The 57,117-nt window shown below is 43.7% G+C and carries 61 protein-coding genes, 1 tRNA gene, 1 rRNA gene and 1 pseudogene (1 of these 64 only partly in view); 54 read left to right on the top strand and 10 right to left on the bottom strand.

Features of this window, described 5'->3' with window-relative positions:
* The 3 genes from rplD to rplB form a co-directional block, all read left to right on the top strand.
* Positions 1-514 carry the 3' portion of a 50S ribosomal protein L4 gene (gene rplD, locus NUW02_00740; GenBank protein ID MCR4274566.1) on the top strand. It extends 245 nt beyond the left edge of the window, so the window shows 514 of its 759 coding nt (coding positions 246-759); its start codon lies off the left edge, out of view; the stop codon is at positions 512-514.
* A gap of 132 nt (positions 515-646) precedes the next feature.
* A complete protein-coding gene (locus NUW02_00735; GenBank protein ID MCR4274565.1) occupies positions 647-1,108 on the top strand; it encodes a 50S ribosomal protein L23 in 462 nt (153 codons plus the stop codon).
* Between the two features lie 126 nt (positions 1,109-1,234).
* A complete protein-coding gene (gene rplB / locus NUW02_00730) occupies positions 1,235-2,077 on the top strand; it encodes a 50S ribosomal protein L2 (protein ID MCR4274564.1) in 843 nt (280 codons plus the stop codon).
* A 39-nt stretch (positions 2,078-2,116) separates the two neighbouring features.
* Here rplB and NUW02_00725 read toward each other — a convergent pair whose 3' ends face one another.
* Positions 2,117-2,899, bottom strand: coding sequence for a hypothetical protein (locus tag NUW02_00725; protein ID MCR4274563.1), 783 nt, complete (start codon positions 2,897-2,899; stop codon positions 2,117-2,119).
* Positions 2,900-3,028: 129 nt separating this feature from the next.
* Between NUW02_00725 and NUW02_00720 the strand changes: the two genes are divergently transcribed.
* From NUW02_00720 to NUW02_00570, 31 genes and pseudogenes are all read left to right on the top strand, one after another.
* The gene (locus tag NUW02_00720) at positions 3,029-3,421 is read left to right on the top strand and encodes a hypothetical protein (protein ID MCR4274562.1); all 393 of its coding nucleotides are present in this window, start codon (positions 3,029-3,031) and stop codon (positions 3,419-3,421) included.
* 656 nt (positions 3,422-4,077) lie between these two features.
* Entirely contained in the window at positions 4,078-4,425 is a 348-nt protein-coding gene (rpsS, locus tag NUW02_00715; protein MCR4274561.1) for a 30S ribosomal protein S19, read from the top strand.
* Between the two features lie 79 nt (positions 4,426-4,504).
* Positions 4,505-4,909, top strand: coding sequence for a 50S ribosomal protein L22 (gene rplV, locus NUW02_00710; GenBank protein ID MCR4274560.1), 405 nt, complete (start codon positions 4,505-4,507; stop codon positions 4,907-4,909).
* Positions 4,910-4,948: 39 nt separating this feature from the next.
* Complete coding sequence (gene rpsC / locus NUW02_00705; protein MCR4274559.1) at positions 4,949-5,608, top strand: 30S ribosomal protein S3; 660 nt, start codon at positions 4,949-4,951, stop codon at positions 5,606-5,608.
* A 130-nt stretch (positions 5,609-5,738) separates the two neighbouring features.
* On the top strand, positions 5,739-6,161 hold the full coding sequence (gene rplP, locus NUW02_00700) for a 50S ribosomal protein L16 (GenBank protein MCR4274558.1): 423 nt from the start codon (positions 5,739-5,741) through the stop codon (positions 6,159-6,161).
* Positions 6,162-6,199: 38 nt separating this feature from the next.
* Positions 6,200-6,394 (top strand): 50S ribosomal protein L29, encoded by a 195-nt coding sequence (locus NUW02_00695; protein ID MCR4274557.1) that lies wholly within the window; start codon positions 6,200-6,202, stop codon positions 6,392-6,394.
* Between the two features lie 94 nt (positions 6,395-6,488).
* A complete protein-coding gene (gene rpsQ / locus NUW02_00690) occupies positions 6,489-6,740 on the top strand; it encodes a 30S ribosomal protein S17 (protein ID MCR4274556.1) in 252 nt (83 codons plus the stop codon).
* Positions 6,741-6,851: 111 nt separating this feature from the next.
* Positions 6,852-7,223 carry a 50S ribosomal protein L14 gene (rplN, locus tag NUW02_00685; protein ID MCR4274555.1) on the top strand — a complete coding sequence of 124 codons (372 nt, stop codon included), beginning with the start codon at positions 6,852-6,854 and terminating at the stop codon, positions 7,221-7,223.
* A gap of 133 nt (positions 7,224-7,356) precedes the next feature.
* Positions 7,357-7,560 (top strand): annotated as a pseudogene (rplX, locus tag NUW02_00680) (50S ribosomal protein L24).
* A 133-nt stretch (positions 7,561-7,693) separates the two neighbouring features.
* On the top strand, positions 7,694-8,266 hold the full coding sequence (gene rplE / locus NUW02_00675) for a 50S ribosomal protein L5 (GenBank protein ID MCR4274554.1): 573 nt from the start codon (positions 7,694-7,696) through the stop codon (positions 8,264-8,266).
* Between the two features lie 151 nt (positions 8,267-8,417).
* The gene (locus NUW02_00670; GenBank protein MCR4274553.1) at positions 8,418-9,266 is read left to right on the top strand and encodes a hypothetical protein; all 849 of its coding nucleotides are present in this window, start codon (positions 8,418-8,420) and stop codon (positions 9,264-9,266) included.
* Positions 9,267-9,494: 228 nt separating this feature from the next.
* Positions 9,495-9,764, top strand: a complete 270-nt coding sequence (rpsN, locus tag NUW02_00665) for a 30S ribosomal protein S14 (protein MCR4274552.1) — start codon at positions 9,495-9,497, stop codon at positions 9,762-9,764.
* A gap of 51 nt (positions 9,765-9,815) precedes the next feature.
* A complete protein-coding gene (rpsH, locus tag NUW02_00660; protein MCR4274551.1) occupies positions 9,816-10,208 on the top strand; it encodes a 30S ribosomal protein S8 in 393 nt (130 codons plus the stop codon).
* 136 nt (positions 10,209-10,344) lie between these two features.
* Positions 10,345-10,878 (top strand): 50S ribosomal protein L6, encoded by a 534-nt coding sequence (gene rplF / locus NUW02_00655; protein MCR4274550.1) that lies wholly within the window; start codon positions 10,345-10,347, stop codon positions 10,876-10,878.
* Positions 10,879-10,966: 88 nt separating this feature from the next.
* Complete coding sequence (gene rplR / locus NUW02_00650; protein ID MCR4274549.1) at positions 10,967-11,314, top strand: 50S ribosomal protein L18; 348 nt, start codon at positions 10,967-10,969, stop codon at positions 11,312-11,314.
* A 131-nt stretch (positions 11,315-11,445) separates the two neighbouring features.
* Entirely contained in the window at positions 11,446-12,144 is a 699-nt protein-coding gene (locus NUW02_00645; GenBank protein MCR4274548.1) for a 30S ribosomal protein S5, read from the top strand.
* Positions 12,145-12,189: 45 nt separating this feature from the next.
* Positions 12,190-12,639, top strand: coding sequence for a 50S ribosomal protein L15 (gene rplO, locus NUW02_00640; GenBank protein MCR4274547.1), 450 nt, complete (start codon positions 12,190-12,192; stop codon positions 12,637-12,639).
* A gap of 15 nt (positions 12,640-12,654) precedes the next feature.
* Complete coding sequence (gene secY / locus NUW02_00635) at positions 12,655-13,929, top strand: preprotein translocase subunit SecY (protein MCR4274546.1); 1,275 nt, start codon at positions 12,655-12,657, stop codon at positions 13,927-13,929.
* A 206-nt stretch (positions 13,930-14,135) separates the two neighbouring features.
* On the top strand, positions 14,136-14,432 hold the full coding sequence (locus NUW02_00630) for a hypothetical protein (GenBank protein MCR4274545.1): 297 nt from the start codon (positions 14,136-14,138) through the stop codon (positions 14,430-14,432).
* Positions 14,433-14,675: 243 nt separating this feature from the next.
* A complete protein-coding gene (locus NUW02_00625; GenBank protein ID MCR4274544.1) occupies positions 14,676-15,071 on the top strand; it encodes a hypothetical protein in 396 nt (131 codons plus the stop codon).
* 222 nt (positions 15,072-15,293) lie between these two features.
* Positions 15,294-15,866 carry a nucleoside monophosphate kinase gene (locus NUW02_00620; protein MCR4274543.1) on the top strand — a complete coding sequence of 191 codons (573 nt, stop codon included), beginning with the start codon at positions 15,294-15,296 and terminating at the stop codon, positions 15,864-15,866.
* Positions 15,867-15,916: 50 nt separating this feature from the next.
* On the top strand, positions 15,917-16,687 hold the full coding sequence (gene map, locus NUW02_00615; GenBank protein MCR4274542.1) for a type I methionyl aminopeptidase: 771 nt from the start codon (positions 15,917-15,919) through the stop codon (positions 16,685-16,687).
* Between the two features lie 4 nt (positions 16,688-16,691).
* Complete coding sequence (locus tag NUW02_00610; protein MCR4274541.1) at positions 16,692-20,111, top strand: hypothetical protein; 3,420 nt, start codon at positions 16,692-16,694, stop codon at positions 20,109-20,111.
* A gap of 31 nt (positions 20,112-20,142) precedes the next feature.
* Positions 20,143-22,902 (top strand): type IV secretory system conjugative DNA transfer family protein, encoded by a 2,760-nt coding sequence (locus NUW02_00605; GenBank protein ID MCR4274540.1) that lies wholly within the window; start codon positions 20,143-20,145, stop codon positions 22,900-22,902.
* Between the two features lie 152 nt (positions 22,903-23,054).
* Positions 23,055-23,639, top strand: coding sequence for a nucleoside-diphosphate kinase (locus NUW02_00600; protein MCR4274539.1), 585 nt, complete (start codon positions 23,055-23,057; stop codon positions 23,637-23,639).
* Positions 23,640-24,291: 652 nt separating this feature from the next.
* Positions 24,292-24,714, top strand: a complete 423-nt coding sequence (locus NUW02_00595; protein MCR4274538.1) for a hypothetical protein — start codon at positions 24,292-24,294, stop codon at positions 24,712-24,714.
* Positions 24,711-26,123: an MBL fold metallo-hydrolase gene (locus NUW02_00590; GenBank protein ID MCR4274537.1), complete on the top strand. Its 1,413-nt coding sequence runs from the start codon at positions 24,711-24,713 to the stop codon at positions 26,121-26,123. Before NUW02_00595 ends, NUW02_00590 begins: the two co-directional genes overlap by 4 nt.
* Before the next feature lie 40 nt (positions 26,124-26,163).
* The gene (locus NUW02_00585; protein ID MCR4274536.1) at positions 26,164-26,784 is read left to right on the top strand and encodes a hypothetical protein; all 621 of its coding nucleotides are present in this window, start codon (positions 26,164-26,166) and stop codon (positions 26,782-26,784) included.
* A 427-nt stretch (positions 26,785-27,211) separates the two neighbouring features.
* The gene (locus tag NUW02_00580) at positions 27,212-27,745 is read left to right on the top strand and encodes a hypothetical protein (protein MCR4274535.1); all 534 of its coding nucleotides are present in this window, start codon (positions 27,212-27,214) and stop codon (positions 27,743-27,745) included.
* 271 nt (positions 27,746-28,016) lie between these two features.
* On the top strand, positions 28,017-29,297 hold the full coding sequence (locus tag NUW02_00575) for an insulinase family protein (protein MCR4274534.1): 1,281 nt from the start codon (positions 28,017-28,019) through the stop codon (positions 29,295-29,297).
* Positions 29,298-29,437: 140 nt separating this feature from the next.
* The gene (locus tag NUW02_00570) at positions 29,438-29,968 is read left to right on the top strand and encodes a hypothetical protein (protein MCR4274533.1); all 531 of its coding nucleotides are present in this window, start codon (positions 29,438-29,440) and stop codon (positions 29,966-29,968) included.
* 22 nt (positions 29,969-29,990) lie between these two features.
* Here the strand turns inward: NUW02_00570 and NUW02_00565 are convergent, their stop codons facing one another.
* A complete protein-coding gene (locus tag NUW02_00565) occupies positions 29,991-31,352 on the bottom strand; it encodes a hypothetical protein (protein MCR4274532.1) in 1,362 nt (453 codons plus the stop codon).
* Between the two features lie 60 nt (positions 31,353-31,412).
* Between NUW02_00565 and NUW02_00560 the strand changes: the two genes are divergently transcribed.
* Positions 31,413-31,541, top strand: coding sequence for a hypothetical protein (locus NUW02_00560; protein MCR4274531.1), 129 nt, complete (start codon positions 31,413-31,415; stop codon positions 31,539-31,541).
* A 5-nt stretch (positions 31,542-31,546) separates the two neighbouring features.
* Here the strand turns inward: NUW02_00560 and NUW02_00555 are convergent, their stop codons facing one another.
* Entirely contained in the window at positions 31,547-32,116 is a 570-nt protein-coding gene (locus tag NUW02_00555; protein MCR4274530.1) for an SET domain-containing protein, read from the bottom strand.
* A 22-nt stretch (positions 32,117-32,138) separates the two neighbouring features.
* Between NUW02_00555 and NUW02_00550 the strand changes: the two genes are divergently transcribed.
* Positions 32,139-33,776, top strand: a complete 1,638-nt coding sequence (locus NUW02_00550) for a HAMP domain-containing histidine kinase (protein ID MCR4274529.1) — start codon at positions 32,139-32,141, stop codon at positions 33,774-33,776.
* Here the strand turns inward: NUW02_00550 and NUW02_00545 are convergent.
* Positions 33,773-34,417 carry a hypothetical protein gene (locus NUW02_00545; protein MCR4274528.1) on the bottom strand — a complete coding sequence of 215 codons (645 nt, stop codon included), beginning with the start codon at positions 34,415-34,417 and terminating at the stop codon, positions 33,773-33,775. The genes NUW02_00550 and NUW02_00545 overlap by 4 nt on opposite strands.
* Positions 34,418-34,498: 81 nt before the next feature.
* Here NUW02_00545 and NUW02_00540 point away from each other — a divergent pair, with 81 nt between their 5' ends.
* From NUW02_00540 to NUW02_00510, 7 genes are all read left to right on the top strand, one after another.
* On the top strand, positions 34,499-34,846 hold the full coding sequence (locus NUW02_00540) for an ATP-binding cassette domain-containing protein (protein MCR4274527.1): 348 nt from the start codon (positions 34,499-34,501) through the stop codon (positions 34,844-34,846).
* A complete protein-coding gene (locus NUW02_00535; protein MCR4274526.1) occupies positions 34,843-36,036 on the top strand; it encodes an ATP-binding cassette domain-containing protein in 1,194 nt (397 codons plus the stop codon). The genes NUW02_00540 and NUW02_00535 overlap by 4 nt, the downstream gene beginning before the upstream one ends.
* Positions 36,037-36,187: 151 nt before the next feature.
* The gene (locus NUW02_00530) at positions 36,188-37,474 is read left to right on the top strand and encodes a radical SAM protein (protein ID MCR4274525.1); all 1,287 of its coding nucleotides are present in this window, start codon (positions 36,188-36,190) and stop codon (positions 37,472-37,474) included.
* 194 nt (positions 37,475-37,668) lie between these two features.
* Positions 37,669-38,148 (top strand): hypothetical protein, encoded by a 480-nt coding sequence (locus NUW02_00525; GenBank protein MCR4274524.1) that lies wholly within the window; start codon positions 37,669-37,671, stop codon positions 38,146-38,148.
* On the top strand, positions 38,120-38,812 hold the full coding sequence (locus NUW02_00520) for a hypothetical protein (GenBank protein MCR4274523.1): 693 nt from the start codon (positions 38,120-38,122) through the stop codon (positions 38,810-38,812). Before NUW02_00525 ends, NUW02_00520 begins: the two co-directional genes overlap by 29 nt.
* Positions 38,809-39,270 carry a hypothetical protein gene (locus NUW02_00515; GenBank protein ID MCR4274522.1) on the top strand — a complete coding sequence of 154 codons (462 nt, stop codon included), beginning with the start codon at positions 38,809-38,811 and terminating at the stop codon, positions 39,268-39,270. The genes NUW02_00520 and NUW02_00515 overlap by 4 nt, the downstream gene beginning before the upstream one ends.
* Before the next feature lie 102 nt (positions 39,271-39,372).
* The gene (locus NUW02_00510; GenBank protein MCR4274521.1) at positions 39,373-41,166 is read left to right on the top strand and encodes an ABC transporter ATP-binding protein/permease; all 1,794 of its coding nucleotides are present in this window, start codon (positions 39,373-39,375) and stop codon (positions 41,164-41,166) included.
* A 66-nt stretch (positions 41,167-41,232) separates the two neighbouring features.
* On the opposite strand, the gene rplT is transcribed toward NUW02_00510, so the two are convergent.
* The 3 genes from rplT to infC form a co-directional block, all read right to left on the bottom strand.
* Positions 41,233-41,604: a 50S ribosomal protein L20 gene (gene rplT / locus NUW02_00505; protein ID MCR4274520.1), complete on the bottom strand. Its 372-nt coding sequence runs from the start codon at positions 41,602-41,604 to the stop codon at positions 41,233-41,235.
* Between the two features lie 48 nt (positions 41,605-41,652).
* Complete coding sequence (locus tag NUW02_00500) at positions 41,653-41,838, bottom strand: 50S ribosomal protein L35 (protein MCR4274519.1); 186 nt, start codon at positions 41,836-41,838, stop codon at positions 41,653-41,655.
* Positions 41,839-42,108: 270 nt separating this feature from the next.
* Positions 42,109-42,630 (bottom strand): translation initiation factor IF-3, encoded by a 522-nt coding sequence (infC, locus tag NUW02_00495; protein ID MCR4274518.1) that lies wholly within the window; start codon positions 42,628-42,630, stop codon positions 42,109-42,111.
* Positions 42,631-42,826: 196 nt separating this feature from the next.
* Between infC and NUW02_00490 the strand changes: the two genes are divergently transcribed.
* The 7 genes from NUW02_00490 to NUW02_00460 all read left to right on the top strand — a co-directional run bounded on the left by NUW02_00490 (position 42,827) and on the right by NUW02_00460 (position 48,358).
* Positions 42,827-43,219 (top strand): response regulator, encoded by a 393-nt coding sequence (locus NUW02_00490; GenBank protein MCR4274517.1) that lies wholly within the window; start codon positions 42,827-42,829, stop codon positions 43,217-43,219.
* Between the two features lie 42 nt (positions 43,220-43,261).
* Complete coding sequence (locus NUW02_00485; protein ID MCR4274516.1) at positions 43,262-43,660, top strand: response regulator; 399 nt, start codon at positions 43,262-43,264, stop codon at positions 43,658-43,660.
* A gap of 197 nt (positions 43,661-43,857) precedes the next feature.
* The gene (gene smpB, locus NUW02_00480; GenBank protein ID MCR4274515.1) at positions 43,858-44,307 is read left to right on the top strand and encodes an SsrA-binding protein SmpB; all 450 of its coding nucleotides are present in this window, start codon (positions 43,858-43,860) and stop codon (positions 44,305-44,307) included.
* A gap of 909 nt (positions 44,308-45,216) precedes the next feature.
* Positions 45,217-47,154: an ATP-dependent zinc metalloprotease FtsH gene (gene ftsH / locus NUW02_00475; GenBank protein MCR4274514.1), complete on the top strand. Its 1,938-nt coding sequence runs from the start codon at positions 45,217-45,219 to the stop codon at positions 47,152-47,154.
* A gap of 26 nt (positions 47,155-47,180) precedes the next feature.
* Positions 47,181-47,549, top strand: coding sequence for a hypothetical protein (locus NUW02_00470; GenBank protein ID MCR4274513.1), 369 nt, complete (start codon positions 47,181-47,183; stop codon positions 47,547-47,549).
* A 131-nt stretch (positions 47,550-47,680) separates the two neighbouring features.
* Positions 47,681-47,866: a hypothetical protein gene (locus NUW02_00465; protein MCR4274512.1), complete on the top strand. Its 186-nt coding sequence runs from the start codon at positions 47,681-47,683 to the stop codon at positions 47,864-47,866.
* A 108-nt stretch (positions 47,867-47,974) separates the two neighbouring features.
* Entirely contained in the window at positions 47,975-48,358 is a 384-nt protein-coding gene (locus tag NUW02_00460; GenBank protein MCR4274511.1) for a response regulator, read from the top strand.
* On the opposite strand, the gene NUW02_00455 is transcribed toward NUW02_00460, so the two are convergent.
* Complete coding sequence (locus NUW02_00455) at positions 48,355-49,548, bottom strand: hypothetical protein (protein ID MCR4274510.1); 1,194 nt, start codon at positions 49,546-49,548, stop codon at positions 48,355-48,357. The genes NUW02_00460 and NUW02_00455 overlap by 4 nt on opposite strands.
* Before the next feature lie 67 nt (positions 49,549-49,615).
* A tRNA-Ile gene (locus NUW02_00450) sits at positions 49,616-49,689 on the bottom strand.
* A gap of 122 nt (positions 49,690-49,811) precedes the next feature.
* Here NUW02_00450 and NUW02_00445 point away from each other — a divergent pair.
* Together NUW02_00445 and NUW02_00440 are read left to right on the top strand one after the other, a co-directional pair.
* The gene (locus NUW02_00445; protein ID MCR4274509.1) at positions 49,812-50,354 is read left to right on the top strand and encodes an RNA polymerase sigma factor; all 543 of its coding nucleotides are present in this window, start codon (positions 49,812-49,814) and stop codon (positions 50,352-50,354) included.
* The gene (locus NUW02_00440; protein ID MCR4274508.1) at positions 50,347-51,399 is read left to right on the top strand and encodes a hypothetical protein; all 1,053 of its coding nucleotides are present in this window, start codon (positions 50,347-50,349) and stop codon (positions 51,397-51,399) included. The genes NUW02_00445 and NUW02_00440 overlap by 8 nt, the downstream gene beginning before the upstream one ends.
* Before the next feature lie 403 nt (positions 51,400-51,802).
* Here the strand turns inward: NUW02_00440 and NUW02_00435 are convergent, their stop codons facing one another.
* Complete coding sequence (locus NUW02_00435) at positions 51,803-54,034, bottom strand: ATP-dependent DNA helicase RecG (protein ID MCR4274507.1); 2,232 nt, start codon at positions 54,032-54,034, stop codon at positions 51,803-51,805.
* Positions 54,035-54,134: 100 nt separating this feature from the next.
* Between NUW02_00435 and NUW02_00430 the strand changes: the two genes are divergently transcribed.
* Both NUW02_00430 and NUW02_00425 read left to right on the top strand, forming a co-directional pair.
* The gene (locus NUW02_00430) at positions 54,135-55,814 is read left to right on the top strand and encodes a GPI anchored serine-threonine rich family protein (protein MCR4274506.1); all 1,680 of its coding nucleotides are present in this window, start codon (positions 54,135-54,137) and stop codon (positions 55,812-55,814) included.
* Positions 55,815-56,361: 547 nt separating this feature from the next.
* A 16S ribosomal RNA gene (locus NUW02_00425) occupies positions 56,362-57,117 on the top strand; the annotation flags it as partial.

The raw sequence follows: 57,117 nt of genomic DNA, 5'->3' as shown, positions 1-57,117 counted from the left end.
AAAAGGTCGCGGTGAAGTTCGTGGTGGAGGCAAAAAGCCATGGCGACAAAAAGGAACAGGACGCGCACGTCACGGTTCAATCCGCTCTCCATTATGGAAGGGAGGAGGTGTGACTCACGGCCCACGTTCAGACAAGGATTACAGTGTGACGATTCCTAAAAAGATGCGCGCATCAGCTCTTTTCAGCGTCCTCTCACGCAAACTTAAGGATAAAGAAATTCTCTTTGTTGACTCAATTACATTTGGTACACCAAAAACAGCAGAAGCCAAAGATATTCTCGGTGTATTTTCAAAGATTGCAGGTTTTGAAAAAATGATTGGTAAAAAGCAAAACGCAGCGCTCATTCTTACAACAACAGCAGACGAGATGGTAAAGAAAAGCTTTAGAAACCTAGGAAATGTTGCCGTTGAAGAGGTTCGCAATCTCAATGCCGTTGACGCAATGACATACACATACCTCATTGTGGTTAATCCAGATGAAGCCGTAAAACGGTGGGTTGAAAAGAAACAGTAGTAAACACGAATATCGAAACACGAAACTCGAAACAAACACAAAATATGAATGTTCAAATATTTAAAACCCAAACGCCCATGATTTCGAACCTGCTTCGGATTTCGACATTCGGGTTTCGAATTTAAAAAATATATGTTATTTCGAAAAAAAGACAACTCAAGCGGTGCAAAGGCAAAGACCTCTTTGTTTGCGCGCAAAGCTGTTGCCGACACAGTACACGTGAAAGACGATATTCATGACGACGCACCAAAGAAAGTTGTTGCCGTAGAGAAAAAGCAACCTGAAAAGAAAATCAAACAAACAATTGCGTCTGGAAAAGTAAACGCAGATATTCTCACGCGCCCACGCATCACTGAAAAAGCAACGAGCGTGTCTCAAAACAATGTGTATGTCTTTGATGTCGCGTCATATGCAAACAAGAGTCTCATTGCATCCGCGATAAAAGATGTGTACGGTATCACACCAGTACACGTTCGCGTGACAAAGATTGCAACAAAGGTAAAACTGTCACGACGTGGAAAAGCGGCAACCGTAGGGGGTGGAAAGAAGGCGTACGTAACGCTTAAAAAGGGAGATACTATCGAAATAGTATAAATACGAAGCACGAATTTCGAAATACGAAACAAGCACAAAATATGAATATTCAAATGTTTAAAACCTTAGAATTTAGAAATTAGATATTGTTTCGGATTTCGATATTCGAATTTCAGATTTATTTTTATGAAACACTATAAACCAACAAGTGCAGGACGCCGTGGAATGACCGGTATTGAATACCGCAAGCTTTTGATTGCCGGAAAACCACACAAGGCGCTCACGAAAGGATTCCGACGCAGTTTTGGACACAATGCGTTTGGGCGACGTACCACAATCAGTATCGGTGCTGGTCACAAACGAGCATTCCGTGATGTTGATTTTGTATACAACAAAAAAGATATTCCTGCACGTGTTGAAACAATTGAGTACGATCCAAACCGTTCAGGATTTATTGCACTTATTTGCTATGCAGATGGTGAACGCCGATACATTCTTGCACCACAGTCGCTCAAAGTTGGAGCAACATTCCTCGCGTCTGAAAAAGCACCCGTTACTCCTGGAAACCGACTTCCACTCGCAAAGATTCCTGTTGGTACGTTCGTGTACAACATTGAAGGAAAGCCAAACGATGGGGCAAAGATTGCACGAAGTGCTGGAGTATTTGCTGAAGTGATTGCTCATGATGGTGGCTATACACTTTTGAAAATGCCATCAACGGAGACCCGCAAAGTATCTGAAAACGCATGGGCATCAGTCGGAGAAGTTTCAAATCCAGAAAATAAACTCGTTAATCTCGGAAAGGCAGGACGCAATCGATGGCTCGGAAAGAAACCAAAGGTACGTGGAACAGCGATGAACCCAGTAGACCACCCACACGGAGGAGGAGAAGGCCGTCAGGGACGTGGACACCGCCGAGCGCGCACACGACACGGAAAGAACGTCGGAAAGGGACACAAGACACGCAAGCCAAAGAAGTACTCAAACTTCCTCATCGTCACACGACGTCGCGTCGGCAAGAAAAAATAACACTAAAACACCTGCGGTATATCCGCAGGTGTTTTAGTGTTAGGTAATTTCGCGAGTTTGCCCCCAAAGTTTTTTAAACATTTCTCGCATGTTGTGCGCAAGTAACACATCATGAATCTCGACGAGATAAAACGGGTGATGTTTGGTTGCAATCATAATAACGTATTCGCCGACGACCCACATCGTGGACATGAACTTTTCTCCAGGGAGAAATCTCATGTCGCGCTTTTCTCTTGAATATTTTGGCTGCAACCTTTTTTCAATTTCCGATGTGTTCGTTATGATTTTTGCGCGGTGACGCACATCCTTTCCCTCAAGTGTTGTCCACGACCAGTGAATCCACTTTTCATACACCTCCACAAAACTATGGTCTTGAAAGCCCCACCATGTTCCGTCTTGTTCCAGAGCACTCTTCTCCCATCTCACTGTATTACCAAACAAAAAATCTTCGAGATCGCCTTCCTGGACAAAACGAATTTTTGGAACAGGATATTCATGTTCTGAAGCGAGTTGGTATAACTCTTCAATGGTGTTGCGAACAAGATCTTCCTTTTCTTGTAGCTCACGTTTTGGGCGATCAATAAGTTGATTCAAATTGTTGGGAGGAAGGGGTAGAAAGAAACGAGAATGACCGCTGATATCCTCAGCAATAAGACCCTTTGATTGTAGATTTCTTGCAACACTGTATACCGTCGCACGGTTTATCTTTGTAAGTTGTGAGAGTGCGGCAGGTGTTCGTCGGCCGTGTTTGAGTAAGGCGAGATACACAGTGATTTCTTTGTTATTGAGTCCGAGTTCACGGAGTTTTGTAGTAGGGGACATGAAATGAGTATAGTTTGTTGTTGAAAGATTGTCAACAGATGTTCAACAAAACTTGACAGTGACTTTATTTTCGGCTACATTTTTATCAGATTTGATTATCGAGACTAAACCAGAAAAAGGAGACTCGAAATGGCCACAAACTGGAACAGGGTAAGGACCTTGTTGTGGGGAGCCTTGGAACTTCTCGAAGAAGATTGGGGCAAGAAGAGTGGCCCGACTCTCAAAGAGGAAATTCTCAAGCATTTGGTTGCTGCCGACGATTGGATGTCCCTCCCGTCTTTGGTGAAGAGGGTTCGGGCGTTCTCCCCACTGGTTGCTCTAAGGGTGACCACTGAGGAAAAGATACTGCTCGAACTTCGGGCAATGTGCACCGATGGGTTGGTGGAGTTCAGCCTTCAGCGCCAGCCCGAGTTCGTTGGGCTAGTCTTCGGGAGAACATCTCTCGTTCAATGCTTCTGCATTACTGGTATGGGACGTCACTACTGGAAGATGTTTTACCCGTCAGGAGAAACAGTCCACTGAATTGCTTGGTTGTAACCCCGCCCGCAAGACTGCAGGCGGGGTTTGTATATAGGGCGGGGTTCACTCCGTACGTTAAATATAAAAAAGAAACTTACTCTGTATGTTTCAGAAATGAGTAAAGGCGGCTTCCTTGTAGGATTGCCGCCTTTTTGGGGTTCTTGGTTCTGGCCCTGTGGAGCTAGACCAGCGTGACAGTGAAGTCGCGGGCGCTTTCTCCGCCAGCGAAGAAGTGGGTGTGAGTCCCCTCACCTCTGATTTCGGCCGAAAGGAGAGAGGGGTTAACCTTCTCGACGGTGCCGGTGAAGTTGGTTCCAGGCCCAGTGACTCGGATTCTACGCTTTTCTCGATGGGCTTGTTCCACCACTTCAAACTTCTTGCACATAGCTACTTCCTCCAGAAACCCACCCGCTGAACCGCGGATAGGGTATGTGCGCTCGTAATAACATCCTCAAGCACTATACCGTATCAATACAAAAAAGCAACCCCTGTGGAAAAGTCTAAAATAATGGAGGTTGCCTGCCTGCCGGCAGGCAGGGAAATTAGAAGTTGGAAAATATCTGAGGTTAACTCAAGTCGCCGAATCATAAGAGTGGGTTTGACATCCGCTCACTTTTTGCTATTATCTCCAAAGGCCACGAGGCCGATTTTTATTCACTATGACACGGTCACTCAAAAAAGGACCATATCTCAACGTTCGCCTTATGGAGAAGGTTGCGAAGCAAAAAGCCACAGATGGCCCTATTAAGACGTGGGCACGCCCAAGTGTGATTTCACCCGAGATGGTTGGGTACACATTTGCCGTTCACAACGGTAAGTCATTCATTGATGTGTTTGTAACGGAGGAAATGGTGGGTCACCGTCTTGGTGAATTTTCACCATCAAAAACATTTAAGCGTCACGGAGGTCAAATGCAGAAAGCACTTGATACAGCAAAGAAGGATGCCGAAATTACAGCAGCTAAATCAGCAAAAACTGCAGCTGATGCAACAGTGGCGAAGAAGTAAGCATGTACCACAAGACATGTAACGTGTAACAAAAATACTCATCCAACCTCTAACATCAAACTTCCAACCCCCACTTTATATGAAAGCGTACTTGAAAAATTACCGCCAGTCACCACGAAAAGTTCGCCTTGTTGCGAACTTGGTTAAGGGTAAGACGGTTGCACGTGCGCTTGTCCTTTTGAACGCTACACAGAAACGAGCGACAGGTCCTCTCGCAAAAATGATTAACTCCGCAGCTGCAAATGCAAAGACACACGGTGTTACAGATACAGGATCTTTGGTTATAAAAGAATTTCGCGTTGATAAGGGTTTGACAATGCACCGATCACTTCCACGTGCCCAAGGTCGCTCATCAAAGATTGATAAGCACTCAAGTAATATTATTTTAACTCTTGCAGTACAAGAGTTAAAAAATGACAAAGTTCAAAAAACAAATGTCAAAAAGAGCGCATCAAAAAAGACAGTAAAGAAAACAGTAAAATAATTTGAAATTTGATATTGTAACTTTGAAATTAATTATTATATGACACATCGAGTACATCCATTTGCACACCGTCTAGGTATCTTGCGTGATTGGCAATCACGATGGTTTGCTCGTGCGGGTGAATATCAAAAGTTTCTCCGAACCGACGTGTTACTTCGTCGAAAAATTACACAGCTTACGCGTATGATGTATGTGAGTGGTGTGGATATCGAACGACGTAACTCACAGTTGCGTATCGTCATCAAAACATCTCGTCCCGGTCTTATCATTGGACGTTCTGGTGAGGGTATCGCAAAACTCAAGAAAGAATTGGACACGTTTGTTCTTAAGAACAAACTTGCAAGTGCGGACACACTCAAACTTGAAGTTGAAGAAATAAAATCTCCCGAATCGCACGCGGCAATTGTGGCTGCGATGGCAGTTGAAGGAATTGAGAAACGAACACCATTTCGTCGTGTGTTGAAACAGACGGTTGAGAAAGTTATGGCAAACCGTGACGTACAAGGAGTCCGTATTCATCTTTCAGGACGTCTCGGCGGATCTGACATGGCACGCCGTGAACAGATTAAGCGTGGGCGTATTCCGTTGCAGACATTCCGTGCAGATATTGATTATGCACATGATGAGGCACACATTCCACAAGGTCAGATTGGTATCCGTGTGTGGATTTACCGTGGGGATATCTTTGACAAGAAATAAGCACGAATATCGAAGTACGAAACTCGAAACAAGCACAAAGTATGAATGTTCAAATGTTTAAAACCCCAACACTCATGATTTCGAATTTGTTTCGGATTTCGACATTCGGATTTCGAATTTAAAAAAATATATGTTATTTCCTAAAAAAGTTAAATACCGAAAGTGGCAAACCAAACGCCAAAACCCCAAGAAGGTTATTACTGCAACACGTGGAGCAACACTTGCATTTGGTTCTTTTGGTTTGAAGGCAATGTCTTCATCACGAGTTACCTCAAATCAGATTGAAGCATCTCGTCGTGTTATACGCCGAGCCCTTGGTAAGAACGGAAACCTTTGGACACGCGTGTTTCCAGACCGACCCTACACAGCAAAAGGTGCAGAAGTAGGTATGGGTAAGGGAAAAGGAGATCCAAAAGGATTTGTTGTTGAAATTTTCCAAGGACGCGTTTTGTTTGAAGTAGACGGTGTGTCTGAAGAGATTGCGCGAGAAGTGTTGCGCAAAGGTGGTGCAAAAATGCCACTGAAAACAAAGATTATGACACGAAGCCGTTAGCTTGCGGAGAGTAGATGCGCACTGTAGTATACCCGAACATGACCAAAACAACTGACATACAAAAGAAAAACGATACTGAACTCATGGTTCTTATCGCTGAGAAGCGAGAAGCACTACGGCAAGATAGGTTCGCAATGTCAGGAAGTAAAGGCCGTGATGTGAAGAAGATGCGAGAGAGTAAGAAAGATGTTGCCCGCGCGCTTACAGAACTTACGAGTAGAGGCAATAAATAACAAATGACAAATGACAAATGACAAATAGCAAGTAGCAAAAACTATACTAAACTAAAACCAATCACCAACCTCAAACTTCCAACCTCCACTTTATATGGACACACAAGAAATAAAACAAAAAACACTCGTCGGCATAGTTGTGTCAGATAAAATGAAAGACACTATTGTGGTGCTTGTTGAGCGTTACATCAAAGATCCAAAGTATGGAAAGTATGTAACCAAGCACAAGAAGTTTAAGGCACACGATGCTGGCAACACAAAGCACATTGGAGACAAGGTAACGATTGTTGCAACACGGCCAATTTCAAAAGATAAACATTTCAAAGTAATGGATGTTAGAAGTTAGGAATGAGAAGTTGGTCATTGGTTTGACCGTTAGGAAAAACAAACCAAATCCAACCACCAAACAAAAACTAATCACTAACCACCAACTACTAACCCCCAACCCCTATTATTTATGATTCAACCACGTTCAATTGTTGTGATAGCTGATAACTCCGGAGGAACTCTCGGACGTGTATTCAAAGTGCTCGGTGGTTCAAAGCGCCGTTACGCAGAGATTGGAGATAAGGTGGTTATTTCAATTCAAGTTGCACAACCTCGTAAGGCAACAAAAAAGAAAGACGTCGTACATGCGGTGGTTGTTCGTCAGACAAAGGCATTTCGTCGTAAAGATGGTTCGTACGTTCGTTTTGATGAAAATGCAGTTGTGCTTGTTGATAAGATAAAGCCAGAGCCAAAGGCAAACCGAATCTTTGGCCCCGTTCCACGTGAACTCGCCGACCACGGTTTTCAAAAGATTGTTTCAATGGCACCGGAAGTGGTATAAGAATAAGCACGAATATCGAAGCACGAAGCTCGAAACAAGCACAAAATATGAATGTTCAAATGTTAAAAACCCCAACACTCATGATTTCGAATTTGTTTCGGATTTCGACATTCGGATTTCGGATTTAAAAAATATGCACGTTAAAAAAGGAGACAAAATAAAAGTATTGACGGGAAAAGATAAGGGTGCCACGGGCACGATTCTTCGTGCGTTGCCAAAGAAAGACATGGTTGTTGTTGAAGGAATTAACAAATCAAAACGACACCAGAAAGCACGCAAGGGAAGCCAAAAAGGACAGATTATTGAGAAGTCGATGCCGTTGCACGTTTCAAATGTAAAGAAGATATAAGTACGAATATCGAAGTACGAAACTCGAAACAAACACAAAGTATGAATGTTCAAATGTTTAAAACCTTAGAAATTAGATATTGTTTCGGATTTCGATATTCGGATTTCGGATTTAAAAAGATATGCTTACCGTAAAAGAAAAACAGAATAAAGCATTTGAGGCCCTCAAAGAAACACTGGGTGTAAAAAACCCGATGGCCGTTCCCCGTGTTTCCAAGGTCATTGTGTCTGTTGGTACGGGTTCAGCAAAGGACAAAAACAAGATTGAAGTGATTCAAGACCGTTTGATGAAGATTACCGGACAGAAACCAGCTGGACGTGTTGCTAAGAAATCAATTGCATCATTTAAACTTCGCGAAGGACAAGTGATTGGATACCAAATTACACTTCGTGGTGACCGCATGTACGATTTTCTTGACCGCCTCATCAACATTGCACTTCCTCGTACCCGCGACTTTCGTGGTATTGAGCGCGATTCTATTGATCCGATGGGAAACATCACAATTGGTATTAAGGAGCACACTATTTTCCCTGAAACAGCTGACGAAGAAATTCGAGATGTGTTTGGTCTCGCGGTAAGTATCGTAACGACTGCAAAGAATAAAGAAACAGCAGAGAAATACCTTGAATACATCGGCATTCCCTTTAAGAAAGCGGGAGAAGTGAAAGCAAAGAAGACACCAGCTAAAAAATAACTCTCCGCTCGTCTCATATTTTGTAGAAGCACGAAAACCGCCAGCAGGCGGTTTTCTTCGTAGCTTGACTTGTGTGTCTGTGTGTGGAGAATAAACGGCGGATCGACCCGTCGCTCAAACATCGAGCGACACTATAGAAAGGAGATCCACCGTGAAAAAAGAGTTGTTGGTCATTAGTACGTGGGAGCAGTTCGAGGAGTGCTGGCAGAGGGTCAGTACGGAAGCGGAGGCCATAGGCCTGCTCTACGCCTGTGGCAGTCTTTGGAATGACCCGCCCATCGAAGGGGATGAGGAAGGGCGTCAGTTGTTCAAAGACAAGGCCCGCTTTCTGCTCAATGTGTTTCGCGAAGTTGGTGAAGAGGGCAGGGTCGCGGACACAGCACGCAGAGTCATCGCTTCAGATGAGGTTTTGGGCAAGACCTACCTGCTTTCTCGAGACGAAAAGGAAGAAGGGTCGGCCATTCTTCGTAATGACCTCATTTCGTTCTTTGGGGTTGTGCACGAATGTCTGCTACGTCCTCCGTACCCGTCTCGAATCCAGCAGTTTCTCTGCAAGGAATTTCACACCTGGAGAGAAGCGATATCCATGCTTCTAGTGGGTCCTAGGACGAACGGGCGCCCGTGGCACTTCCACTATCAGGAATCAGGGCCACTGGTTCGAGCACTTGCGCTTTGGGGTTCTGCCGATATGCTCACGTTTACCGGTGGAACTCGGCTACCATCCGAAAAGGAAAAGAGCAGGAAGATTTCTGAACGAGATCAAGCGTCTCAGATTCTCCACTACCTTGAATTTGTGTCGGATGAATTGTTCGGGAAATACAAGGAACAGTGGTTGATAAACAGCCTTGCCGTTGGGGCTCTCCTCGGTGGTGGTAAGCACAAGACACCAAGAGACCTTCGTGATGAGGAAGAGCGACGGCATCGAAATCGGCTCATAGCCCAATCCCTGTTGTGGTGCCGAATTGCTTCGGCAAAGGGCAGACAATCCTGGTCAAAGTAGTTGTTCTTTCCGCCCCGCCGGCGCACTTTGTGCTAGCGGGGCTTCTCTTTTTCTTGCCCTTTTTGGAGACTTCTGGTAGTATGGTGGGGCTTCTAAATAGGGAGCTTGTCCTCTCAGAGCCAATAGGCGCCGGAGGAGACCACCGCCTCGTTATCTGTCAGCCGGCCAATTCGTCCGAATTGGTCCATGGACACATCGAGAGGCAGAATTTTTTTTGGAAAAAAGTATATGGCCCGAAAAGCAATTATTGCACGAGACAAAAAAAGAGCAGTGATGCAGGCAAAATCCGCTCCAAAGCGAACTGCATTGAAAGAGGCCCACGATTACGAGGGTCTTCAGGCATTGCGCAAGAACGCATCTCCAGTTCGAACAAAAAACCGTTGTTTTAAATGTGGTCGCCCACGAGGATACATGCGCGAATTCGGTCTCTGTCGTATTTGTTTCCGCGAACTTGCAAATAAAGGAATGATTCCAGGTATTAAGAAGGCATCTTGGTAATTTTTTGCTTACTACTTTCTACCTACTACTTTCTACATACTACTTACTACCATGACCACCGACCCACTCGCAAACTTCATAACAGCTCTTCAAAACGCAGCACGTGTTGGTGTTGAGACCGTCTCTGTTCCGCACTCACGTCTTAAAGACGCTGTTGCAGTTGTTCTCAAAAAAGAAGGATACCTTGCAAACGTTGACCACAAAGGAAAGAAAACAAACAAAATTGAAGCAACGCTCGCATTTGATGAAAACGGTGACGCACTCATTCACGGAGTAAAACGTCTTTCAAAACCCTCTCGTCGTGTCTACATTGGCTCAACAGAAGTGTACCCAGTGAAGAACGGCTATGGACACCTCATTCTTTCAACACCAGAAGGCGTTATGACTGGTCAGCAAGCTCGAAAGGCGAAGGTTGGAGGAGAAGTGCTTTTTATGATCTGGTAGAAGATAAGCACGAATATCGAAGCACGAAGCTCGAAACAAGCACAAAATATGAATATTCAAATGCTTAAAACTTTAAAATCTATAACTTCGAATTTGTTTCGAATTTCGATATTCGTATTTCGAATTTAAAAATAGTATGTCCCGCATCGGCAAACAACACATTACAATTCCCCCAAAAACAGAAATTACTGTTGTTGACGGTAGCGTTGTCGTAAAAGGACCACTTGGTGAATTACACCGAACGTTCAAGAGCGACATTTCCATTTCTGTTGCAGATGGCGTGGTGACACTTGCTCCAAAGGAGCATCCAGAAATGTGGTCAGCATTGTGGGGAACATACGCATCACACATCAAGAACATGGTTGCGGGTGTCAACAAACTCTACGAGAAAAAACTTATTGTTGAAGGAGTTGGGTACCGCGCAGAAGTGAAAGGAAAAGATTTGGTCATGCAACTTGGTTTTTCACATCCTGTTGTTCTCCCAATTCCTGAAGGTCTTACGCTCACTATTGAGAAAAACACACTCTCCCTTTCTTCTATAGACAAAGAACTTCTCGGACAATTTGCTGCAACAATTCGTTCCCAAAAAGTGCCAGAACCATACAAAGGAAAGGGAATCCGATACTCTGACGAAGTGGTTCGTCGTAAGGAAGGAAAACGAGCAGCGTAGAGTAAGGGGAAATAGCAAATGACAAATAGCAAATAACAAAGAAAACAAAAACCAACTCCCAACCTCAAACTTCCAACTTCAACTTTATATGAAAGCCCCAACAAAAAAAGAAAAACGAGTTCGACGACAAGGACGTATCCGCGCGAAGATTTCTGGTACATCAGTACGCCCACGTTTGGCTGTGTTTAAATCAAATCGATTCACAACGCTTCAAGTTATTGATGATACAAAAGGAATGACGCTTGTTGCCGGTACGACAAAGGGAATGAAGAAGGGAACTGCAAAAGAAAAAGCATTTGAACTCGGAGAAATTGTTGCAAAGACATCACTTACAAAAAAGATTACAGCTGTAGTATTTGATCGAGGAGGATTTGCATACACGGGTGTCATTAAAGAAGTTGCAGATGGTGCACGTAAAGGAGGATTAAAGTTCTAAAAAAAGTACAAAACACGAAACAATATCAAATATCAAATTTCCTGCCTGCCGGCAGGCAGGCAAATAACCAAACTAAAACTAATCACTAACTCATCCAACCTCTAACCTCAAACCTCCAACTTCCATTATTTATGCCCGACGATATTCGTACAAAAGAAAACGAGATTGAAACAACAGAGGTCGCTGTTGTGGAGGACACACTTGCTGCCGACATTGAGGCAGACGTTGTTGTAGTGGCTCCAAAAGGAAGTGCGCCAGTAAATGCATCACGTGAAGACCGACGTATGCAGAAAAATTCTCGTCGCACTCCTCGCGGACGCGCACCCCGTATTAAACCTGAATTTGATCAGCGCATCATTGATATTCGCCGTGTGACTCGTGTGGTTGCTGGAGGACGTCGTTTTAGCTTCAGCGTGTGTGTTGTTGCGGGAAACCACCGTGGTGCCGTTGGTGTAGGCACAGGTAAGGCGGGCGACACAGCACTTGCAGTAGAGAAGGCATACCGAAGCGCACTCAAAAATAAAATTGTTATTTCACAAACTGAAGACGGCTCAATTCCACACGAAGTACAAGTGAAGTACAGTAGTGGTATTGTAAAGCTTTATCCAGCACCAGGACGCGGTATTATTGCTGGAGGTGCAGTACGTGATGTGCTTGAACTCGCAGGAGTTCGTGGTGTTGGTGCAAAGATTCTTTCTCGTAGTAAGAACAAACTCAACAACGCAACCGCAACAATTAAAGCACTCTCACAACTCACGAAGAAAATTAAGACGCACAACGTACAAAAACCAAAGCACGAAGCACGAAGCACGAAGCACGAAACAAATTAAATATTCTTTCGGATTTCGATATTCGAATTTCGGATTTACACAACTATGCAACTCCACAATCTCAAAAGAAAAACAGTACACAAGACCGGCAAACGCGTTGGTCGTGGTGGCAAGCGTGGTAAAACGTCAGGACGTGGAACCAAAGGACAGAAGGCACGCGCAGGACACCGCATTCGCCCAGAGTTTCGTGACATGATTCAGAAGCTTCCAAAGCGTCGTGGATACGGTAAACACCGCGCAGACAGCATAAACGACAATCGTCGCAAGCCTTTTCCAGTAAATCTTTCAGTTCTTGAAGCAGTATTCAATGCGGGTGACACTGTCACTCCACAGACACTTGTTGCAAAGAAAGTGCTTCGTGCACGTGAGGGTAATAATCCAATTGTTAAGATTCTTGGTACGGGAGCACTCACCAAGAAGCTTGTTGTTTCCGGTGTTACTGTCTCAGCCACCGCGCGCGAAAGTATTGAAAAGGCAGGAGGTTCGGTTGCATAACGCACATTGTTACGTATGATGAAAAACTTTGTACAAAAATTTTCCATTATTATGGGGGATCGCCAATTGCGAACTCGCATTCTTTTTGTTATTGCAGGACTCGCACTGACGCGCGTGTTTGCCGCAATTCCAATTCCAGGTGTTGATATTAATGCGCTTTCTCAGTTTTTTGCAAACAATCAATTTTTCGGTCTTCTCAACCTTTTTTCAGGAGGAGGACTTTCAGGTCTTTCAATTGTGATGCTCGGAGTTGGTCCATACATCACTGGTTCAATCATCATGCAGTTGCTCACCATTCTTTCACCACAACTCAAGGCGATGTTTCATGAAGAAGGGGAGGCGGGACGACGTCGTATTGCACAATACTCTAGGTTGCTCACTGTTCCACTTGCCGCCCTCTCTGCATTTGGATTTATTACACTACTCCAACGAAACGGGGTTATAGGTGATCTCTCATCTTTGTCACTCATCACCAACATTATCGTGATTGTTGCGGGCTCGGTACTCCTCATGTGGGTTGGTGAACTTATTTCTGAATTTGGCATTGGTAACGGAATGTCACTCATCATCTTTGCAGGTATTGTGTCACGTATTCCAAGCGCATTACAAACAACCGTATTTTCATTCACACCCGAACAGTTGCCAATGTACCTCGCCTTTCTGGTTGTTGGACTCATCATTGTTATTGGTGTTGTGATTGTAACAGAGGCAGAACGACCAATTCCTGTTACCTACGCAAAACAAATTCGTGGCAACAAAGTATACGGAGGTGTGTCAACATACCTACCACTTCGCGTGAACCAAGCGGGTGTGATGCCAATCATTTTTGCGCTTTCCATCCTCTTGTTTCCAGGTATGATTGCAAACTTTCTTGCGGGAGTTGCTAATCCAATCGTGCAGAAGATGGTTGCTGGCGTGCAGTGGTTTTTGAATAATGGGTGGTCGTACGGTGTCGCGTACTTCCTTCTTGTGTTTTTGTTTACGTATTTTTACACCGCGGTTACCTTTGATCCAGATGCCATTTCAAAGAATCTTCAGCGGGGCGGTGCGTTTATTCCCGGTGTTCGCCCAGGTCAATCAACATCCGAACACATTGCAAACATTCTCACTCGGTTAACCCTTCTCGGCGCTTCATTTCTGGGTGTTATCGCTATTTTGCCTCTCATTATGCAAGGTTTGACTGGCATTACCTCTCTTGCAGTTGGTGGTACAGGGCTCCTCATCGCCGTCTCGGTTATTATTGATTTGGTGAAAAAGATTGACGCGCAAGTGTCATTACGTGAATACTAGCTCTTCACTCGTCTCATATTTTTGAAAGCACGAAAACCGCCCGGTGGCGGTTTTCTCTTTCCGGCACCGCCGTGCCTACAAAGTCTTTCAAAAATAGAGACTCGCTTCGTACGACGCCCCGCCCAGACAATGTCTGGGCGGGACTTTAAATACAAGGACGTTTGGTTTGACTTTGCTTATCTAGAAGCGTATTGTCCTATCAGAATTTGTTTAACTATAGACCTTGGAAAAAGGAGAAGGAAATGCTATATCCAAAAGTAACCGCACAGAGCAACATTGGTATCGCGGGAACGCTTTTGGGTGGGCAGGAGGTTGTTTCTTCTGCTCTTGCCAACTGGCTTTTCGAGGGCGGTATGGGAACTCTGCATTTGAGTGTCCAAGATGAGGAGGGCAAGCAACACCACGCAATCCTTAGTTTGAAGAAGATCAAGAAATCGAGGACTCTGCGAGATAGGGGTGCTACTCGGAAGTTGATAATCGGAGTTGCCATCCTTTCCAAGTAGGGTCTGGGCTGTCCAAAGAGCCGTTTGCTCTCGGGCGGCTCTTTTGTTTCCAGTATCCGAGTGTTGGACACTCAGTGTCCAACACAACAGGACCGAGAAAGCGGGACGTTTGGTTTGACTTTCTTTGCAGATAAGCATAGTGTGTTGCCAGATTAACCCCGACGAGTGTTCGGGTAGCAGTACCAAACGGCCGGAAAGGCCTGCCGACAATCCTGTCGGTCTACTCCGGAAAGGAGAAGCGCCATGGTGCAGATTCGTGGAAAAGAAACACAGTTCTCGGTGCCGGAACGGCTTGGCCTGATGGTGCTTACTGCGATCATCAACCAGGATCGCGTCTTCGAATGGCGCATCGTGTTGCCAGTTGTGCTGGCGATGACCTCCACAGAAGAGGAATCTGAAGGAAGACAGTTTGTCGTCGTTTCCTTCAAGATTCCTGGCGGAGAAGTCGGAATGTGGTTCACGAAACAGAAGGATCCGCGGTGGCACTTTAAGGACGAGCAGTGGGTCGTTGTACGGGCTATTCGGCACAAGGACCGTGGTCCGCACCACACCGACACAGAATCACAAACATGGGGTGCCGAGGAGTTGCACAACATGAGTATGGACATCCCCACCTTTCAGGAGGAATCGATCCTGTAGGTATCCACCCGCCGCCCAACGAGCCGCTCGCTCTCGGGCGGCTCTTTTATTTACCTCAGAAACGTAAGGTTCGACCTTACGGACACAATTTCAATGTGACTTATGGCTACGGTCGTAACTATAAGTCACAAGCACTTCCGAGGTTAGCGAGGTTAAACCTCGCTTAGGCTCGCCCAGCACTAACCGTTTCTATTTGGGTTAGTGCTCGGGTATACTGAAGGCATGCAATATAACACCATCGTCATTCTTGGAAAGCCGGGTTCTGGAAAGGGAACGCAGGCAAAACTGCTTTCAGAAAAATTAGGATTTTCTGTTTTTTCATCGTCGGGACATCTGAAGGCGCTTGCACAGTCACATCCAGATATTGGTGCAGAGATTTTAAAAGATATGGACCAAGGAATTTTAGTTCCACATTGGATTGTGTCATATCTCTGGACTTCAGCAATGGTTACACTCGGTCATGATAAGGGAATTATTTTTGATGGTGCGGTTCGTGTACTTGAGGAGGCAAAATTATTTGATGAGGTGATGCGCTATTTGAAGCGACCGTATGTGGTTGTGTATCTCAACATTCCCGATGAAGAACTTCGTTTGCGAATTAAAGGACGAGCACAAGTTGAGACACGATCTGATGACAACGAAGCGATTATAACAAAACGTCTCCAAGAGTATCAAAACAACACACAAGGGTCACTGGACTTCTTTAAACAACAAGGAACGCTTCTTGAAATTGACGGTATGGGGACGATTGAAGAGGTGCAAGAAAAAATTGTTAGCGTACTGTCCAATAACTAAAAATAACGTTGTACCGATATATCGGTACAACGTTCATCACTATTGAAAATATGTCTCTCATTAAAACACCTGAAGATTTAGATTTCATCCGCATTGCGGGGAAACGTCTTGCTCGTATTTTGGATACCATTGGCAAAGCGGTTGCACCAGGTGTTTCTACACAAGAACTCAATGATATGGCCGAAGACCTTATTCGTGCGGGTGGTGACATTCCAGCATTTTTAAATTACAAACCAGCGGGTGCCCCATCTCCGTATCCAGCAACACTCTGCGTTTCAATAAACAACCAAGCGGTGCACGGTATTCCGAGCAAAGATAGAATTTTGAAAGAAGGAGATATTGTAAGTTTGGATACAGGCCTCATTCACAAAGGGCGAATAGCAGATATGTGCATCACAGTCCCCGTCGGTTCTGTAGATGCTACCGCCAAACGACTCATTGAAGTGACTAAAAAGGCGCTTTTCAAGGGTATTGATGTCGCGCGTGCAGGAGCGTATGTTAGTGCTATTGGAAATGTAATAGAGCCATATATCCTCAAGGAAGGATTTGAGGTTGTTGCTGAACTTGGTGGACACGGTACGGGGCACACAGTGCACGAGGAACCACATATTTTTCATATCGCACAAAAGAGCAAAGGGAAAAAATTAATGCCGGGGATGGTGATTACCATTGAACCAACGGTCTCGGAAGGAAGCGGTGAAGTAGATATTGCTGAGGACGAGTGGACATACAAAACAGTTGATGGTTCCCGAACCGCGCAGTGGGAACATACGCTCATTATCACAGATGGCGTACCAGAAGTTGTAACGATGTTAGAATAAACCTATGACATTTGAAGGACCACAGTTGCCTCAAGAACCTGCAAAAGAAAAAACTTTAAAAGAAGAATCTTTGACTACCCCAGAACTGGAGAATGAGATTCGAACTCTTCTGCAGGGGCTTGCAGAGGTGCGTGGACTAAAGGTTGGTGGAGATGGAAACAAAATCTCAATTTCTGCAGAGCTTACTCACGATCTTGCGGGTGAATTTGGTGTTGATGGATCACTAGAAAGTGATGGTCAGCGTCTAAAAGCGGGTGATTTTAAAGTTCGGGCAGGGATGGTTAAACGAGCACTGGTTACAAGAAAGCTTACTAAATATCTACCCGATCTTATTCCGGGTATCGTAAAATATCTTGAGAAAAAATTTAATGCTCCAATTAAGAAAATTAGTATCAATGCGGGGATACTCACCGTCTCTCTGGAAAAAGAGAGCGTTCCCGTTAGTCCAGAAACAGTGACACCAGTTTCTACTCAAGAAGAAGCCGTATCCGAAGAAGTTCCCACCGCGGTTAGTGTACCCGAAACAGTTAATACTGCCGTGATACCAGAAGAGGAAGGAGATAAGTTTGAAAGGATACATAAAAGTTTTCTCCAGCATTTTGATGAGACAAAAATAGAACCAACGGTAGGAGAAACGATAGTTTTGCCAAAAGAGAAACGGGAGTATTTGGACAGTCGGCGTATAGGAATAGAAAATGATGAGACGCTTTCTCGTAAGACAAAAGATGAGTTTTTGAAATTAACCGACGAATTAGAAGGAATTGAAACAGATTTTCGTACAAAAAAACTTTCCTCGGAAGAATTGAAGGAAAAGAGAGCAAGAAAAAGACATCTTTTGAGTATTCTTACGACGGGGGTAGAGGTTGGTATAACGAAAGAACAAATTGAGGGTGCGCACGATGCTGTGAAGGTTATCGCAGAAGCTCCTGCAAATCTACCAATTGAAGAAAAGCCAGAAAAATTTCCATCTGTGGCTAGATTGACACAGATAAACGAGAAATTTGAAAAAATATTTACAGGAATGAGGGCAGAAGATCTTGAAACAGTTCCTGGGTACAGTGAACTTACCATCGGGCAAAAAGCACTCGTACAAGAAAACCTGCAACAAATTATACTCGGTAAGATTAAGGAGGATGCTGCAGCGCATGGAGCAGAAGAAAATAAAAAGGCAGGATTTTTTGGACGATTTTGGCGTGGTATTACAAAAGGATACCAATCTGCAAAACTTGAAAAAGCAACAGCGCAGGATCTACAAAAAGCGGGTATAGGTGAATACAGGGATGTTATTGAAAAATTAGTAACTGGTACACGTGAAGTTGGTCTTGACGCTGTTTTTGACAAAGAAGGCACTCTTGAAGTTCTCTACACAAACGGAATACAAGCGGAAAATGAAGCAGAAGAAGAAACACTGCGCTCGTTCAATACAGCAGCCCATGTGTTTACAAATATTCCAACAGAATGGGCACGTGAGACCGCGTCTCGTTCAGAACGAAAAAAATATGAGGAAGCTGAAAAACAATTCATCCAAGCACGCGCCAATGCGCTCCTACTTCTCGAAGCAAAAAACGGTTCTGATAGGGTGACATTAGCCGAGCAGATGAACACCATATATGCTCGCGTACGTATGGACCAGCTATTTTCAACACATCCTGAAGCAGAGGCGCAAATACAAAAAATCACCGATGAAAAAGTGTGGGTACGTTCTCTCAAGGATATTGTAACTGAACGTGGTATTTATTTTGGTGCTGGTTTTGCTACTCGTGCGATGACGGGTGCGTTACTCGGAACACTCGGTCTTCCTCTTGCCGCCGCTGGTATGGGTGGTTTTATGGCTCGACGACGCGCGCAAAAAACACTAAAAGAGCAACAAGCAGGTGCACGCCGAGGTGTTGATGATACAAGTACAACTGCGGAAAATATTATTCATGTAGACGAATCAAAAAAGAAAATTAATCATCTCATACAACGTATAGAAAATGAAACCGATGAAGCCAAAAAGGAGACACTATTTTCACAGCTTGAGGAGCGCATTTACTACACCGAGAATAAAATATATACCAGCAAAATGGATTTTGGTACGTTTAATGACCGTCTCAAAAATCAACTAGATATTGTTCAAGCAATGAGCCACGCCTCTACATTTGTTGCTTCACATGAGGGTGTTGGTGATGCAAATCACAAAGCTGAACTAGAACAACGACTTGACGCACTCACCGGTCTGCATGAGGAAAAAATTAAAGACTCACAAAAGAAATTTCTCCGAGATCAAATGGTTCACGGTGCCATTATGGGTGCGGGCTTTAGTATGGCTGGTTACGTACTGCGACATTTTGCGCCAGATATGTTTGGTTGGCCAAAGCGGGCACCAGAAATGTTTAAATCAGTATCGGGAAATACAGAACTTTCAGAAAATGATATTGCAATGATTCCGTCCCGTGGGACGTTCCATGGTATTGGTCCACAAGACGAAATTGTCTATTCAAAAGATGCTGCAAGTACTGCAAACATTGCAGAAATTATTAAGTCAGCTCACCATGCCGACGCTGTTGAATCAGGTGTATTTGAATCTGCTCCACACCCAGAACTAATTGATATTGAACGTGGAGGAAATATTTGGAACTCAGCAAAAGAACTTGGAGAAAGATTTCATCTTGATAAAAAAGGATTTGCTGACGCGTGGTCTCATTCGGTGGCGCATCTTCCTGATGGTCGCGAGATACCAATTGCAGAACTCAACCTTGTTCATGAAGGGGACATTTTACAGTATGTTCCTGCAGGAAATGGGGAAGTGGCACATTTTGAATTTTCAAATACTTCAAGTATTAATTACAGTGACGTGCTCCATCCGGATAGCACACATGGGATAGAAAAAATACCCTCCTCAGGGTTTGAGGAAGGAATTGTTCCAAATAATGTTCCCGAAGACGTTGCTACAGAGATACCAGAAGATGTCGTCGCTAGCGACCTCGCAGGAAGCGTGGAGCAAGGGGTGAATGATACATCTACAGAATATACTGAAACGGCAACCTTACCCGAGGACACTACGGGCACTATAGAAAATCTTCCGTTCGAAGAACGGGAAGGGCTTGGACCTTTAGTATCAGATAACCTTTCTCTAGAACACTTATTGAGTCCTGAACATATCGAACATGAGATGAATCGTGATATGCGTGCGATATTTGGAACGCTCAAAGAAGAATGGTCAGAGTGGACACAGTGGAAAACAATGGATGCTCGTAAGGTTCTTGAGAAAATGCAATTTCCCGATGACACTCCAGCCAAAAAACTCCAGCATTACCTCATGATGCTTTCACGAGACTCAGGCCTGCGTCCTATTGGAGGAATCTTTAGGGGGGAAGAAACTACAGAGGCTTTCATTAGGCGTGCACTTGCTGTCGTTATCCAACGTGAGAATGTAGGATAGGTTGGTATAGATGCGCTATACTAAAGTGCATATGGAGACGTTCTCTTTGACACCTGAAAAAAAGTTCACCACACCCAATGAAGAGGTGAATTTTTTGCGTGAACGACTCAAACAACTTGAAAAAAATGTAGATGCAGGAACACACGAGCTCTCTCATCCAACGCCAGAAAAAGAAGTCATACACACATATGCTGGGCATGCGCCAGAAACAGTGCTTGCGAAAGGTCACGAGATGCTGAAGCCAGAAATTGATGCCGTTGTTTTGGACCTTGCCCCAGAGGAGCACGATACCATTATTGCTGAACTTCTCTCGGTAATGCAGGAAAAGGGAATACGTAATGCGCTGTCTATTGTTGAAAAAATGGATAATCCGCACGTTGAAGACGACTTTCATCGTTTTTTATCCGAATACTTAAAAGAAGGATATATAACAAAAGGTATCAAAGAAGGCGAACCACTCTGGAAGGCGCTCCACATGACGCTCCTAGAGGTAACGCTCCCGTTTGATGCCAAGGATGCAAAGGAGCACCAACGCCCGCTTAAAGAGCTCCTGTCATCAATGGAACAACTCTACGCCGGCGCACTCTCAGTTGCGTCAGAAAAAGGTTCAAAGAAAAAGTACTTCTCTATTGAACTTGCTGTTGAAGCGCACCTTGAACACGTCACGCTCTATATGTCGGTACCAACGGAAAAGAAAGATATTTTTGAGAAACAGTTGCTCTCTATTTTTCCACAAGCGCGTGTCGCCGACCGCAAAAATGATTACAATATTTTCTTTCCAGAAGGTAAAACCGCCGGCTCTATTGCTGCATACGCACGGCCGTATATGCTTCCTCTCAAAACACATGAACATTTTGATTACGACCCACTGACGATTCTTTTGTCGGCGTTTGGAAAGTTGTTGCGCGTTGGTGAAGGCGCTGCATTGCAGGTGTTGATTCGACCGGCAGAAACCGATTATGCGGACAAAATTCGAAAAGTGATAGAAAAAATGGCGAAAGGTACGCCGATGAAGGAAGCGCTTGCAGAGAAATCGGTTGTCGTGTCAGTTGGTAAAGAGGTGCACTCATTCTTTTTTGCGTCAAAAGAGAAAGAAGACAAGAAAAAAGAAAAAGAGCGCGAGCGACCAGTGGACGACATCACCATTGAACAGCTCAAACAAAAATTTAGCCAAACCATCGTTGAAACAAACATTCGTCTCCTTGCGTCATCAACATCACAAGTGCGCTCAGATGCAATTTTGTCTGAACTTGAGGCAACATTCAGCCAGCTTGAAGATCCGCGTGGAAACGCATTGAAGTTTACACGCTTCACTAAAACAAAACTCACTGGATTGGTAAAAGAATTTGCATTCCGACTTTTCTCCACAGATGAGATATTGCCCATGAATCTTCGTGAGCTCGCAACATTCGCCCACGTTCCTGCTGTGGGAAGTGACTCATCGCGTGAACTCAAACGTGCAAAAGCAGGAGGTTCTCCTGCACCAGTTGATTTGCCAACTGAAGGTTTGTTGCTTGGCGAAAACGTGTACGGTAACACCAAGACGCCAATTTACATGACGGAGGGAGATCGGTTGCGCCACTTCTATTGTATTGGTCAGACAGGAACAGGAAAGACGACGCTTTTGAAAAACATGATTATACAGGACATTAAGAATGGAGAAGGTGTGTGCATGATTGACCCTCACGGGACCGACCTTATGGAAGTACTCGCATCGGTTCCTCAAGAGCGTTTTGATGACGTTATTTATTTTGACCCAGCGTACACGGCACGTCCAATGGGACTCAATATGTTGGAATATGACCCCGCGTTCCCTGAACAGAAGACGTTTGTGGTGAATGAACTCTTTTCTATCTTCCAGAAATTGTACGGAGGAGTGCCTGAGAGTATGGGACCAATGTTTGAGCAGTACTTCCGCAATGCGACAATGCTCGTGATTGAAGATCCTGATACAGGCAACACACTGTTTGATGTGTCGCGTGTCATGTCAGAGAAAGCATTTCGTGATTTGAAACTCTCAAGATGTAAAAATCCTGTGGTTGTTCAATTTTGGCGTGAAGTTGCCGAAAAAGCGGGTGGGGAAGCATCTCTTGCAAACATGGTTCCGTACATCACGAGCAAATTTGACATCTTTCTTGCCAATGACATCATGCGTCCTATTGTGATGCAGAAACATTCGGCATTTAACTTCAGAGATATTATGGACAAGCGTAAAATTCTTTTAGTAAACCTCTCAAAGGGGCGACTTGGTGATATCAACGCAAACCTCGTCGGACTTATTATTGTGGGAAAAATTCTCATGGCCGCACTGTCTCGCGTTGATGCAGTTGGCAAAGGAGATGTTCCAAATTTTTATCTCTACATTGATGAATTTCAAAATATCACCACAAATTCAATCGCCACCATTCTCTCGGAAGCACGAAAATACAAATTGGGACTCAGTATTTTTCATCAGTACATTAAACAGTTGGATGAAAAAATTAAAGACGCGGTCTTTGGCAACGTCGGTTCCATGTGCTCCTTCCGTGTTGGTTCTGATGATGCTGAATTTTTGGAAAAACAGTTCGCTCCCGTGTTTACCGCAAACGATTTGATGAACGTAGACAACTTCAACGGATTCCTTAAGATGCTTGTTCGAAATAAAACAGAGCGACCGTTTTCAATCGCAACCATGTATCCAGAAAAACCTGATATGACGAAAGTAGATACCTTGAAGGAACTTTCCTATGCAAAATTTGGCCGTCCTCGCGAAGAACTTGAAGCTGGAATCAACGCAATGTATAAAATTTGATATTTGCCATTTGAAATTTGTCATTTGATATTTTCTAAGCCCCCTGCATACTACTTTCTACTTACTACTATTTTACTATTTGATATCCAAACTCGGGTGGCTAAAAGAGCCACTTTTTGCTACACTGCAACGGTTAAAACTAATTACAACGTATGCGAAACCCCAGAGAAGAGAAAACATTTGTGATGGTAAAGCCCGACGGAGTCCGAAAGGGGCTTGTGGGAGAGATTATTCAGCGTTTTGAACAACGGGATTTGAAGATCGTTGCTCTTGAGATGTTTCAGGCGACAGAAGACCGTGTGAACGACCACTATCCTAAGGATACAAAATGGATTAACCGCCTTGGAGAAAAGACCATGGGCACATATGAGAAGTATGGTATTGACGCAATTGAGGAGATGGGAACTAAAGACACCATGGAAATAGGCCAGAAGGTGAGGGGGTGGCTCATTGAATACCTTATTATGGGACCATCGGTACGAATGGTGGTTGAAGGTGTGCATGCTGTTGACATGGTGCGCAAAATTGTCGGTCCAACTCTCCCGTACCTTGCAGAAATGGGCACCATTCGTGGTGATTTTTCCGTTGACTCTCCGGTACTGGCAAATGCCGAGAAACGAGCAATTATGAACCTGGTGCATGCGTCAGAAACACCCGAAGAAGCGAAGCACGAGATAGACTACTGGTTTGGAACAAGCCCAATTTACTCATATAAACGATTTGGAATTGACAATTAGCCCTACGCTTGCTTCTATTTTTGAAAGCACGAAAACCGCCAGCAGGCGGTTTTCTCTCTCCGGCACCGCCGTGCCTTCAAAGTCTTTCAAAAATAGAAGCTTGCTCCGTACACGAACTTTTGTAAGACAAAAGTTCTATTTTAAATTCAAAAGACATAAACACGATAGAAAAATACACATCTCAAATAAAAAGAAAATTTCTGTCAATTATTTGAAACAGACAAAACAAAAAATCCGTCTGCATGGCGGATTTTTTGACACACATACTTCACTTTTTTGTGTAGTGTCGTGCAAAGCATTATCCCCCTTGTCAGTGTTCTTTGATAGGGAGTAGGATTGGTGTAGGGGTTATTTTGGATATTATCTAGATCAAATTAATTGTTACAGGGAGTCTGATTTTGTTTCAAACCATACGCTCCGGTGTATGTACTTAGGACACCCACCTAGCACATGCTAGGTAACTCATCTGAGATAGCCCCCACACGAGTACTTCGGCCCCCCATAGGTCGAAGTTTTCGTTTGTAACAGAAGCAAGACTCCTGAAGCTTCAGGAGTCTTGCTTCTGTTTGTCACTCACTACTTTCTACATCCTACTTTTTTGCTATACTACATACATAGAAACGATACTTACACGCATTAATTTGATACTTTTGTGCCCTCACGACACCAACACATCTTTCTTTTCATACTTTTATTCACTGCACTCCTTGTCTATTTTCTTAATGAGATAGCACAAGTCAATTTTTATTACTGGACGTTCTGGTGGTACGACATCATGATGCATTTTCTTGGTGGTTTTGTTGTTTCTGGAGTTGGACTATGGGCGTTTGTGCGTTTTACTCCAGCATCATATACACAGATCCAACAGATGTTGTATGTTGCACTCGGAACAGGGATAGTTATTGGCATCAGTTGGGAATTTTTTGAATATCTTAATGGGATGTATGTTGCACAGACAAATATTGTAACTGATACCGCAGGAGATTTGATTATGGATTGTATTGGCTCAATTACCTCATGGCTCATGGTGCGTTCTATGCTTTCACCAAATCCACTTTCTAACCAATCATCATGATGCAAGACACAACAAAAAAAACAGCAAAAGAAAAAGCAAAAGAAAAAGGAAGTGTGCAGTTGGGTTTTTATGGAGGAGTTGGCTCAGTAACTGGTGCAAATTTTCTCCTCACCACGCCGAAAGGGAAAGCTCTTATTGATTGTGGTATGCGTCAAGGACTCCGCATGTGTGATGTCAGCAACGCAAACACGTTCGGCTACGACCTTTCAACACTTGATGCGCTCGTAGTAACACATGCACACATTGACCATATCGGACGTATTCCAAAACTGGTGAAAGATGGATTTCGTGGGCACATTTACTCAACGCCAGAAACAAAAGAACTTGCCGAGGTAATGCTTCCAAATGCAGCCCAGCTTCTTACCGAAGAGGCGATTTCGTGTGGCACAACACCTCTCTACACAGCCGATGACGTGCCCCCTATATTCTCACAGTGGCAAACGTACCCATACTACACACCGTTTCAAGTTGCTGATATGACGTTTGAATTTAAGAATGCAGGACACATCCTCGGTTCGGCAATTGTGCAGTGCACACACCCGTCCGTCGGGAAGATTATCTTTACTGGTGACTTAGGCAACATGCCGTCACTTATGATGAAAGATACTGATGTGATTGAGGATGCAAATATTCTGGTGATGGAGAGTGTATATGGTGATCGTGTACACGAGAATGTTCCCGACCGCCTTGCACAATTGGAAGATGTTATTGAAAACACAATCAAAAATAATGGCACACTTCTTATCCCAACATTCTCCATTGAACGTACACAAACTATTTTGTACGAAATAAATATGCTTATTGAGCAGGACAAAATTCCAAAAGTTGCCGTCTTTCTCGATTCCCCTCTTGCCACAAAAGTAACTGAAATATATAAACGCCATCCTGAAAGTTTTAATGAAAAGACGCAAGAAGCGATTGCGGGAGGAGATGATATTTTTGCTTTCAAAGGATTGACAGTGATAGCGTCAACACAAGAATCAAAAGCAATTTACGAAACTCCCGGGGCAAAAATTATTATTGCCGGCTCAGGAATGTCACATGGAGGACGAATTATTGGACATGAAAAACACTATCTTTCAGATGCAAACAGCACACTACTCATTGTTGGGTACCAATCTCCAGGAAGTTTGGGACGACAATTGATTGATGGTGCAAAAAAAGTAACGATTGGAAAAGAAACTATCCCAGTGAACGCAACGGTTCGTTTTGTATCAGGATATTCTGGTCACCGAGATGTGAATGGTCTTATGGCATTTGTAAATGCAATGAGCTTAACCCTGCGGAAAGTATTTGTCACAATGGGTGAACCAAAAACATCCCAGTTTCTTGCGCAACGACTTCGCGATTACATTGGTGTTGACGCGGTCTATCCAAATCTTGGCGATAACGTCACCATTTCGAAATAAGCTTACTACTTACTACTATCCTGTTGTATACTATTGACGTATGTCTTTGCGAAAAAGAACAGAACACGATATAAAAATTTGTGTATCAGGTGCTGCTGAGACCGCTTCGTGTGGTTCACGTGCATATGAAGTTGCTAAAGAGCTTGGACACGAAATCGCAGCAAATGGCGCGGTTCTTGTAACGGGTGCCACGACAGGTTTTCCTCTGTGGGCGGCCATTGGAGCAAAAGAAGCAGGTGGCAAATCAATTGGTTTTTCTCCGGCAGCGTCTGAACGTGAGCACGTTGAAGCATTTCGCCTGCCGTTGGACTACATGGACATGATTGTGTACACAGGTTTCGGCTATTCAGGACGCGATCTTATTCTTACACGCTCATCAGACGCCGTACTCTTTGGGTGCGGACGCATTGGAACCATTCATGAATTTACGATTGCCTTTGAAGACAATAAGCCGATTGGTATCTTGGAAGGGGAATGGACGACAGACGAAACCATGAAAATTATTCTGGAGCGAAGCAATCGTTCACACGAACGAGTTATTTTTGACACGAACCCCAAAAAACTTGTGGCAAAAGTGATTGAGCTGGTGAAGCAGGACAAATTGGCAGACCGGATGACCACAAGCTACCGCCCAGGCGAAGAAGGCGAACTCAGGGGTTAAACGCCCAACGGATACTATTTCAATTGACCCAGACAAATTGGTCTATAGGGGCTAGAAAAGCCCCTACGTAGGGGGCTTTTTAGCTGTTCTGGTGGAGTCCTTAAGTTGCTTGACTTAATCCCGGCAAGCCCTTGTGCTTGGAACGGGGTGCCCCTTCGCACTTGACTTTTATTCGTGTCTTCTGTATCTTTGTAGGTAGATAGTACTGGCAACCAGCCCACTAAAGGAGGTGAGAACAGGTGCCCAATCACATGCCCGACCCCGACGAGCGGGACACGACCGAGGATACGGCCATGTTCGGTCCGTTGATGGACGCGGAGGAGGACGACTACAGCGAGGACAGCTTCCCTGCCAGCGACTGAAGTCTCTACCGAACCACTTGCCCCCCTGATAAGTACGCGGGGGGCATCTTTAATTGGAGAACACCATGATTACCTTTCACACAAGTGAGGAACTCAATCGTCTCCACGAAGCGGAGGCAATTGAGGCCTATCCGACTTGGACGCCGCCGTCAAAGGAGGAACTGGAATCCCGCAGGGACAACTATGAGCGCATTTGGGCTCAGATTGGTTCGGCACTCATGGCTCACATGGAGCAAATCACAGGACTCACATTCGAGCCACACATTGAGTGCTATGTTCTTTCAGGGACTATACGAGACCATTCGCGTCCGTTGGTTCTCAAAAGTCGATACACGGAAGAAGAGTTCATTGTTGCCCTGTGCCATGAACTCACCCATCGATTGATGTCTGGTTCGGAACACGCGCCGTTGCCGTTTCCTAATGAAAGCCAAAAGGTACGCAACCACGTGATGACATATGCAATTCTGTCGCTTATTCTGTCCGGTGGGCAGTTGAAGGTGGCACGGAACACTACAAACGAGAACTATAAACGTGCGTGGGACATCATCGACCGAGACGGTGCAGACAAAATCATCAAGGATTTCCGTAAGGCGAATTAAAAGGAAGGCTACAAAGATACCCAAAGATTGGGTTTTCTGTCCCAACTGTAGCCTTCCTTATTTATTTGTCAGACGGGCACAGAGGCGTGTTGAGTATGAAAAATTTAACGTCTGCGCAGGTGGGTGTCCTCTGTTTTGGACCACTTACCATCCTGAGAAACTCATTCCTAGATGGTGAGAAAACATTTTTTGATCAATGGTGGTAATTGGTAAACACCACCAAACACCACCATTTTCTTTTTTATATTTTTTTGGGGTATAATCCACGTATATGCAAAATATCACCACAAAACGGCTTAAAAATGGCATGAAACTCATCCACGAACGAAGGGCGGGGAGCACTATCAGTGCCGTTTCGATACGTTTGAAGGCGGGCGCCGTGTACGGAGAAAAGCCCGGAGTTGCTCATTTTCTTGAGCACCTCGTGTTGGATGGAACAAAAAACTATCCTACAAAAAACGAATTAGAAAATCTTGTCTCTGAATGTGGTGGTCGAGGAGGTGGAAAGACCTGGTATGAAGATGTTTGGTACTGGGCTCTTGTGCCAAGCCATACTCTGGATTCTGCTTTAAAATATGTTTTTGAAGCAACGTTTCAACCACTCCTACGAGAAGAAGATTTTATACGCGAACAGAAGGTTGTATTTCAAGAAGCAAAAAGACACGAATCACAATCTTCTTCCTTGTCATATGACAAAGCACAGTCACTTCTTTTTTCTGGAACACCTTTTGCACGAAGAGTTCTTGGGACTCCCGAAGAGGTGATGAATGTACAACATAAAGATGCGATTGATTTCTGGACCAAAAGATATCTTCCGCACAATGCGGTTTTGAGTGTTGTCGCCGATATGGATTTTGAAAGTATTGTAAAACTTGTTGAAGAAATATTTTTTTGGGACGAAGAAAAAAATACAAGTATCTCTCCCACCTTATTTCAATTTAGCGATATACGCTCACCAAGTCTTTCTTTTATTGACGATTCTCAGGCCGATCAAAACCGAGTACTTATCTCCTACCGCGCACCAACGTTTTTTGATGAAACAAAACCTGCGGTTGATATGCTTGCAACTATTCTTGGTGGTGGTAAGACATCACGTCTTTTTAAAGCAGTTCGACATGAAAAAGGTCTTTCATATGATACGTCAGCTTCTGTGTCATCTGACTCTGAGTGTGGAAAGTTTGGAATTAGTTCAGGGACTACACCAGAATTATTACCCGAACTCTTTGATATTGTGTGCCGTGAGGTATTACGTATGTGCACAGAGGAGTGTACTGATGGGGAACTTGAACCAGCGAGAGAAAGAAGTATCTTTAATTATTATGTAAAAAATGAAAGGGCACAGGAACGGACAGAATCTCTTTCGTGGTTTGCACTTCACGCCGAGCACCCAGAAGAATTTCTTGATATAGAATCTCGTTACGCTAAGGTAACTAAAAAAGATATCCAAGATGCCGCGAAGACAATTTTTGCATCGTTTCCAGCAGTTGTGGTGGTCAAACGCACAACAGACACGATTTCAATTGACCCAGATAATTTAGTCTATAGGGGATAGAAAATCCTTTTAAATAAGGGCTTTTTAGCTGCTCGGGCAGGACCTGTGGAGTGTCTTGACAACACACTTCTTTATGCTATAATAGACAACAGAAAACATGGGGATGAACCTCATGTTGTGATCCGAAAGGGAGGTTGGTAATGTCCAATACTCAGCAGCCCAAGACATGGAAAGAGCGTCTGGGCATTCTGGGAGTTGGCCTTACTGCCAACTTCCTGATGGTGCAGGGGTTTGACTACCTGCTCTACCCGGCCGTCATGTTGTACTTTGGTACGCTCGTCGGCGCGGCCATCATGTGGGTTCTGTCTCTCGCGGTTTGCTACGCAACCATTCGTTTCTACGACTGGTCGCGTACCGACTGGTTGGGCATCGAGACGCTCAAAGAGGTTCGCGATGCCGATGAGAAGGAGAAGTTCTTTCACAAGGTGATGCAGTGGGCGATGCGCCGCGGCGACTGGATGGTCATGCTGATCCTCTCGGTGAAGTTTGACCCGTTCATCTGCACCGTGTACATGCGCCGTGGGGCACACCAGTACAACGGCATGACGGCTCGGGACTGGAGAATCTTCCTCGTCTCGTTCGTCATCGCCAATACGTGGTGGACGCTCGCAGTCTTCACTGGCCTCGAGGCTGGTGAGTGGATCATCAAGTCCGTCTCCTCGATGTTCTAAAGGGCACGTCAAGGAGACATTCTCAGGCAGCATTCCGTGAGGGGTGCTGCTTTCTTTTTGTGTGCACGAGCACGTGAGATTTACGTATTTGAGGTTTGTTTGAAACACCGTTGAGGTATCCCCACTCCTTCAGCTTTTTTGCGTCAGATTTCATAAAACTACTTCCAATGTCATTTCTATAAAACATTTTAGGAATGTGTATTTTTTTGATTCGTTTATGAAGTAATCGTTGGGTTTCAAGCACGGTTTCACCCATAGCGGTCACATACAGGGCGTACCCCCTGTCATCAGAGATGTAGTACCCACCGCCCTCCTTGTCGTCTCTTTTTGAAATTTCCTCAAAGTGTATGTGTGTAAAATCTTCCTCTGTCATATCATTAAAAAAAACATCCATACCACGGCTTGTGATTGGATGATTTTTGAAATGGTACGGGAAAGGTGGGACAGCCACTATCGCAACGAGGCCGTACCCTTTTTTCCATTTGAGGTTGTATGGTTTACCGCTCGCCACTGCGTATAAGAACTCTCCCCACGGCGATTCCTGGAATTCTGTCTGGAGGTGTACTATCGGGCAACCAAAACGTGCGGTTGCCTCTGTGGGGAACGCACCCTCTTCATTCACAATACAATTGATACTGAAGTCACCCCGGAAGTCTGCTTTTTGTAGAAAGGGTTTTAGTTTCGCAAGGGTCTCTTTAAATAATTTGTTGTTTTCATTGTCGTCGTACCATGCAAGGGTTCCCATTTCTGACGTGGTTGGTCCGACGTCCCCAGGGAAGAGACGCTTGTGTTCCAGACTAATTTCAGTTGGTCCCACCCAGTTCTTACCATTGAAATATCGAGCAGCCCCCATCTCAATACCGACGACTCTTTGGTGAAGCGAAATGGTTCCTTGAGAATAACTACCGTTTGCTTTTTTGTAATTCTCCAAGACACTAATCGTATCGCTTGCGTCTTCAAATTGCCCGACGTAATTAAATTCACGCTCAGGACCATTTTGTTTGAGAACCCACATACCTCGATTTTCTTTTAAAAAAGCCACCGCATCATCAATGTGGTGGAAATCAAGAAGGGGCATCGTTTTTATTCCGTGGTGTCTAAAAATCTCTTGTCCGATGTATCGATTTATTTCGAGTTTCTCACCTTCGTATGACCCACCAAAAACGGTATACCCGTCCTTTCTTAGTTTGTCTTGTATTTTTCCGAATCCTATGTCGTCAAATATGATTAACCCATCATCTTTTCCAACCCATGTGAGATCTTTTTTCCAATCATCTGTATGGGAGACGAGGCCGTTGAAGTTTCTTTTGCCGTCTGGTTCTTCAACGAAAAGTCGTACGCTATGCCCCTCTTTTTTTAAGAGGAAAGCAAGGTTTCCGGCCATAGTGTCCTTTGAGACAAACAGTATTCGCATATTAGGGTATGCATAGTATAGTATCTGTATATGGACAAAAAATCAAAGATACTACTGGTACTCTTTTTGTTAGTCGTTGTTGTTTCAGTGGGATATACTTACTACAAAACAGTCGTTTTACAAGACTTTGAAGTTATAGAAGAAGTGGCAGAGGAGTAGAAACATTACTTAGTGTCATAGAAATCCTTAGGAAGTATATACAGCTTCTTTTTTGGGTTTTTTATCTTTTCTTGCAGATAATATTGGAAGTAACCGTCGTATTTTTTTTGAAGATTAAGGTTTTTCCAATCGTCTCCACTGATTACTTTTCGACAAATTTTTGAACCACAAAGGCAACTAAGTTTGTAAGGTGGACTATTTACCGGGTTACTTAAGACCATGGCATAGTCGAAGGTCACCTCTTCGTGTTTGCGTATTTTACGCATTGCAACTAAAAAAATTTGTCCCTTAAAACCAGCATTTGGGCTACAACTGTGGTTAAAATTATCAACCAACTGTTTGTCGCTGGGGGTTTTTATACCGATGACAAATTGATCATGTATTTGATGAGCTAGGTCTCTGATTGAAGATGGAAGCTCCAGCTCTGCTTTCAGTGTCATTATAAACCCACCAAAAATGGCCAGTATCTCGTTTTTGGCTATATTTCTAGTAGCAAAAACCCCACCCCCATACTTTTTTGTATTTTTAACTTTTAAACCCTTATTCATCCACGAATACCCCTTTTGTTTTTTCATGAATCTATTATACAATTTTGTTATGGAAATGTTACTTTGTCTCGATTCGACAGCAAACTTCCTTGGTTTGTTTGATACAACAATTGCACCCACGCTCCTTTATTATGCATATTTGCCAATCGCTATTTTTTCAGTTTTTTTTGGATTTTTTATCTTTTTTAAAAACCCAAAACAAATACACTCAAGACTACTACTCGCGCTTTCTCTAACGTTTGCGTCACTTATTTTAAATGAGGTAGTGACGTGGATAGCTGTTCGAGCAGATTTTGTTCATTTTGGTTGGGAAATGTCGGCATTTTTCCAGGTAACACTAGTGTTTTTAGTTGTCTATTTTACTTGGACTTATTTAAAGAAGTCGAGTTTGAATATTAACCAAAACGGAGTACTTCTCCTCTTGTATGCACCGGTTATTGCTTTGTTACCTTCGCGCTTTAATATGGTTGCCTTTGACCTTATTAATTGCGAGGGTATAAACGGGCCTCTCTGGTATTACATCTATGCTCTCGAATTCTTTGCAATTGCATTTGTTGGTTACCTAGGAATTCACTATTTCCGTAAGACGGCAGAAGGTGAATTTAAAAAGCAGATTGTCATGCTTTCAGTAGCGTCGGTGTTCTTCCTTTCCATATTTACAGCAACTAACGTTGCTGGTGATATTTTTTCCGTGTATGAGGTGAACCTAATTGGACCAATTGGAATGGTTCTCTTCATTGCCTTTCTTGCATACATGATGGTGAAGTTTCATGCCTTCAACACGCGTATTATTGGGACGCAAATGCTTGTGATAGCCCTTGGTGTCTTGGTATTTGCGATGCTCTTTGTTCGAAGAATTGAAAATGTTCGATATGTGATTATTGCGACGCTTGGCCTAGTTACGGCCGTCGGAACAGCCCTTATTAAAAGTGTGAAACAGGAAGTGCGATTGCGTGAGGAGACACAGAAACTTGCAAAGAGTTTGGAATTTGCGAATGTGCGACAACTTGAGACACTCCGGTTCATCACACACGAAGTTAAAGGGTACCTTACTGATGCATCGGCTGGGTTTGATGCGATTGCCACTGAAAGTTTTGGTCCCGTTGCTCCCGATATTAAGGCGATATCTATAGAAGCATTGAGGCGTACACAAGAGGGAGTTACTGAGGTTAAAAATTTCTTGCATGTGTCTGACTTTAAGACGGGGCAAGTCACATATGCAATGCAAAATTTGAGTTTGAAGGAATTGCTTATGAAGGGGATTGAGGACATGAAGAGGCGCGCCGAAACCAAGAAACTAGCACTTGCTTTGGATATACCAGAGGGGGATGAATATACGATTTCAGGAGATGCCGACTATATTTTCAATCACGTGCTTAAAAATCTTATTGATAACGCCATCAACTACACGCCAGAGGGTTCGGTGACCGTGTCTCTTGCACACAAAGACGGTAAGATTATTTTCTCTGTTAAAGATAGCGGTGTGGGGCTGACGGACGAAGACAAGGCGGTGCTCTTCACCGAGGGTGGGCGCGGAAAAGACTCACGCATCACCAATGTGCACAGCACCGGCTACGGACTCTTTATTGCCAAGCAAATTGTTACTGCACACAATGGACGCATATGGGCCGAGTCCAAAGGACGAGGTAAAGGCTCCACCTTCCTCGTTGAATTTCCTGGGGTTTAGCGAGATATCTCTCCAATAGTTTCTAGTATATATGGCACGTTTGGGTAGTGTGTATTGAATACCTCATCAATTTTTGTGGTATCTATCTGAATATGTTGTTGTTTTGTTATTTCTGGAAAACATTTCTCCATCAATAAATCAACCACTCGTTCTTTTTCCCACTGGCCAATTTTGTATGTATCTATCAGATGTTGAATGTGTAGATGGATGATTTCATGGAGTATATTTCTCATTAGTCCAACATTGTAAAACTTTGAAATATTAACGATTACCTTATTGGGCAAGGAATAACTTCCTGCTGTGCCATACATAACCAAATGAACGATAATATTTGAGATGATAGGCAACTCAGTCTCTTTCAAAAAAGATACTAATCTACCTTCGTATAAGCTAAAAAGTTTTGTCATTTCTTTTTCAGAGGAGATGTGTTTTTCTTGGTTATATTCTAAATCGATAGCATTTAAAATGTCCTCGTCAGAAGTACTTACGAGATTATTCGTATCGAGATTTTTTGGGAAAGCAATTATATCAACGTTATATCTATTATCCCGATACCACGGAAGGCGCTTGATTGTATTGATAACTCTCTCTTTCTCAAGAGATTTTGAATATTCAAAAGATAGTTTGATTGATTCTTCCATGTACTCATTATGACATAAAAGATATCCAACCTTATTTTTCGTCGAATTCCCTGGGGTGTAGGTACGGTGTAGTATGGGGGTATGAACAGGAACCCTCTTATTCTCATACAAGACGCATCCTACTCAATAAGAGATCAGCTTTTGTGGCATATTTCGCACCTCACCCTGTTTTCAGGAGATTGTGTTGGTCTTATTGGTGATAACGGAACAGGAAAAACGACATTGCTCAAAATGATACATGGGGATATTGCGCCAGACACAGGTTCTTGCACAGTGAATGGAAAAGTATTTATTGTTCCTCAAAAAAGAGATGCAGATAAAGAAGCCACTCTTGCCACTCTCTTATCCAAACACTCGGTTTCAAAACATCTTTTTGAGAAAGAGTTTTTGACCCTTTCAAAAAAACAGTACCCTTCGACTCAAAAATGAGTAACTTATCTGGTGGGGAATACATCAAAGTATATCTTTCTCTTGCTCGAGTGTTGGCCCCAGGTATTCTATTACTTGATGAACCAACCAATCATCTTGATTCTGCTGGAATTGCTCGTCTGAAGTCCTATCTAAAAGTTTTTGTGGGTGCGTATGTCGTCGTGTCACACGATATAGACTTTTTGAATGCAACAACTAACCAAATTTGGACCATTGAACATCAAAAAATTAGAACCACGGAAGGTACCTATACGACGTATGCACAATTGATTGAGAACGAACGCGCCGCTGCCACGCGCCAGTTTGAGGCAAAGAAAAAAATAGTGAAACAAGCGAAGTTGGCACTTGTTGTTGAACACACAAAGAAGCAGAGGTCTGTATCTGTTGGAAAAAAAGAGAAACTGGACAACAATATGTCGCCGTACGAAAAGGGATATTTTAAAGAACAATCGGAGAAACAATCAGGAAAGAACCTCACGAGACTAAAGAGTGCAAAAGAAGAAAAAGAAGAGGATTTGCAGGATGCCATACTCTCTAAAAAACACATTGTACGGCTTGATGTACCTTCAAAAAAAATAGGTAGAAGATTTGTAGTATCGGTTGATGGTGCCAACCTCGTTCTTCCAAATAAAACAGTGGTATCGGATATTTCTTTTGATGTGTTTACCGGAGACAGGGTACGGATTACGGGAGATAATGGGTCTGGTAAAACACTTCTTCTTAGAGCACTTTTTGACGACACCTCCCCTGCAAAACTTGTTGGCATAGTCAAAAAAACGCCAAGTTTGAAGGTGGTGTATTTAGACCAGCACTATGATTTGGTTTCCCGAGAACTTACTGTACTTCAAAATATACAGCGTATTACACATACAACAGATGACAAACTTTTGCGTACACACTTGGCTCAATTTCTTTTTAGAGAAACACCAGAGGTAAATAAAAAAGCCGGGTCACTCTCCGGTGGGGAGTTGGCACGACTTTCTCTGGCGATGATAACCATTGCTGACTTTGATTGTGTAGTTCTTGATGAACCAACTAACAATTTGGACATTTCTACCATCTCTGTATTTACAGAGGCACTCGCTAACTTCAAGGGTGCAATTCTGATTGTTTCTCACAACGAAGACTTATGTGGCCACCTTGGGATAACAAGAGAATACAGCATACAGAATGGATATTTTAAAAAGTGAACACTTTTTCGTCGAATTCCCAGCAATGTAGAGGATAAAATTTTTCTAAAGTCGATTTTGTGGAGGTATTGACAGAATACGTAGCAGCTTTTATTATCACCAGCAGAACGATAGAGACTTCTGCGACATCTACAGTTCTTTGAAAAGGGGTGTGGCCGTGAAAAACCTTATCTCACGAGATTTTCGGGGCGCTTCATTCATCATTAATAAGACGACCCGTAAATCAGCTTTTTTCGAGGGTCCTCTTGCAAGTCAGGCAGTTAGAATTGTCAACGAACCACAGCATCAACTCACCAACGATTTTCTGGAGCAATTTCGTCCAGAGGATAGTGGTGACATTACAACAGATTTTGCTGAAATCAAAGAAGTGATTCGTTCCTTGTCTGATGAGTCGGCGTACAGGTTCCCACAAAAAGTGATTCGGACCCAAAAGACGGCATTAGAGGAGTTGTCTGCTTACGCAATACGCGAGTGGCAGGTTATCAACGCGAATCTCGAGCTGACGTATCTTTGCAACCAGCGTTGTAGTTGGTGCTATTTGGACAACTTCCATGAGAAGGGCTTGTCCAGGGACAGAATTCAGAAGTTGGGACAAGAATTGAAGTCGGCGGGAGTGGTTTTTGTTCTTCTTACAGGAGGAGAGCTCTTTCTCCGCAGAGACGCTATCTCTGTGATGGAAGATCTTGAGGAGATTGGTTTCGTTCTGGAACTAAAAACGAACGGAACGGCTCTCACTCTGGGTACCGTCGAAAAGTTGTCACGATTTCACCTGTACGACATCCAGGTTTCGGTGTATGAAACACGGACTGGGTACTCAGAGTTAACCAGGTCGGTATATCGATTTGATCGACTCAAGGAGAGCGTCCGTCAGATGCTTCGGTGCGGACTACCCGTCACACTCTCGGTTTTGGTTGGAAAACACAACATCGACCGAATCGATGAGGTCCACGATGTTCTAACGAAAATCGGAGCGTCGATTTTCTACAGTCCATACATTACACCGAACCGTAGTGGCCCAGGAAAAGAAGTGCTTTTCCGTCTTTCGTATCAGGAGATGGAAGAGAAGTTTAAGCCTTTTCTGGATCGCATCGGCGGTTTTCCTACCCAGAAGAAGTATCGCGACTGTCGAAATCACACTGTGTGTTTTGCTGGTAGGGATCAAATAGCCATTGACCCACGGGGCGTTGTCTATCCTTGTCTCGATCTCAGGGTACCGTTGGGGGATACTTCCTCTGAGTCATTGGCCGAGATTCTCCGACGACGAAAACAGGTACTCACTCAGTTCTCTCTTCGAGAGATGCAGCAGTGCATGGTCTGTCGCAATCGGAATTACTGCGACAGTTGCATTGGCCTAGCTCTCGTAGAGGGCGGTGACTACAGGATACCGTCTAGGCATAAGTGCGACGTTATCCACTTCTACGCACACGAAAGGGGGTGAAAGAACATGCGTAAGTACCGCAGAACCCGCATTGCTGTGGCTTCCGAGCCGCGTCCCTGCAGCTCCAAGCACTCCAAGGCGGGCGCAGGCTGCAAGATGGCCAAGAACATCCCGTGCCGGACGAAGTGATCCAGCACTACATACGGAGAGAGGGAAGTGTTCCTCTCTCCGTATTTCTTTTATATAATTCAGCTATGAACCGTAAAAATAAGATTTATAACTTACTCAAGAAAAAGAAGAGTGTCTTTTTAGTTGGTACAAGTGATTCCGGGAAAACATACTTTGTTTTGAAGGAACTTATACCATTTCTAAAACGTAAAAAAATGGCAGTTTCGTATTTTCCCGATTGTGACCGGATACGTACCTCACCAAAGGGAAGGGTAGTAATCGTTGATGAAGTAGAAACTTTTCAAGATAAAGAATTTTTGGAGAAACGCTCAACGGAAAAACCCCACTACAGTAAAAAATACCTCCAAAAAGTTGCTCGATGGTTTAGAGTCTTAAAAAAGATACAAACTCCCGCAATTTTTATTGTAACGAGGAGTATGAGAGATGAGGTTCTACATCTTCAAAAAATACTCAAGACGACCGATTGGGATAATCGTAAGGTTCAAACAGTTGTCTTTTCCAGAAGGACACCAAAAAATGAAAAAGACATCATTTCAATTAAATAAAAAGCTAGACAAAGAAATTATCCTCGATTTTTTATCAGCGGAAGAGGGTGGGGTTGATTTTGGTGCAGGTATTATTTCTGTACATCCCCAACTTAAAAAAGTGAAAGAGCTTTCTTTTAAAAAAAGAAAAGAGGTGGTTTCTAAGTACGTGGATACTTTTTACACAAAACATAATAAAGAATTGCGCAAAACACTTTCTATCTTTAAGAAAGAATGGTCTGTTACAGAAAACATATATTTTACTACTGTGGAAAAAATGTTTGGTAAAAAACCAACACCACGAAAGGGGTATCGCGCTTTTCTGTCGATAATAGACTGCAACCCTCGTTTTTTGGAAACGAAGTCATTTCAAATTTTTTGGAAACATCAAGATGGTGTTCGTTTTGTCACTGCGCACGAAATTCTACATTTTTTCTTTTTTGATTATGTGAAGAAATATTTTCCGAAACTGTATAAAAGTCCTTTTTTATGGGATGTGTCTGAAATCTTCAACTCAGTGATTCTTTCGACTCAACCGTTTTCATCTATACACGGCGTAAAGAAAATGATTTTCTATCCACACCATCGTCCGATGCTCAAACAGGCATTAACAACATGGAAAGAGAAATCAGATGTGGGCACATACATTCCGTGGTTGTTTGAATATGTTAAAAGCACCCAGTGAAAAACAGCATCACAAAAAAGAACATAGATAAGATACAGAACTTTGCCAAAAAAGTTTTAAGAAAATCTGGAGGTACAAGACAATCTTTGGCTAGTTTAGCTACGGATAACTGCAGTGAACTATCCCGATTAGCTGGGTGTTTTGTTCTTAAATCCTTTCCGGAGGCCGTTGTACATGTGTTGAAAGGTAATAGGGTGTGTAACACCAAGCAATCTCACGATATTTTAGCGATACAAGAAAAGAATGTAGTATATGCAATAGACCCATCGGTTTGGCAGTTCTTTCCTCGTAAAAGAAGCATTTTTGTAAGCGATGAAAGGAACCTGCAAGATTCACTCAAAACTGCAAAAAAGATATATGGTGGTATGTGGAAGGTTTCCGAAAAACTTTCACTACGAAAATGTCAAAAAGATAAGGGTAAGTGGCTTACTGTTATCAATCAGAACAACAAGAAATAAAAACCCTCGCCAGAAGCGAGGGTTTTTATTATGCAACTTTTCTTGTTTCTGTCTTTAGTTTGAGATGATTCAACGTGATTTTTGTTGTATAGTGTGAAGGTTATGAAAGAAAGTGGCAGATTAGGTCAAAATATTTCCATTAGTCAAATAATGACCCAGTTTTGGAATGGTGTACGACCAATGAAAAACTGGTTTGTTTTTTCGTACGTCTTCTTTTTTTGTGCTCAGATTGTCAACGTTATTGTTCCTCTCTACTACAAAGACGTTTTTGATATTCTTGGAAAATCCACAGACCCCGTTTCTGTAGTTTCAGATCTTAATAGAGTAATTTTTATTATCTTATTTTTACATTTAGGAAATCAACTTTTTTGGCAAGCGGGAACATACTTTTTCACAAAAATGCAGTCCAGTGTTATGGCGCGTTTAAAACAGAATGCTTTTACCTATATGATAGAGCATTCATATACTTTTTTTGCTAACAATTTTAGTGGAAGTCTTGTTCAAAGGGTTGGTCGTTTCAGCCGTGCGTTTGAGGCTCTCACTGACAGCGTGGCCTTTAATATGATGCCTCTTACCATAACTATTATTGGTTCAATATGGATTACATGGTCTGTGGCTCCTGTTATTTCTGTTATTTTAGGGGTGTGGGTTGTCATATTTGTTGTCTTTAGTGTGGTGTTTTCTACATGGAAACTAAAATATGATACGGCCGTTGCTGAGGCTGACTCTCGAACCACGGGGTATTTGGCGGATTCTATAACAAACAACAATGCGATATCTTTTTTCACCGGCCATAAACATGAATCACTTGGTTTCCAAGGAGTTTCTAATGATCAGGCCCAAAAAATACTCTTCTCTTGGCGTTTGGGAAACGTTGTAGATGCCATACAAATTTTACTGATATCTGTTGTTGAATTTTTCGTATTTTACTTTGCGATACGATACTGGAGCCTTGGTCTTATTACGATAGGTACGTTTGTGTTGGCACAGACGTACATTATTGGTGTTGCTAACCAATTGTGGGGTCTCAACAAAATAATTCGAAATATTTATCAAAGTATCGCTGATTCAAAAGAGATGGTTGATATTTTGCTTACAAAGCATGAAATCAAAAATATACCACACGCAAAAAAGTTAGTTGTGACACGAGGTGAAATAGTGTTTGACTCTATATCATTTGCGTTTGGAGAAAATAATAAAGTGTTACACAACATCACCCTCACCATTAAACCAGGAGAAAAGGTTGCTATTATTGGTCCATCTGGTGCTGGGAAGACAACCCTTGTACGGCTCATCATGCGACTGTATAACCTCACAAAAGGTTCAATACGCATTGATAGTCAAGATATCAGCCTTGTTTCGCAGGAATCCCTCCGTGAAAACATCAGTTTTGTGCCTCAAGACCCAGTCCTCTTTCATCGAACACTTATTGAAAATATTCGATATGGTCGTCGAGATGCTACCGATGAAGAAGTTAAGGAAGCCGCATGTCTTGCACACTGCGATGAATTTATTGATACCTTGCCCTTGAAATATGAAACGTTTGTTGGTGAACGTGGAATAAAACTTTCTGGGGGAGAACGTCAACGTGTTGCTATCGCACGAGCAATACTGAAAAAAGCTCCCATACTTATTTTCGATGAGGCAACGTCAAGTCTCGATTCATACTCAGAGTCGCTCATTCAGGGTGCTTTAGAAAATCTTATGAAGGACTGTACAACGATTGTTATTGCACACAGACTTTCAACTGTGAAAAAAATGGACCGTATTATAGTTATGGGTAATGGTTCAGTTGTTGAAGATGGAACACACGATGAGTTATCAAACAAAGATAGTGGTTTGTATAAGAAGTTGTGGGATTTGCAAGTAAGTGGTTTTATGGAAAAGAATCAATAGTGTAAAGACACAGTAATTTTTTGTGGACATAAAAATACCCCCGATAGGATGTTGGGGGTGTTTTTATTATTTTGCGGTTGTCTTTGTTTGAGGAGCGAGAACTTGTTTGACGATACGTTCAAATGTTTGAGGATGTGTCATCGCGATTTCTGCGAGCATCTTGCGGTTCAGTGTTATCTTTTTTGCATTCACGAGACCAATGAATTTGCTGTATGAAATGTTGTGGGGAGCAACCGCTGCGGAAATGCGTGTTTGCCACAATCGACGGAAATCATTTTTCTTATCTTTGCGGTGTGCAAATGCGTGCATTCCTGACTTTACGAGTGACTCCTTTGCGAGCTTCTCCTTACTCTTTCGTGTATTACGAAAACCCTTTGCTCGTTTGAGCACATTTCGACGGCGTTTGAGTGCAATTGTTCCTCGTTTTACTCGGGTCATATAAAGTGGAAGTTGGAAGTTAGATGTTAGACGTTGGAAATAAGAAAACTACTTTGACGGCAAATAACGCGTGCGGATTTTTGGTGTAAGTGAAATGATTCGTGAACGCTTGCGTGCGAGTTGTGTGCTTCGGGACTCCTTAGCATTGTAGTGGTTGCCACCAGCTTTTCGGCCGATAACCTTACCGTTTTTCGTGATGCGAAGTCGTTTTGAATATGCTTTGTTGGTCTTCATATAAAGTGGAAGTTGGAGGTTAGAAGTGAGAGGTTGGAAGCCCCGTCCTCATAAAAAGAGGCCCACATGGGCTTACCCATAGTACATTTTTATTGTCTTTTTGCAAGTGGTTTCTGTATTTTTAATAGGCGGAGCCTGTTGCATACAGGGTCCGGCGTGTACGTAGCGAAGCCCTATTTTTGAGAAACTTTGTAGGCGTGGCGACGTCGGAGAGAGAAAACCGCCAGCAGGCGGTTTTCGTGTTCTCAAAAATAGGGCAGGAGCGGAGAGTTATTTTTTCTCAAGCACCATACTCATACCCTTAGGTGCCTGTTTGACAGGTTCGGCAATTTTGAAGTCCACGGTGATGAACTTGAGGAAACGTTCCATACGCTCTTTGAGGAAGGTTTTGTCCAAGTACTTAGCACGGCCTTGTAAATAGAGCTCAAAACGCACGCGGTGACCTTCAGCAAGCCACTGTGATGCTTGTTTGGCTTTGATACCCATGCTGTGCTCGGAGGTACCGATTTTGACCTGCACGCTCTTGGTCTCGGTTTGGTGCGACTTCGCCTTGTTTTCACGAGCTTTCTTTGCTTGTTCGTACAAGTATTTTCCGTATTCGATAATCTTTACCACAGGAGGAGTTGCGTTTGGAGAAATTTCAACAAGATCAAGTCCGAACTCGCGCGCTTTGGCGAGAGCTTCTTCACGTGGAAGTACACCGAGATTTTCTCCATCGGGACCCATCACACGCATTTCGGTTGCGGTGATTAATGCATTCATGCGGACGCGGTTTCTGTTTGGGGTACTCAAGAGGGTAGAAGTAAGAATAAAGTAGTAAGCAATAAGATGTTAATGAAGGCGTAGGTTGTTATATAGTTTTGGGCAATGTGTTTTACGCTGTTACTATAGCACATTTTCCTCTTTAGACAATATTTCTATGTAGTCCACCAAAATGGTTTTTACCCATAGCGTGCCCCTGTGGTTTTGCTATAGTTGACCTTACGATATGGACACGCCACAAAACAAACAAAAGATTCTTATGGTTGATGACGACCAGTTTCTCGTGTCCTTGTACCAAAAAAAGGCGGAGGGGTATCCTGTTGAACTCTCTACGGCATTCAGTGGTGAAGAGGCCCTCTCGCAACTTCGCGAAGGACTTGTTCCTGATATTATTGCCCTTGATGTAACCATGGCGGGCATGAGCGGTATGGACCTCTTGAAAACAATTCGTGCAGAAAAACTTGTACCACAAGCGCGCATCGTTGTTCTTTCCAACAACAATGAAAATGACCTTGCAAAAGATATGCAAGACCTGAACGTTTCAAAATTTATTATGAAAGCGTCTCTCTTACCCTCACAGGTTTTTGACGAACTGCTCTCTGTTGCGCACATCAAATAACTACGCACGAGAAAATGTATTATTAGTAACTCTTTTCTCCATATGATACAGACATCACACAAAGTACTCATGGTTGATGATGATGAGTTTCTCATGTCGTTGTACCAAAAACGTGCGGCAAAGGAGGGTCTCAATTTGCGTATCGCACTGAACGGAAAGGATGCACTCGATATTCTTCGCGGACACGACTTTGTGCCAGATATTGTTGCGCTTGATATTACAATGCCGGGCATGTCGGGCATGGATGTGTTGAAAGTGATTCGTGAAGAGAACCTAGTACCGAACGCAGAGATTGCAATTCTTTCCAATACGGCGGGTGATGCGGTCATGACGGAAGCAAAAAAGTTAGGCGTGCACAAATTTATTTTTAAAGCGGCATTTCCTCCCTCACAAATTTTTGATGAACTCTTTTCAATCACTAGAGACGGCACAAAGGGATAGGGATGGTAAGAAGTAGTAAGTAGGAAGCAAAAGTAGAAAGTAGTAGGTAGTAAGCAGAAAGTAACATTTTGACTATATATCAGTATTAACTAAGTAACCCCGCCACCGTGGTTGGGATACAACAAAAAAACCCTGCACTTGAAAGCCGTGCGAGGCTTTTTTGTTAAAGGGGCAGGCAGTAGTGGTATGATACGTGTATGGCGTCCTTGATTCAAAATAAAAAAGTGCTCCGCGACGTTGAGGTCCTTGAACACGTTGAGGCGGGTATTGAGCTCAAAGGATACGAGGTAAAATCAATACGCGCAGGTAATGGCTCGCTTGATGGAGCATATATTGTCGTGCGAGCAGGGGAAGCATTTTTGGTGAAAATGCACATTGGCCCCTATCAGCCAAAAAATCAGCCTGAAAACTACGACCCCGAGAAAACTCGCCGTTTATTGCTTTCTAAGAAAGAAATCAGAGAATTGGCCGATGGCGAAAAACAGAAGGGATTGACAATAGTACCGTTATCGATGTATAATAAGAAAGGATTGATAAAGGTTGATTGCGCGTTGGTTCGTGGGAAGAAAAAAGGAGACAAGCGTGAATCACTGAAGAAGAAAGAAGCGCAAAAAGATATGCGTCGTACTTTGAAAAGAGAATATTAGAGGCACCACCGAAGCGGTGGAAGTTCAAAATCCAAAACTCAAAATCCAAAGAATGGAGAACATCTATTTTTTGAACTTTGATATTTGTGCTTTGTTATTTCTTTCGTGTCGGGGGATGCCTCGTTTCGACAATGTGACGATTGTTATACGTGCGTGGTGGAAGTGTGCTGACTTCCTTAAAACAGTACAAACATACCTGCACAATCTGCAGTCAAAAGTCCATACCTCGCGGTATCGGATTTCGCTTTCGTTAACGCCTAAGCGACGTCTTCTGACATCTTTGTTTGAGAGGTGTTAGCGGGTGTAAACCAATTCAAACTAGCGTACTCGGATGTTCCGACGAATACGTAACACCAATCGGTTCTGGCACGCTATCGTTTCGCCTGTCTTTAAGATAGTGTGTAAGACCTCAAGACAACGCTAGATTACGTAGACTCGTATGACATCACATATTGGACGTGGCTTCATCGCCACCATCTCCACAAAATTAATGAGTCGCAGACGAATATAATTTTGTAGGATGCCGCATTTTGCGGCGCCACAAAAACAAAAAACCACCTCGATGGTGGTTTTTTGTATTCAAGAGAGTGTGATATATTTCCCGCAGACATTGAACCTGAGGAGGTTTTGTTATGAAAAATAAAATCGTCGTCACCGAGAAGTTGGAGTCCACAGTGAAACCCGAGGACACTCATCGAGAACCGCACAACTGCGGTAGGCCACATGACGGCAGAGACTGTCCTTGTTGGCCCTGCAACAACAAATACTGTCCGGCTTGCATGAGCACCTTGACCCCATAAATACCTGGACCTCAAGCAGTACCGATTGCCCCGCCTAGCACAAAGTGCTCGGCGGGGCGCTTTCGTTTTCTATCGTCTCATACCACTTTTCGTGTATAATAACCGCCACATGAAGTCCACCTCTCCAAAACAAAATCCAAATGGAAAAAAGGGAAATGACGGAAAGTTTCCGATGCCACAAATGAAAAATCGCCCATTTCTAATGAACGTGGGTCTTACAGTTCTTTTGCTTGTTGTTCTTTCATTTGCATACAATGCGCTTAACTCACAGGACGCGCCTGAAGATATTCCTCTGTCGCAAGTTGCCAACGACGTAACAGTAGGAACGGTGAAAGCAATTGTGGTACGCGGAGATACCCTTGAACTTACCTACCTAGACAGCACCATAAAAAAATCAGAGAAAGAAACAGGAAGTTCGCTTGTTGAAACACTCTCGTCGTACGGCGTTTCAAAAGAACAACTTGCGACAACATCTCTTTCAATTAAACAGGAATCTGGTTTTTGGTACTGGGTTCTTAATCTCGCTCCAATTCTCCTTCCTCTCGGCTTTATTATCTTTTTCATCTGGATGCTCACGCGACAAGTGAAAGGTGCGGGCATGCAGGCATTTTCATTCGGCCAATCACGTGCAAAGTTTTTTGACCCCAAAGATAAACTCAAAATTACGTTCAAAGATGTTGCAGGTGTGAAGGAAGCAAAAGAAGAACTGCTTGAAATCGTGGACTTCCTCAAGAATCCAAAAAAGTTTCTCAAAATTGGCGCACGCATTCCAAAAGGTGTGCTCTTGATGGGTGCTCCTGGGACAGGGAAGACACTGTTGGCGCGTGCGGTTGCGGGCGAAGCAAATGTTCCATTCTTCTCTATTTCCGGTTCCGAATTCGTTGAAATGTTTGTGGGTGTTGGTGCGTCGCGTGTGCGGGACCTTTTCCAATCAGTGAAGCGTTCTGGTCCCGCAATTATTTTTATTGATGAAATTGACGCCGTTGGTCGTGTACGTGGTGCGGGTCTTGGTGGTGGAAATGATGAACGTGAGCAAACACTCAACCAAATTCTTGTTGAAATGGATGGCTTTGAACCGAATGCGGAGATTATTGTGATGGCGGCAACAAACCGACCAGATGTGCTTGACCCCGCGCTTCTTCGTCCAGGACGTTTTGATAGACGTGTGCGTCTTGATTTACCTGACCGCCCAGACCGTGAGGCAATTCTTGGTATTCATGCACGAAGTAAACCCCTTGCAGAAGACGCAAACTTGAAAGTGATTGCAGAGCGCACGCCTGGATTTTCGGGTGCTGATTTGCAGTCAGTTATGAATGAGGCCGCTATTCTTGCGGCGCGCGAAAACCGCACATCAGTATCGCAATTTGATTTAATTCGCTCTATTGAAAAAGTAATGCTTGGTCCTGAACGAAAGAGTCACATTTTGACGGACAAAGAAAAGAAAATCACCGCCTACCACGAAGCAGGACATGCACTTGTTGCGTCGGTGTTACCAAATTCAGACCCAATTCACAAAATTTCTATCATTGCTCGTGGTCACGCCGGAGGATACACACTCTCGTTGCCCTTGGAGGAACGTCGATTGCTTTCGCGTAAAGAATTTATTGACCGGCTTGCGATGACGCTTGGTGGCTATGCTGCAGAGATGCTTATTTTTGGTGATGTAACAACTGGTCCGTCAAACGATTTACAGGTAGCATCTGCACTTGCTCGGGATATGGTGATGCGCTATGGCATGTCAAAGAAGCTTGGCCCTATTGCATTTGAAGATGATGATATGAAGATGGCGATGAACGGCATCATGCAAGAAGGCGCAGGATATTCAGAAAAAGTTGCAGCTCTTATTGATGAAGAGGTGAGCAGTTTTATTAAGAGTGCACTCGTTGAGGCAGAAAACGCTCTCAAGAATCATCGTGCGCCGTTAGACGCCATTGTGGTGCACTTACTTGAAAAAGAGACGATAGAACAGGAAGAATTTGAGGCTATTTTGCGCACGCATGGCATTGCGGTGAAGAAAGACGCACACAAGGAAAAAGTGGTATCATAGGTATATATAATTTAATTTATACAAATATGTCTATATTTGAAAAAAGATTTAAAGGAGCAGCAGAAGAAAACGAAGGACGTACTGCAAAAGATGTTGTTGGTGAAATTGCCTCTCCACAAGAAGTAGGACGAGAAACTGCAATTGTGTATGAGAAGGTAAAAGACCCCATTCTTTCTATTATAGAAAATAAAAAAATTCGACTTGAGGAAGCATTGTTTCCTGAAAACATGAAGCTTGTCCTAGAGGGAATACAAGAAGAAGGATTGGCAATGGAGCGTGACATGCACCTTCCTGTTGTTGAAGGTGATTGGAAAAAAACTATTCAGCGCGCCGTCAGAGAAAAAATTAAAGAAGGGGAAGATGAACGCGAGCGACGATCTACAAAAATCGCCTAAACAGTTGACAACACCAACTCCCTCTGGTACATTCCGACCCAGAGACGCCAACTTCTGAGGAGGTAGGTATGAGAGTCGCCCGCGCGGTCTCTCATGACCGCCACCAACTTCGCCTGGTTCCGGCAGTACACATGTGCCTTTCTTTTGAGGCACGGCTTGTCTCGGAGAAGCTTGATGAGCGGAAATTGACCGAAAAGCAGTTGAACGCGGCCTACTGGCTCCTGATGGAGCTCTTCAAGGGAGGATTCAACCAAGACATGCTGTTTAAGGCAACGAGGGAAATCACGAGGATTCGCGGACACATCATGGAGGGGTAATTCCTCCGCGAGCAGTGGGGCAGGTGGAAACACCCGCCCCCTTTCTTTTCCACAGAAATATGTATTTGCGTGCATATAATTCTCCTTTTGGTGTATTCTTGAAGTACTATGACAGACCAAAAAAAGTCCATTCTTATTATTGAGGATGAAATACAGATACGCGGAGCGTTGCGTGATTTTTTAGTACAAAACGGATTTGCAGTTCTCGAGGCCGAAGATGGAGAAAAGGGTCTTGATATTGCAACACGGGAACATCCAAACCTCATTCTTCTTGACATTGTGATGCCCAAAATGGACGGTATGACAATGTTGGAATTATTGCGCGATGACCCATGGGGGAAAACGGCCCCCGTTATTATTTTGACCAACCTTTCTGCAACAGATGAAAAACGAAATGCAGATGTTACAAAATTGCTACCGGCGTTTTATTTAGTAAAGAGCGACTGGAAACTTGAAAATCTCTTGGAGAAAATTCACGAATGTCTCTCTTAGTTTTTTTGTTGCGCGAGAATTCTATCGAGTGCAAGCAATGAAGAAATATTGTGTTGCACGTAATCAATACGAATTGCGTACCCATCTAGACTTTCGTGGAATCCACCAACTCCGCTGGAGTTTCCCTTCAATGTGCGTAATTGTGACGCGGTGAATTGTGTTCGCAACTGAAATACTACCGCTTTTTCCATAGCATCGAGGGCAACAAATGCGTATGCGTCATCACCCGCTTTTTTAAAGAGCCAGTATGCTGCACCCAAACCTTCACTGCGTGTTGCTGTTGGAGTTGAGCGTGGTGGGTCGTAGAAACCACCATTCCAATCTTCCTGGTCACCCGTCTTGTTTGTGTGCTGTGCCGCCACAATTGATTGCACAATTTTTTGTGTGTGTGCGAGATAGATTTCATCAGGTCGGTTTGCGTAGAGTTCATTAAGGCCATAGAGAAGCCAATGGTCGTGATTGAGATTTTGTATGGCAACATCTGCATCACGAACCTCAATGAGCCAGTGTGCACCTCGATGTGCCGCATCAATCCATTTTGTATCCCTATCGAGTTCAAAAAGTCGAGCAAGAGCAAAGATGGATTCTCCAGGATAATATTCTGATTCAAATGCCGAACGCTCACCCGTGTCTATGGTGACGTTGTGTACTGTAAACTCTCCGTCGGGTGCCTGTGTGTTGGTAATAAAATTTGCGAGTTGTTGTGCAAGAGAAAGATAGGGATACGCGGTCGTCGTTGTTCCGGTCGCTTCTTCAGCAATACTTAGATATTTTGTAAATGCGAGTACCGCGAGAGCATTTCCGCCGAGTTTTGTTTCATTACCCTCTTCAATACAGAGTGCATCAGACATGAACGGACAGGGGACTGCACTTTCTGCAAGATAATTGAGAGCAGATTCCGCGGCGGTTAAATATTTTTGCTCATGTGTTGCTTCGTATAATTCTAAAAGGGAATATGTTGTGCCTGCGTGACGAACAATGTTGTACGAAGAAGATTCGGTGTCTGTGACAGGGTTGTACTGATAGACAAATGAACCATCGGTGTTTGTGTGTGCTGCCAAATAGTTACCTCCGAGACGAGCGGCTTCAAGATATGTTGATTCGCTCCTAGCGTATGAAAAAAGACCGATTCCAATCAAGAATGCTCCTCCAATAATCATCATGTATAACCCTTGTGTTTTTTTGTTCATTTTTTATTTTTAATACCGAGAATATCTTCGATATATAAGCTTAGATTACATTAACTGCAAATCTGTGTCCGCCCCCTTGGACTCGAACCAAGAACCGCCGAGGTATAAGCTCGGTGCTCTAACCAATTGAGCTAGGGGCGGACACAGGTTTTCAATCACCAGTAGCCATTGTGATATCTGAAGCGCCTGAATGCAACCCTTTGCAACTTCACTGTGTCTGGCGGTTTCTCTGTAACTTTACTACAATAGGACGACATTCATATATGGGAGCACCACTAACAGGGTATGACAGTCTTGCTGACGCGCTGGCGAAAGCAGGAGAGGGGCACGAAATGGCTTTTCGGGCGATTTATGAGCACCTCATAGACAGGATGTTTTCTTTTGTTCGTCCACGAGCTCGTTCGCGTGATGAGGCGACGGATATTGTGCAAGATATTTTTGTGGACGTGTGGGGAGCAATGCCACGTTTTACATACATATCAGATGCACATTTTTATAGCTTTGTGTTTACGATTGCAAAACGCCGACTCATTCGTCACTACAAAACGCACACCCACGAATCGTTAGACGATTTGGAACAAAGTGAACACCCTCGCGTTGAGGCGGACATCACGGACCCAGACGGCATACGACATCTCATTGCACAGTTGCCAGAAAAACATCGTGATGTGATAACACTACGTTATTTTTCAGGATTACCTTTTGTTCAAATCGCCGAGATGCTACATACCACAGAAACAAACGCCAAAGTTCGTCACCACCGCGCGCTCAAAGAGCTTCGAGTTTTAATGCAAAAATATGAATAACGAATTTTCAACAATTGAAGACCAGCTAAAGCGGGTTTCCATACAAAATCTTTCAAACGAAGAGAAACAAACACTCTGGGTGTCTATTGCGCGCGAACATTTAGCACGACCCGTAGTATCTCCATACTCGTGGATGTTGATAGTACACCGTCGTTTGATGGTAACTGTTTCAGCGATTCTCATTTTTGTTCTTGCTGGGGGTAGTACCGTTGCTCTTGCTGATAGTGCAAAACCAGGCGACACACTCTTTGCTCTTGATCGCGCAACGGAAGGTGTTGTGCTCGCACTTACTTCAGAAAAGAGTAGGGACAATGTGCGTGTTGCAATGGCAAATGAACGCGTTGATGAACTTGAGGCACTCATCTCTGATGAATCATCACGTCGCCTTGCCCGTGGGGAACAAACACCAGAAGCTACACTCATGATGGCGACACTTGCGGTTGATACTGCCACAAATACTGAAAGTGGTTCTGGACAAGAATCTTCAGAGGATGCACGTGCATTTTCCAAACAAGATATACAAGAAGGTACTTCAAATTCAAATAAAGATGTTGGAGCACCTGTAGAAATGAAAGACAGAAAGCGCTCTGATATTGAGGAGGCACTCTCGCTTGTGGATGAAATTTCTACTGAGCTTGAAAAGAGGGGTAACACAGAGGGGCACGATTCAGTTAAGCGTGCCATGAGACGTCTCTCAGGCAAATTTAATGAACTTCCTCAAGAAGATAATGATACATTTAGAGCGCCATTTGAACGCGCCTTTGTAGGTGAAGCTCGTTGGAATGATGATGACGATTCGAACGATAGTGATTCAGACGATGATGGTGACGACAGTGGTTGGTCCAATGAAGATGGATTGCTATCTCCACCAAACCCACGATTTGAAGATACTCTTAATGGTGGAGGTACCACGGGCGACATTCATCAAGGAGGTGGTCCAGCGGGAGGGGGTTCTGTTGAAGGAACATCAACCCGTGACTCCAACGGTGACGATGATGACGATGATGGTCGCGGAGGAAATGACGATGACGAAGAAGGCGACTAATATAGATTTAAAAACACCGACCAGAAAATGGCCGGTATTTTTATGCGAAAACCCCCGCACATGATTCGTGTGCGGGGGCGAGGTCACCTTGAGGAGTATTCCTCGTTCAGGCGAAGGATGCTTTCGCGAAATGCCGAACTACTCTGTTCTCGGGTAACATGCTCCCACGGGTACCGAACATAAAAGACGACTTCTCCGTTCTCGAATCGAAAGGACTCCGAGTTGTGTGCCGCCTTGACGGCGTCGTCGGGGGTGATTGGAAAATCCACCGTTTCCAAGATGAGGACCCTACTGAGTTCTCCACTCGTCAGCACGAAGCTCGATATCCGCATCTTTTTCTCCCTAGAGTTTTGAACAACGATTGAACTGGAACAATAATATCATATTAAAGTACACTTGTCAATTATTCAAAGTGAACTGATTCACGCTCTCGCACCGCATCCTTAAGGAGTGGTGTGTTTCTTAATTCAGAATCTGTTTCAATGAGTTGTCGCGCTTCATTGCGTGCGGCTTCAACCATTTTTAAATTGCGAAGTGCTTCCATACCGACATCGGTGATGCCCCATTGTCGTCCGCCGTACAGTTCACCCGAACCGCGTAGTTCCAAATCGCGTTCTGCAAGCTCAAAACCGTTTGCGGAAGATGCGAGTGCTTTCAGACGGTCGCTTGTGGAAGCACTTTTTGAATCAGTAAATAAATAACAATATGCTTGGTAGCTACTTCGCAGAACACGCCCGCGGAGCTGGTGTAGTTGTGCTAAACCAAAGCGGTCCGCACCTTCAATAATAATTGCGGTGGCATTGGGAACGTTCACGCCGACCTCAATGACCGACGTGGCGACAAGAATATCAATTGCTCCCTCTGAAAATTCTTTCATGACACCTTCTTTTTCTTGAGGTTTCATTTTTCCATGCACAATACCGATGCGCGATTTTGGAAATACGTCGTGTTTGAGGCGTTTTGCTTCTTCAACAACTGACTTTGCACGAAGCGCTGTTTCTTTTGCTGGGTCTGGTTCGTCAATACGCGGACAGACCACAAATACTTGCCTGCCCTCGTCTATGAGCGTTTGAATGTGCGCGTATGTTTGTGCGCGTTTTGCTGGCGTAACGATTTCCGTTTTAATTTCTTTTCGTCCTTTTGGTTGTTCATCAAGAAGTGTGAGGTCAAGGTCGCCGTAGACCGTGAGTGCAAGCGTGCGTGGAATTGGTGTCGCTGTCATTGAAAGGAGATGAGGCATTCGCCACGCGTCACGGTCTGGAGCATCTGTTTTTCGCGCGAGAAGTGCGCGTTGGTTGGTACCAAAGCGGTGTTGCTCATCAATAATTACGTAGGCAAGGTGTTTAAACTTCACGCTCTTTTGAATAAGTGCATGTGTGCCGATAAGAATAGGGATTTCACCACTGGCGACCCATTTGAGCAGTTGTGGACGGGAAATATCGGTCCATCCGTTCGGGTTCACTTTTGAAGGGAATTTTTTGCAACCAGAAGAGGTAATGAGTCCAATTTGAATCGGTAAATCCTTAAAGAATTCAATAAACGATTCAAAGTGTTGTTGGGCGAGAATTTCTGTTGGTGCCATATAGGCCGTTTGGAGGTTTCCGAAATCTTGATCCTTTCCTTCAGCACTTTTTGGTCGGCTGGTGACCACACAATACGCCGTTGCAGCTGCAACAAATGTTTTTCCTGAACCAACATCTCCTTCAAGGAGACGGGACATTGCGTGAGGTGAGTCAAAGTTTTCAAGAATGCTTTCAATTGCTCGTGTCTGCGCGTTTGTGGGTGTAAAAGGAAAGCGTTTGATGAACGTGGTGAGTTCTTTTTTTGAAACAGAAATATCCCACGTTGGAAGTGCGTCTGCACGGGAGCGTTCCTGTTGTTTTTGGAGTTGGATGAAAAATACTTCTTCAAATGCAAACCGTTTGCGTGCGGCGATTGCATCCGTTTCAGTTTTTGGTGTGTGCATCCACACGAGTGCGGTTGCGAGTGCGGGCAAATTGTATTTTTTTAAAATATCTTTTGGAATTGGATCGTGTAAAGCATCCAACACATCTTGTGTGAGGATTTTTTGGATTGTGTAGAGAAACCATCGCGACGTAACACCGCGACTCTCAGGATACACAGGAATGAGAGGCATGTCGGCGTTGTGTTCTGTCGATGTACCGAACAACACATTGTTTGCATTTGGAAGCCTGGCTTCCAACGCGTTGGAAGCCAGGCTTCCAAAGGGTTTTGCGTGCGTAATTTCTGGATTAATCATTGAACGCTTGCCGTCTTTCTCTTTTATTTTTCCTGCAACAACAACTAAGGAGCCTTCAGGAAACATTTTTGAAATGTATGGTTGGTGAAGCCAGAGGAGATGCAAACTTCCAGATTCATCTTTAAGTGTTGCTTCAGTCATGGGAATTTTACTTTTCCATGCCTTGCGTGCTTTTGTTTTTGAAATGGTGCCAATAAGAGACACTACGCCGTCTGATGTGGTTGTTTGAATAACGCCCTCATTTGCCGATGAAATGTATCGTGCAGGGAAGTGGTAGAGGAGGTTGTGAAGTGAGACAACACCGAGCTTTTTGAGTGCCTTTGTTTGGTACTCGTTAATTCGAAAATGTTTGGATACAGGTTCGATGAGGTTCATACACTTATTGTACCGCAGGAGGATAAAATAGTTCTCCCTTGACTCCTTGAGTATTAAGCTAATAATGAAGGTATTATAAAAAGTAATACTTGTAGTATTTATGAAAAAATACCTCTCCCTGTTCGCTGTTGCCCTTATCGTTGGGGCTTTTTTTGTGCAACCAGTACGTGCGGAAACAAACCCAAGTTCAATGCAGGCACTTATTCAATCGTTAATGGCGCAAGTACAAGAACTTCAGCGTCAATTAGTAATTTTACAGGATCAAGCTGGTGGTAGTAATGCCACCCCATCAATAACAGTCCTCTATCCAAACGGAGGGGAGACGTTGAAGTTCGGCACTATGATAGATATTGTATGGACAGCCCCGAACATAACAAAACAACAACAGTATTTTGATTTATACGTGCAGACAGTCGGTGCTGATGCCAATAAACGTTTCCTACTTAATTCAGCAATACCGATGGACGGAACCCAAACAAAACAAACGTATGAGTGGGAAGTTGGTACACAAGGAGCCGCGGGGGCCGCAATTCCGCTCGGGTATTACTACATGGAAGTATGCCCATGGTCACACGGTGAGTATTCAAAACCTCCATGCGATCGAAGTAATGAAACATTCAGAATTACCAATGAAGGTCCAACGACACCTGACTACATCAAGGTAACTAATCCAAACGGAGGAGAGGTGTTGTACACAGGTAAGACGGCAAGGATTACATGGGACAAGCGATTTGATGGTAAAGATGGACGCGTTAGCATTGCTCTTAGGAGTGAGTGTCCAATGATATCGACTAGTATTATGAGCGGTGTTATTGTCTCGGACACGGGAAACACTGGAGAGTACGTATGGAAGGTGCCAAGTAGGTACGCCAATGATAAGTGTGGATACAAAGTACGTATCGCTACAATCCCTGGAACAACGGCATATATGGTTTCTGATGAGAGTAATGATTGGTTTGAAATACAGTTAGGTCAGGGAACCGTAGACGAATCTATTGATGTATTTAATCCAGTTGGTGGTGAAAGATATATTCCAGGACAAGCAATCTCAGTTGGTTTTGATGTACGTAGTCCAGATGGAAAACCAGATGTGGCAATTAAGTTATATAAAACAACGGGTGACAAAGAAACCATAGTAAATGAGGTGTACTACTCATATGAGGATGGGTTTGTTCACAATGGAGAAAATAAAATTAAATTCTACCCAGCAAAAGGTTCAAATTATTCAGATGATGAACTTGTTGGAACATTTAGGATAGAGGTTCTTGTGGGTGAGATATTCTGTTGCAAACCTTGGATTGAACCAACTGATTCAGATATGACGGGAGAATTTTCTATTTCTAGTAATCCAACACCAGTCGATTCTATTAAGGTAATAAGTCCAAATGGTGGAGAAGTCTGGCACGCAGGAAGCACGCATACGATTACTTGGAGTTCGGCAAATCTTTCCAGTGATCGTGTGACAATCAGACTGGCGAGCAGTTGTGCTGGCGGTTGGCCAACGATAGTGCAAGATACCAGTGATGATGGTTCGTATACGTGGAACATACCATCAACGTACGCAAGTACTATATGTAAATACAAAATTGAGGTTGGGGCATGGTATGACGACGGAGAAGGTCCAGATGTGTACGACTTCAGTGATGGCTGGTTTCAGATTGTGAGGTCATATACACTTCCTCCTGTTGTTCTCGGTGCGTCTGCATCGTATCAAGATGTTCTGAGCCAAATGGCAAACACATTGAAGGGAATGCAGGAGCTTTTGCAGGGATTGAAATAGAAAGTAATTTTCAAACAAAAATACCCGACGTAACAGTCTGGTGTTTTTTGTTTGTGTGTCTCCCGCTACCTTAATCAGTACTCGTATGATTATGTACCCATCTCTGGTTGGAAAATCTACCTTGCAGAATATAGGTTTTTTGTGGTTTGTCAATATGTGTGCGATGAAATCGTTTTATTGTCCACCCGTTTCCCACAGTGCCATGAAGAATCCTTGACATGGCTCTATTGCTGGCTATAATGGGTGCTCCTCTAGTAATCAGTCCCGTTCGTCGGTTTGACTGGCGAGCGGGCCTTTTTCTAGACAGATCTTTGACAACTGAATGTAGACCACCTCGTGCACCGAGTACGTGTACGAGGTGGATAGTCAGCATGTGATTGCCACCGCTTTTACGTGCTGGAAAACCCGTCTTTTTCCGACGCAGATTGTCGTACAACATCTGTGTCAAAAAAAGAAATACAAAATATAGAAAATTAGAATGGAGAAAAAGAGCTAATCACAATTTTTCTTTTGTTCTGCTCATTTAGGTGAAAATTTATTTTCATCTTATATGTAGAGTTTGATCCTAGCTCAGGATGAACGCTGGCGGCGTGGATAAGGCATGCAAGTCAAGGGGGCCCGCAAGGGCAACCGGCAAACGGGGTAGTAACAGGTGGGAACGTACCTAGAAGTCAGGAATAACCTGTCGAAAGACAGGCTAATACCCGATAGTCTCCAAGGAGTAAAGCTCCGGCGCTTCTAGAACGGCCCGCCCGCTATCAGCTAGTTGGTAAGGTAATGGCTTACCAAGGCGTAGACGGCTAGGGGAGGTGAGAGCCTGACCCCCACCACTGGGACTGCGACACTGCCCAGACACCTACGGGTGGCTGCAGTCGAGAATCTTCCGCAATGCACGAAAGTGTGACGGAGCGACGCCGCGTGATTGATGAAGCTCTTCGGAGTGTAAAGATCTTTTATGAGGGAAGAAGTTTATTGACGGTACCTCATGAATAAGGGGCTGCTAACCTCGTGCCAGCAGCAGCGGTAATACGAGGGCCCCGAGCGTTATCCGGAATTATTGGGCGTAAAGGGTGTGTAGGTGGTTGTATTAGTCTTGTGTTAAAGCCTGTTGCCTAACAACAGAATCGCACGGGAAACGGTACAACTAGGAGGGTGCAAGGGGTGTACGGAACTCATGGTGTAGGGGTGAAATCCGTTGATATCATGGGGAACGCCAAAAGCGAAGGCAGTACACTGGTGCATACCTGACACTGAAACACGAAAGCGTGGGTAGCGAATGGGATTAGATACCCCAGTAGTCCAC

The sequence above is a fragment of the Candidatus Campbellbacteria bacterium genome, from assembly GCA_024653945.1.
Lineage (GTDB): Bacteria > Patescibacteriota > Minisyncoccia > Phycocordibacterales > EsbW-18 > EsbW-18.
Note: the sequence above shows the minus strand (reverse complement) of the source record. Positions and strands in the feature narration are given on the sequence as shown.

Excerpts from the sequence above, each read along its gene's own strand:
- NUW02_00500 (MCR4274519.1), bottom strand. The coding sequence starts at position 41,838 with ATGAAGACCAACAAAGCATATTCAAAACGACTTCGCATCACGAAAAAC.
- NUW02_00575 (MCR4274534.1), top strand. The coding sequence starts at position 28,017 with ATGCAAAATATCACCACAAAACGGCTTAAAAATGGCATGAAACTCATC.
- rplR (MCR4274549.1), top strand. The coding sequence starts at position 10,967 with ATGAAAGCCCCAACAAAAAAAGAAAAACGAGTTCGACGACAAGGACGT.
- NUW02_00560 (MCR4274531.1), top strand. The coding sequence starts at position 31,413 with ATGGACAAAAAATCAAAGATACTACTGGTACTCTTTTTGTTAGTCGTT.
- NUW02_00620 (MCR4274543.1), top strand. The coding sequence starts at position 15,294 with ATGCAATATAACACCATCGTCATTCTTGGAAAGCCGGGTTCTGGAAAG.
- NUW02_00435 (MCR4274507.1), bottom strand. The coding sequence starts at position 54,034 with ATGAACCTCATCGAACCTGTATCCAAACATTTTCGAATTAACGAGTAC.
- NUW02_00540 (MCR4274527.1), top strand. The coding sequence starts at position 34,499 with ATGAACAGGAACCCTCTTATTCTCATACAAGACGCATCCTACTCAATA.
- NUW02_00525 (MCR4274524.1), top strand. The coding sequence starts at position 37,669 with ATGAACCGTAAAAATAAGATTTATAACTTACTCAAGAAAAAGAAGAGT.
- smpB (MCR4274515.1), top strand. The coding sequence starts at position 43,858 with ATGGCGTCCTTGATTCAAAATAAAAAAGTGCTCCGCGACGTTGAGGTC.
- NUW02_00605 (MCR4274540.1), top strand. The coding sequence starts at position 20,143 with ATGGAGACGTTCTCTTTGACACCTGAAAAAAAGTTCACCACACCCAAT.
- NUW02_00610 (MCR4274541.1), top strand. The coding sequence starts at position 16,692 with ATGACATTTGAAGGACCACAGTTGCCTCAAGAACCTGCAAAAGAAAAA.
- NUW02_00535 (MCR4274526.1), top strand. The coding sequence starts at position 34,843 with ATGAGTAACTTATCTGGTGGGGAATACATCAAAGTATATCTTTCTCTT.
- secY (MCR4274546.1), top strand. The coding sequence starts at position 12,655 with ATGATGAAAAACTTTGTACAAAAATTTTCCATTATTATGGGGGATCGC.
- NUW02_00430 (MCR4274506.1), top strand. The coding sequence starts at position 54,135 with ATGAAAAAATACCTCTCCCTGTTCGCTGTTGCCCTTATCGTTGGGGCT.
- rpsN (MCR4274552.1), top strand. The coding sequence starts at position 9,495 with ATGGCCCGAAAAGCAATTATTGCACGAGACAAAAAAAGAGCAGTGATG.
- NUW02_00485 (MCR4274516.1), top strand. The coding sequence starts at position 43,262 with ATGATACAGACATCACACAAAGTACTCATGGTTGATGATGATGAGTTT.
- NUW02_00490 (MCR4274517.1), top strand. The coding sequence starts at position 42,827 with ATGGACACGCCACAAAACAAACAAAAGATTCTTATGGTTGATGACGAC.
- rplN (MCR4274555.1), top strand. The coding sequence starts at position 6,852 with ATGATTCAACCACGTTCAATTGTTGTGATAGCTGATAACTCCGGAGGA.
- rplP (MCR4274558.1), top strand. The coding sequence starts at position 5,739 with ATGTTATTTCCTAAAAAAGTTAAATACCGAAAGTGGCAAACCAAACGC.
- NUW02_00585 (MCR4274536.1), top strand. The coding sequence starts at position 26,164 with ATGTCTTTGCGAAAAAGAACAGAACACGATATAAAAATTTGTGTATCA.
- rpsQ (MCR4274556.1), top strand. The coding sequence starts at position 6,489 with ATGGACACACAAGAAATAAAACAAAAAACACTCGTCGGCATAGTTGTG.
- NUW02_00545 (MCR4274528.1), bottom strand. The coding sequence starts at position 34,417 with ATGGAAGAATCAATCAAACTATCTTTTGAATATTCAAAATCTCTTGAG.
- NUW02_00440 (MCR4274508.1), top strand. The coding sequence starts at position 50,347 with ATGAATAACGAATTTTCAACAATTGAAGACCAGCTAAAGCGGGTTTCC.
- rplF (MCR4274550.1), top strand. The coding sequence starts at position 10,345 with ATGTCCCGCATCGGCAAACAACACATTACAATTCCCCCAAAAACAGAA.
- NUW02_00570 (MCR4274533.1), top strand. The coding sequence starts at position 29,438 with ATGTCCAATACTCAGCAGCCCAAGACATGGAAAGAGCGTCTGGGCATT.
- NUW02_00565 (MCR4274532.1), bottom strand. The coding sequence starts at position 31,352 with ATGGCCGGAAACCTTGCTTTCCTCTTAAAAAAAGAGGGGCATAGCGTA.
- NUW02_00590 (MCR4274537.1), top strand. The coding sequence starts at position 24,711 with ATGATGCAAGACACAACAAAAAAAACAGCAAAAGAAAAAGCAAAAGAA.
- rpsH (MCR4274551.1), top strand. The coding sequence starts at position 9,816 with ATGACCACCGACCCACTCGCAAACTTCATAACAGCTCTTCAAAACGCA.
- NUW02_00460 (MCR4274511.1), top strand. The coding sequence starts at position 47,975 with ATGACAGACCAAAAAAAGTCCATTCTTATTATTGAGGATGAAATACAG.
- NUW02_00510 (MCR4274521.1), top strand. The coding sequence starts at position 39,373 with ATGAAAGAAAGTGGCAGATTAGGTCAAAATATTTCCATTAGTCAAATA.
- rpsC (MCR4274559.1), top strand. The coding sequence starts at position 4,949 with ATGACACATCGAGTACATCCATTTGCACACCGTCTAGGTATCTTGCGT.
- rplO (MCR4274547.1), top strand. The coding sequence starts at position 12,190 with ATGCAACTCCACAATCTCAAAAGAAAAACAGTACACAAGACCGGCAAA.
- rpsS (MCR4274561.1), top strand. The coding sequence starts at position 4,078 with ATGACACGGTCACTCAAAAAAGGACCATATCTCAACGTTCGCCTTATG.
- NUW02_00470 (MCR4274513.1), top strand. The coding sequence starts at position 47,181 with ATGTCTATATTTGAAAAAAGATTTAAAGGAGCAGCAGAAGAAAACGAA.
- NUW02_00555 (MCR4274530.1), bottom strand. The coding sequence starts at position 32,116 with ATGAAAAAACAAAAGGGGTATTCGTGGATGAATAAGGGTTTAAAAGTT.
- rplB (MCR4274564.1), top strand. The coding sequence starts at position 1,235 with ATGAAACACTATAAACCAACAAGTGCAGGACGCCGTGGAATGACCGGT.
- rplT (MCR4274520.1), bottom strand. The coding sequence starts at position 41,604 with ATGACCCGAGTAAAACGAGGAACAATTGCACTCAAACGCCGTCGAAAT.
- NUW02_00645 (MCR4274548.1), top strand. The coding sequence starts at position 11,446 with ATGCCCGACGATATTCGTACAAAAGAAAACGAGATTGAAACAACAGAG.
- map (MCR4274542.1), top strand. The coding sequence starts at position 15,917 with ATGTCTCTCATTAAAACACCTGAAGATTTAGATTTCATCCGCATTGCG.
- rplE (MCR4274554.1), top strand. The coding sequence starts at position 7,694 with ATGCTTACCGTAAAAGAAAAACAGAATAAAGCATTTGAGGCCCTCAAA.
- NUW02_00455 (MCR4274510.1), bottom strand. The coding sequence starts at position 49,548 with ATGAACAAAAAAACACAAGGGTTATACATGATGATTATTGGAGGAGCA.
- rplV (MCR4274560.1), top strand. The coding sequence starts at position 4,505 with ATGAAAGCGTACTTGAAAAATTACCGCCAGTCACCACGAAAAGTTCGC.
- NUW02_00735 (MCR4274565.1), top strand. The coding sequence starts at position 647 with ATGTTATTTCGAAAAAAAGACAACTCAAGCGGTGCAAAGGCAAAGACC.
- NUW02_00520 (MCR4274523.1), top strand. The coding sequence starts at position 38,120 with ATGAAAAAGACATCATTTCAATTAAATAAAAAGCTAGACAAAGAAATT.
- NUW02_00720 (MCR4274562.1), top strand. The coding sequence starts at position 3,029 with ATGGCCACAAACTGGAACAGGGTAAGGACCTTGTTGTGGGGAGCCTTG.
- NUW02_00600 (MCR4274539.1), top strand. The coding sequence starts at position 23,055 with ATGCGAAACCCCAGAGAAGAGAAAACATTTGTGATGGTAAAGCCCGAC.
- NUW02_00695 (MCR4274557.1), top strand. The coding sequence starts at position 6,200 with ATGACCAAAACAACTGACATACAAAAGAAAAACGATACTGAACTCATG.
- NUW02_00550 (MCR4274529.1), top strand. The coding sequence starts at position 32,139 with ATGGAAATGTTACTTTGTCTCGATTCGACAGCAAACTTCCTTGGTTTG.
- ftsH (MCR4274514.1), top strand. The coding sequence starts at position 45,217 with ATGAAGTCCACCTCTCCAAAACAAAATCCAAATGGAAAAAAGGGAAAT.
- NUW02_00625 (MCR4274544.1), top strand. The coding sequence starts at position 14,676 with ATGGTGCAGATTCGTGGAAAAGAAACACAGTTCTCGGTGCCGGAACGG.
- NUW02_00725 (MCR4274563.1), bottom strand. The coding sequence starts at position 2,899 with ATGTCCCCTACTACAAAACTCCGTGAACTCGGACTCAATAACAAAGAA.
- NUW02_00465 (MCR4274512.1), top strand. The coding sequence starts at position 47,681 with ATGTGCCTTTCTTTTGAGGCACGGCTTGTCTCGGAGAAGCTTGATGAG.
- NUW02_00445 (MCR4274509.1), top strand. The coding sequence starts at position 49,812 with ATGGGAGCACCACTAACAGGGTATGACAGTCTTGCTGACGCGCTGGCG.
- NUW02_00580 (MCR4274535.1), top strand. The coding sequence starts at position 27,212 with ATGATTACCTTTCACACAAGTGAGGAACTCAATCGTCTCCACGAAGCG.